Origin of the sequence: Streptomyces daghestanicus (genome assembly GCF_020521275.1) — a bacterium.
Lineage (GTDB): Bacteria > Actinomycetota > Actinomycetes > Streptomycetales > Streptomycetaceae > Streptomyces > Streptomyces griseoviridis.
On sequence record NZ_BNDX01000013.1, the window covers coordinates 169,522 to 227,192 of the forward strand.

Annotated in this window: 42 protein-coding genes and 6 pseudogenes (2 of these 48 only partly in view); 28 read left to right on the plus strand and 20 right to left on the minus strand. The window is 71.6% G+C overall.

Features of this window, described 5'->3' with window-relative positions:
- Both Sdagh_RS25150 and Sdagh_RS25155 read right to left on the minus strand, forming a co-directional pair.
- Positions 1 to 136: the 5' end (the start) of a NucA/NucB deoxyribonuclease domain-containing protein gene (locus Sdagh_RS25150; RefSeq protein WP_190078361.1), read on the minus strand. The gene continues 626 nt to the left of window position 1, outside the view; the window shows 136 of its 762 coding nt (coding positions 1-136); it begins with the start codon at positions 134 to 136; its stop codon lies off the left edge, out of view.
- A 50-nt stretch (positions 137 to 186) separates the two neighbouring features.
- A pseudogene (locus tag Sdagh_RS25155) lies at positions 187 to 1,005 on the minus strand (IS5 family transposase).
- 118 nt (positions 1,006 to 1,123) lie between these two features.
- Between Sdagh_RS25155 and Sdagh_RS25160 the strand changes: the two are divergent.
- The 4 genes and pseudogenes from Sdagh_RS25160 (at position 1,124) to Sdagh_RS25175 (ending at position 4,993) form a co-directional block, all read left to right on the plus strand.
- Positions 1,124 to 2,807: pseudogene (locus Sdagh_RS25160) on the plus strand (ISAzo13 family transposase).
- Between the two features lie 86 nt (positions 2,808 to 2,893).
- Positions 2,894 to 3,082 (plus strand): annotated as a pseudogene (locus tag Sdagh_RS25165) (transposase); the annotation flags it as partial.
- Between the two features lie 80 nt (positions 3,083 to 3,162).
- The gene (locus Sdagh_RS25170; RefSeq protein WP_226535716.1) at positions 3,163 to 4,035 is read left to right on the plus strand and encodes an LLM class flavin-dependent oxidoreductase; all 873 of its coding nucleotides are present in this window, start codon (positions 3,163 to 3,165) and stop codon (positions 4,033 to 4,035) included.
- Positions 4,036 to 4,148: 113 nt separating this feature from the next.
- A protein-coding gene (locus tag Sdagh_RS25175) for an IS5 family transposase (RefSeq protein ID WP_372478471.1) occupies positions 4,149 to 4,993 on the plus strand; the annotation gives its coding sequence in 2 pieces (ribosomal slippage) (positions 4,149 to 4,488 and positions 4,488 to 4,993; 846 coding nt in all).
- Positions 4,994 to 5,093: 100 nt separating this feature from the next.
- Here the strand turns inward: Sdagh_RS25175 and Sdagh_RS25180 are convergent.
- The 4 genes from Sdagh_RS25180 to Sdagh_RS25195 form a co-directional block, all read right to left on the minus strand.
- Positions 5,094 to 5,936 carry an aminoglycoside phosphotransferase family protein gene (locus tag Sdagh_RS25180; protein WP_190078619.1) on the minus strand — a complete coding sequence of 281 codons (843 nt, stop codon included), beginning with the start codon at positions 5,934 to 5,936 and terminating at the stop codon, positions 5,094 to 5,096.
- Between the two features lie 219 nt (positions 5,937 to 6,155).
- Positions 6,156 to 7,982 (minus strand): ATP-binding cassette domain-containing protein, encoded by a 1,827-nt coding sequence (locus Sdagh_RS25185; RefSeq protein WP_190078618.1) that lies wholly within the window; start codon positions 7,980 to 7,982, stop codon positions 6,156 to 6,158.
- Positions 7,979 to 9,811, minus strand: a complete 1,833-nt coding sequence (locus Sdagh_RS25190) for an ABC transporter ATP-binding protein (protein WP_190078617.1) — start codon at positions 9,809 to 9,811, stop codon at positions 7,979 to 7,981. Before Sdagh_RS25190 ends, Sdagh_RS25185 begins: the two co-directional genes overlap by 4 nt.
- Positions 9,812 to 9,819: 8 nt before the next feature.
- Entirely contained in the window at positions 9,820 to 10,641 is an 822-nt protein-coding gene (locus Sdagh_RS25195; RefSeq protein WP_190078616.1) for an HAD family hydrolase, read from the minus strand.
- A 241-nt stretch (positions 10,642 to 10,882) separates the two neighbouring features.
- On the opposite strand from Sdagh_RS25195, the gene Sdagh_RS25200 reads away from it, so the two are divergent.
- Both Sdagh_RS25200 and Sdagh_RS25205 read left to right on the plus strand, forming a co-directional pair.
- Complete coding sequence (locus tag Sdagh_RS25200; protein WP_226535718.1) at positions 10,883 to 12,433, plus strand: PHP domain-containing protein; 1,551 nt, start codon at positions 10,883 to 10,885, stop codon at positions 12,431 to 12,433.
- A 332-nt stretch (positions 12,434 to 12,765) separates the two neighbouring features.
- Entirely contained in the window at positions 12,766 to 14,937 is a 2,172-nt protein-coding gene (locus Sdagh_RS25205; RefSeq protein WP_190078615.1) for a carbamoyltransferase family protein, read from the plus strand.
- Between the two features lie 59 nt (positions 14,938 to 14,996).
- Here the strand turns inward: Sdagh_RS25205 and Sdagh_RS25210 are convergent, their stop codons facing one another.
- From Sdagh_RS25210 to Sdagh_RS25230, 5 genes are all read right to left on the minus strand, one after another.
- Complete coding sequence (locus tag Sdagh_RS25210) at positions 14,997 to 16,031, minus strand: phosphotransferase family protein (protein ID WP_226535720.1); 1,035 nt, start codon at positions 16,029 to 16,031, stop codon at positions 14,997 to 14,999.
- A gap of 53 nt (positions 16,032 to 16,084) precedes the next feature.
- Positions 16,085 to 18,001, minus strand: a complete 1,917-nt coding sequence (locus Sdagh_RS25215) for a hypothetical protein (protein ID WP_190078613.1) — start codon at positions 17,999 to 18,001, stop codon at positions 16,085 to 16,087.
- A gap of 90 nt (positions 18,002 to 18,091) precedes the next feature.
- Entirely contained in the window at positions 18,092 to 19,846 is a 1,755-nt protein-coding gene (locus Sdagh_RS25220) for a carbamoyltransferase family protein (protein ID WP_190078612.1), read from the minus strand.
- A 365-nt stretch (positions 19,847 to 20,211) separates the two neighbouring features.
- Positions 20,212 to 21,291 (minus strand): histidinol-phosphate transaminase, encoded by a 1,080-nt coding sequence (locus tag Sdagh_RS25225; protein ID WP_226535771.1) that lies wholly within the window; start codon positions 21,289 to 21,291, stop codon positions 20,212 to 20,214.
- Between the two features lie 228 nt (positions 21,292 to 21,519).
- Positions 21,520 to 22,254, minus strand: coding sequence for a 4'-phosphopantetheinyl transferase family protein (locus Sdagh_RS25230; RefSeq protein WP_226535723.1), 735 nt, complete (start codon positions 22,252 to 22,254; stop codon positions 21,520 to 21,522).
- 348 nt (positions 22,255 to 22,602) lie between these two features.
- Here Sdagh_RS25230 and Sdagh_RS25235 point away from each other — a divergent pair, with 348 nt between their 5' ends.
- The 6 genes and pseudogenes from Sdagh_RS25235 (at position 22,603) to Sdagh_RS25260 (ending at position 29,113) form a co-directional block, all read left to right on the plus strand.
- The gene (locus tag Sdagh_RS25235) at positions 22,603 to 23,895 is read left to right on the plus strand and encodes an MATE family efflux transporter (protein WP_229879959.1); all 1,293 of its coding nucleotides are present in this window, start codon (positions 22,603 to 22,605) and stop codon (positions 23,893 to 23,895) included.
- Positions 23,896 to 24,021: 126 nt separating this feature from the next.
- A complete protein-coding gene (locus Sdagh_RS25240) occupies positions 24,022 to 25,167 on the plus strand; it encodes a glycosyltransferase family 2 protein (RefSeq protein ID WP_190078610.1) in 1,146 nt (381 codons plus the stop codon).
- An 8-nt stretch (positions 25,168 to 25,175) separates the two neighbouring features.
- Positions 25,176 to 26,525 (plus strand): DegT/DnrJ/EryC1/StrS family aminotransferase, encoded by a 1,350-nt coding sequence (locus tag Sdagh_RS25245; RefSeq protein WP_190078609.1) that lies wholly within the window; start codon positions 25,176 to 25,178, stop codon positions 26,523 to 26,525.
- Positions 26,497 to 27,270: pseudogene (locus Sdagh_RS25250) on the plus strand (HAD-IIB family hydrolase); the annotation flags it as partial. The gene Sdagh_RS25245 and the pseudogene Sdagh_RS25250, both read left to right, overlap by 29 nt.
- Before the next feature lie 23 nt (positions 27,271 to 27,293).
- Positions 27,294 to 28,082, plus strand: a complete 789-nt coding sequence (locus Sdagh_RS25255) for a Gfo/Idh/MocA family protein (RefSeq protein ID WP_226535725.1) — start codon at positions 27,294 to 27,296, stop codon at positions 28,080 to 28,082.
- Positions 28,079 to 29,113, plus strand: a complete 1,035-nt coding sequence (locus Sdagh_RS25260) for a LacI family DNA-binding transcriptional regulator (RefSeq protein ID WP_190078608.1) — start codon at positions 28,079 to 28,081, stop codon at positions 29,111 to 29,113. The genes Sdagh_RS25255 and Sdagh_RS25260 overlap by 4 nt, the downstream gene beginning before the upstream one ends.
- Here the strand turns inward: Sdagh_RS25260 and Sdagh_RS25265 are convergent.
- The 3 genes from Sdagh_RS25265 to Sdagh_RS25275 all read right to left on the minus strand — a co-directional run bounded on the left by Sdagh_RS25265 (position 29,110) and on the right by Sdagh_RS25275 (position 32,646).
- Positions 29,110 to 30,072, minus strand: a complete 963-nt coding sequence (locus Sdagh_RS25265) for an IS481 family transposase (RefSeq protein WP_226535727.1) — start codon at positions 30,070 to 30,072, stop codon at positions 29,110 to 29,112. The genes Sdagh_RS25260 and Sdagh_RS25265 overlap by 4 nt on opposite strands.
- 85 nt (positions 30,073 to 30,157) lie before the next feature.
- Positions 30,158 to 31,168, minus strand: coding sequence for a hypothetical protein (locus tag Sdagh_RS25270; RefSeq protein ID WP_190078639.1), 1,011 nt, complete (start codon positions 31,166 to 31,168; stop codon positions 30,158 to 30,160).
- Positions 31,169 to 31,179: 11 nt separating this feature from the next.
- A complete protein-coding gene (locus Sdagh_RS25275) occupies positions 31,180 to 32,646 on the minus strand; it encodes an FAD-dependent oxidoreductase (RefSeq protein ID WP_190078640.1) in 1,467 nt (488 codons plus the stop codon).
- A gap of 351 nt (positions 32,647 to 32,997) precedes the next feature.
- On the opposite strand from Sdagh_RS25275, the gene Sdagh_RS25280 reads away from it, so the two are divergent.
- The 7 genes from Sdagh_RS25280 (at position 32,998) to asnB (ending at position 44,469) form a co-directional block, all read left to right on the plus strand.
- Complete coding sequence (locus tag Sdagh_RS25280; RefSeq protein WP_190078641.1) at positions 32,998 to 34,311, plus strand: DegT/DnrJ/EryC1/StrS family aminotransferase; 1,314 nt, start codon at positions 32,998 to 33,000, stop codon at positions 34,309 to 34,311.
- Positions 34,308 to 35,126 carry a glycosyltransferase family 2 protein gene (locus Sdagh_RS25285; RefSeq protein ID WP_190078642.1) on the plus strand — a complete coding sequence of 273 codons (819 nt, stop codon included), beginning with the start codon at positions 34,308 to 34,310 and terminating at the stop codon, positions 35,124 to 35,126. The genes Sdagh_RS25280 and Sdagh_RS25285 overlap by 4 nt, the downstream gene beginning before the upstream one ends.
- Positions 35,120 to 35,989 (plus strand): hypothetical protein, encoded by an 870-nt coding sequence (locus Sdagh_RS25290; protein WP_190078643.1) that lies wholly within the window; start codon positions 35,120 to 35,122, stop codon positions 35,987 to 35,989. Before Sdagh_RS25285 ends, Sdagh_RS25290 begins: the two co-directional genes overlap by 7 nt.
- Before the next feature lie 13 nt (positions 35,990 to 36,002).
- Complete coding sequence (locus Sdagh_RS25295) at positions 36,003 to 37,349, plus strand: condensation domain-containing protein (RefSeq protein WP_190078644.1); 1,347 nt, start codon at positions 36,003 to 36,005, stop codon at positions 37,347 to 37,349.
- 118 nt (positions 37,350 to 37,467) lie between these two features.
- On the plus strand, positions 37,468 to 41,271 hold the full coding sequence (locus Sdagh_RS25300) for an SDR family NAD(P)-dependent oxidoreductase (RefSeq protein ID WP_190078645.1): 3,804 nt from the start codon (positions 37,468 to 37,470) through the stop codon (positions 41,269 to 41,271).
- A gap of 348 nt (positions 41,272 to 41,619) precedes the next feature.
- Positions 41,620 to 42,507, plus strand: a complete 888-nt coding sequence (locus Sdagh_RS25305; RefSeq protein ID WP_226535729.1) for a transcriptional regulator — start codon at positions 41,620 to 41,622, stop codon at positions 42,505 to 42,507.
- 135 nt (positions 42,508 to 42,642) lie between these two features.
- The gene (gene asnB, locus Sdagh_RS25310; RefSeq protein ID WP_086169503.1) at positions 42,643 to 44,469 is read left to right on the plus strand and encodes an asparagine synthase (glutamine-hydrolyzing); all 1,827 of its coding nucleotides are present in this window, start codon (positions 42,643 to 42,645) and stop codon (positions 44,467 to 44,469) included.
- 75 nt (positions 44,470 to 44,544) lie between these two features.
- On the opposite strand, the gene Sdagh_RS25315 is transcribed toward asnB, so the two are convergent.
- The 3 genes from Sdagh_RS25315 to Sdagh_RS25325 are packed head-to-tail and all read right to left on the minus strand — an operon-like array spanning position 44,545 to position 48,107.
- Positions 44,545 to 45,342 (minus strand): alpha/beta hydrolase, encoded by a 798-nt coding sequence (locus Sdagh_RS25315; RefSeq protein WP_086169504.1) that lies wholly within the window; start codon positions 45,340 to 45,342, stop codon positions 44,545 to 44,547.
- A 22-nt stretch (positions 45,343 to 45,364) separates the two neighbouring features.
- Entirely contained in the window at positions 45,365 to 46,936 is a 1,572-nt protein-coding gene (locus tag Sdagh_RS25320; RefSeq protein ID WP_190078647.1) for an amino acid adenylation domain-containing protein, read from the minus strand.
- Between the two features lie 10 nt (positions 46,937 to 46,946).
- A complete protein-coding gene (locus Sdagh_RS25325; RefSeq protein WP_190078648.1) occupies positions 46,947 to 48,107 on the minus strand; it encodes an acyl-CoA dehydrogenase family protein in 1,161 nt (386 codons plus the stop codon).
- Positions 48,108 to 48,623: 516 nt separating this feature from the next.
- On the opposite strand from Sdagh_RS25325, the gene Sdagh_RS25330 reads away from it, so the two are divergent.
- The 6 genes and pseudogenes from Sdagh_RS25330 to Sdagh_RS25355 all read left to right on the plus strand — a co-directional run.
- A complete protein-coding gene (locus Sdagh_RS25330) occupies positions 48,624 to 49,085 on the plus strand; it encodes a hypothetical protein (protein WP_190078649.1) in 462 nt (153 codons plus the stop codon).
- A 76-nt stretch (positions 49,086 to 49,161) separates the two neighbouring features.
- Positions 49,162 to 50,550, plus strand: a complete 1,389-nt coding sequence (locus tag Sdagh_RS25335; RefSeq protein WP_190078650.1) for an FAD-binding oxidoreductase — start codon at positions 49,162 to 49,164, stop codon at positions 50,548 to 50,550.
- A gap of 47 nt (positions 50,551 to 50,597) precedes the next feature.
- The gene (locus tag Sdagh_RS25340; RefSeq protein WP_190078651.1) at positions 50,598 to 50,918 is read left to right on the plus strand and encodes an acyl carrier protein; all 321 of its coding nucleotides are present in this window, start codon (positions 50,598 to 50,600) and stop codon (positions 50,916 to 50,918) included.
- A gap of 3 nt (positions 50,919 to 50,921) precedes the next feature.
- The gene (locus Sdagh_RS25345; protein WP_190078652.1) at positions 50,922 to 52,283 is read left to right on the plus strand and encodes a TrpB-like pyridoxal phosphate-dependent enzyme; all 1,362 of its coding nucleotides are present in this window, start codon (positions 50,922 to 50,924) and stop codon (positions 52,281 to 52,283) included.
- Positions 52,284 to 52,324: 41 nt separating this feature from the next.
- Complete coding sequence (locus tag Sdagh_RS25350) at positions 52,325 to 52,639, plus strand: hypothetical protein (protein WP_226535731.1); 315 nt, start codon at positions 52,325 to 52,327, stop codon at positions 52,637 to 52,639.
- A 3-nt stretch (positions 52,640 to 52,642) separates the two neighbouring features.
- Positions 52,643 to 53,272: pseudogene (locus tag Sdagh_RS25355) on the plus strand (transposase); the annotation flags it as partial.
- 152 nt (positions 53,273 to 53,424) lie between these two features.
- Here the strand turns inward: Sdagh_RS25355 and Sdagh_RS25360 are convergent.
- Positions 53,425 to 54,198 (minus strand): annotated as a pseudogene (locus Sdagh_RS25360) (IS701 family transposase); the annotation flags it as partial.
- Between the two features lie 40 nt (positions 54,199 to 54,238).
- Between Sdagh_RS25360 and Sdagh_RS25365 the strand changes: the two are divergent.
- Together Sdagh_RS25365 and Sdagh_RS25370 are read left to right on the plus strand one after the other, a co-directional pair.
- Positions 54,239 to 54,628, plus strand: coding sequence for a hypothetical protein (locus tag Sdagh_RS25365; protein ID WP_190078573.1), 390 nt, complete (start codon positions 54,239 to 54,241; stop codon positions 54,626 to 54,628).
- Positions 54,628 to 55,563 carry a hypothetical protein gene (locus tag Sdagh_RS25370; protein ID WP_190078574.1) on the plus strand — a complete coding sequence of 312 codons (936 nt, stop codon included), beginning with the start codon at positions 54,628 to 54,630 and terminating at the stop codon, positions 55,561 to 55,563. The genes Sdagh_RS25365 and Sdagh_RS25370 overlap by 1 nt, the downstream gene beginning before the upstream one ends.
- A 91-nt stretch (positions 55,564 to 55,654) precedes the next feature.
- On the opposite strand, the gene Sdagh_RS25375 is transcribed toward Sdagh_RS25370, so the two are convergent.
- Positions 55,655 to 55,957: a hypothetical protein gene (locus Sdagh_RS25375; RefSeq protein WP_190078575.1), complete on the minus strand. Its 303-nt coding sequence runs from the start codon at positions 55,955 to 55,957 to the stop codon at positions 55,655 to 55,657.
- A gap of 147 nt (positions 55,958 to 56,104) precedes the next feature.
- A complete protein-coding gene (locus tag Sdagh_RS25380; protein WP_190078576.1) occupies positions 56,105 to 56,302 on the minus strand; it encodes a hypothetical protein in 198 nt (65 codons plus the stop codon).
- Positions 56,303 to 56,461: 159 nt separating this feature from the next.
- On the opposite strand from Sdagh_RS25380, the gene mobF reads away from it, so the two are divergent.
- Positions 56,462 to 57,671, plus strand: the 5' portion of a protein-coding gene (mobF, locus tag Sdagh_RS25385) for a MobF family relaxase (protein ID WP_226535735.1). The gene runs 614 nt beyond the window's last position; 1,210 of the gene's 1,824 nt are visible here — the first part of the coding sequence; the start codon lies at positions 56,462 to 56,464; the stop codon falls past the right edge of the window.

Genomic DNA, 57,671 nt, shown 5'->3' on the forward strand with positions numbered 1-57,671 from the left:
TGCCGGCCGCCGCGCCACCACGGCCGAGCGTCTTGGTGCCGTCCCACGGTCGGGTGTCGCTCATGCTGCAACCGCCGTCGCCCCCCGCGTCGTAGGAGATGTTCAGGCTCGTCACCCGACCGGTGACGTCGACCACGGTGACCGTGGTCGTATCGTCCCAGGTGGTCTTGGTGGCGCTTAAAGGTCCTAACAAAGGCGTTGGACGTGTCGGTGGGTGATCAGGCAGGTGGCGAGGCCGAGGAAGGCTTCGTGGATGTCGTCGCGTCGTTCCCAGCGGATGCGTAGTCGGCGGAAGCCGTGCAGCCAGGCGATGGTGCGTTCGACGACCCAGCGGAAGATGCCCAGGCCGGAGCCGTGCGGTTGGCCGCGTTCGGCGATCACTGGGCGGATGCCTCGCTGCCAGAGCAGGCGCCGGTACTTGTCGTGGTCGTAGCCGCGGTCGGCCAGCACTGCGTCCGGCCGCCGGCGTGGGCAGCCGACACGACCGGCAACGGCGGGGACCTTGTCCAGGAGCGGCAGCAGCTGGGTGATGTCGTTGCGGTTGCCGCCGGTCAGGGACACCGCGAGCGGAATGCCCTGGGCGTCGGTGAGGACGTGGTGCTTGCTGCCCGGACGTGCGCGGTCGACCGGGCTGGGCCCGCTTTTGGGCCCCGCCGAGCGGCCCGGACGTGGGAGGAGTCGATCACCGCCCGGGACCAGTCGAGTCTGTCCGCCGACCGAAGCTTCTTCAGCAGCACCAGGTGCAGCTTGTCCCACACGCCGGCTTCGTTCCATGCCGCCAGGCGCCGCCAGCAGGTCATGCCCGATCCGAAACCCAGCTCCTGCGGCAGGTACTCCCACTGGATGCCGGTGTGCAGCACGAACAGGATCCCGCACAGGGCCTGCCGGTCAGGCACCCGCGGCCAGCCCGCGACCAGCTTCGGGCCCCGGCACCGGAAGCAACGGCTCGATCAGCGACCACAGTTCATCCGACACGATCCACGGCCGAGACTGTCGCTTCCCCACGACCACACCAACGAGCAGGCAGCCCGACAGTCACATGATCAACCGCTTCTGTCAGGGCCAGTAAGGGCTAGCAGAGAATCAAGGTGTTGCTTCCCGTGATGCGGCTCGTTGTTGTGGTATGAGCGTCTCCGACGAGGTTCGTGTCCAACTCGCAGTGAGGTTCGAGGTGTGGTTTCCACATCTCGACGAACGGCAGCGCTGGTTGATGATGGGGGCCGAGGCCCGGATCCTGGGGCACGGTGGTATCCGGGCGGTTGCGCGGACGGCCCAGGTCAGCGAGACGACGGTCCGCAAGGGCGTGGACGAGCTGGAGGCCGGCGAGGAACCTCTGGGCCGGGTACGCAGGCCCGGTGGTGGCCGGAAGAAGGCCGTAGACCTTGATTCGGGACTGCTGCCCGCCTTGCTGGCGCTGGTGGAACCTGACGAACGGGGCGATCCGATGTCGCCGCTGAGTTGGACGGTGAAGTCGACCAGGAGCCTCGCAACCGAGCTCACCCGGCAGGGGCATCGGGTGGGGCGGACACGGTCGCTGACCTGCTGTGTGAGGAGGGCTTCAGCCTGCAGGCCGGCGCCAAGACCATCGAAGGCAGCAGCACCCGGACCGTGACGCCCAGTTCCGCTACATCAACGAGCGGGCCAGGCAGCACATGGGTGCCGGCCAGCCGGTGATCAGCGTCCTTGCGAAGAAGAAGGAACTCGTCGGCGATCACAAGAACGCGGGCCGACAGTGGCGGCCGACCGGTGAGCCGGTCTTGGCCAAGACGCACGTCTTCCTGGACCGGCAGGGACCGGGTAAGGCGATCCCCTACGGCATCTATGACATTGCCGCGAACACCGGCTGGGTGAGTGTCGGCACGGATCACGACACCGCCGCGTTCGCCGTCGCTTCCATCCGCCGCTGGTGGCAGGCCCGGGGCCGGCACGACTGTCCGGCCGCCACCCGCCTGCTGATCACTGCGGACGCGGGCGGGTCCAACGGTTACCGCACCCGCGCCTGGAAGACGGAACTCGCCGCCCTGGCCGCCGAGACGGGCCTGGCCATCACGGTCTGCCACATGCCGCCGGGCACCTCGAAATGGAACAAGATCGAGCACCGGCTGTTCTCCCACATCTCCATGAACTGGCGCGGCCGCCCGCTGACCAGCCACGATGTCATCGTGAACAGCATTGCGGCGACCACCACCCGGACCGGGCTGACCGTCCACGCGGAGCTGGACCCTGGCATCTACGACACCGGCATCAGGGTCACCGACGGTGATATCGACGCTCTGCCCATACACCGGCACCGTTTCCATGGCGACTGGAACTACACCCTCCATCCTCAACCTCGCGACACCACCAACGGAGCCAAGGACTCGCGGTCAGTTGGCGGCCCGTCCCCGCGGCTCTGCACTGAGTCCTTGCGCAATCCGGACCTGACCGGCATGCCCGAACCGGCGATGAACGAACTCGTCTACCAACTGGCCCAGAAGCTGCATGAGTTACGTGAGCAGGGACGGCTCCGGCAGCGAGGAGGCGAACGCATCCGCGCTCAAGGCGCTGGTGCCAAGGACAAGCTGACCACCGCCGACAGAGTCCTGGCCACCGTGCTCTACCTGCGCAAACTCGGCACCCGAGACCTGCTCGCCCAACTCTTCGGGGTCAACGGCAGCACCCTCACCAAGGCCGTTCGCCAAGTCCAGCCCCTGCTGGCCGAGCACGGCTACACGATTCCACCCTCGACGGCCAGGTTCCGGACACCTGCTGACGTCACCGCGTTCCTCGCCAACAGCAGCCCCACGGAGATCAAACCAGCATGTTGATTCTCTGCGAGCCCTAACTGATCGTTTCGGAATGAGTTTGGCTCACTGACTTGGCAGTTGGGCTGGTGGGCGGCAGAGTTCTGCGTGTGTCGGATGATCTTGTGCCTGATGACCTGTGGGATCGTGTCGCTCCGCTGCTCCCGCCTCGCCGACCACGGCGTCGGCGGTATCCGGGCCGGTTGCCGGTGGATGACCGTGTGGCTCTGCGCGGGATCGTCTTCGTGCTGCGCACAGGTGTGACCTGGGCGGACGTGCCGACCGAGACGATCGGCTGCTTCGAGGGCTTCGGCGGCAGCCGACCCCGTACCGGCAAAGCCGTTGATCACCTCTTCGGCCGGACCGTAGGTTCCGTCGTATGACGAGTCTCCGGATCGGTGTGATGTACGACCGCGACTGGGTGCCCGAGGAGTTGCCCGCCTTCGCGCGGCGGGCCGAGGCGCTCGGCGCGGACGACCTGTGGGTGGTGGAGGACCTGCGCTGGAACGGCGGGGTGTCGGCGGCGGCCGTGGCGCTGGGCGCGACCAAGCGGCTGCGGGTGGGCATCGGGATTGCCCCCGCGCCGTTGCGCAGCCCGGCCCTGCTGGCGATGGAACTGGCCACGCTGGCGAGGGTGTTCCCCGGCCGCCTGGTGGCCGGGATCGGTCATGGCGTCCGGGAGTGGATGGAGCAGGTCGGGGTGGCGCCGCGCTCTCCGCTGGCCCTGCTGGAGGAGACGATCACCGCTGTGCGGGCGCTGCTGCACGGGGAACGGGTCACGGTGGACGGGCGGGAGGTGCGGATCGACGGCATCGAGCTGGTGCATCCGCCCGCCGAGCCGCCGCCGCTGGTGGCGGGGGTGGTACGGCCGCGCTCGCTGGAGCTGTCCGGGCGGGTCGCGGACGGCACGCTGATCGCCGAGGGCCACGGACCGCGGGACCTGGAGTACATCCGGGCGCTGCTGGCCAAGGGCGGCGCGGGTGACGACCACACGCTGAACGTGTTCGCGTTCGCCTGCGTCGGCGACGACCCCGAGGAGGTCGCGCGGACCCTGCACCCGCACACCGAGGGCCACGGCGCCTGGCTGGGCCGCCCGCAGGAGGAGGTCTTCACCGTCTCCGGCGACGCCGCCGGCGCCGCGGCACGGATCGACGCGCTGCGGGAGTCGGGCGCCGACACCGTCGTCCTCCGGTTCGTCGGCGCTGAGCCGCTGCGGCAGATGGAAGCGGTCATGGAGGCCGCCCGGCGCTGACCCGCCGTGCGTCGATACGCAGGTCAGCGGGCTTTTTTGCTCCGGACCGGCTTCGTCGTGGACGACCCGGCCTTAGGCCATTTCGTTCGGATCAGTCGGTCGTTGGTCCGGGTGTGCCGTTGACTGATGCGCGGTGGGCGCGGATCGAGCTGTTGCTCCCGGACCGGACGCCGAGGCGGGGTGGCCGCTGGCGTGACCATCGTGAGGTGATCGACGCGATCGCCTTCGAGTTCCAGACCGGTACCCAGTGGGTGCATCTGCCGGAGAAGTACGGCAACTGGCGCGGTGTCTACAACCGGCTGCGGATGTGGGCCGTCGACGGCACGTGGGAGCGGGTGTTCACCGCCCTGGTGGCTCAGGCCGACGCGGACGAAGACGTCAGCTGGGCCGTCTCCGTCGACTCCACCATCGTGCGCGCTCATCAGCACGCGGCCGGGGCCCGCAAAAAGGGGCCCCGGCCGGCGAGCCGGAAGACCACGCCATCGGCCGGTCCCGCGGCGGACTGACCACGAAGGTCCACCTCGCTGCCGACGGCCGGTGCCGACCGCTGGCGTTCGTCCTCACCGCCGGTCAGGCCGGAGACGCACCCGCCTTCACCGACGTCATGGCCCGCCTGCGCGTTCCCCGCCGACGAGGACGGCCCCGCACCAAGTCGGACCTGGTCCTGGCCGACAAGGTGTCCTCCTCCCGCGCGATCCGCGGCCACCTGCGCCGACGCGGCATCCGCGCGGTGATCCCAGAACGGGCCGACCAGCAGGCCAACCGGCGCCAGCGCGGACAGACGGGCGGCAGACCAGCGGCCTTCGACCGCGAAGCGTACAAACAGCGCAACACCGTCGAGCGGTGCATCAACCGCCTGAAGCAGTGGCGCGGCATCGCCACCCGCTACGAGAAAACCGCGACCGTCTACCTCGCCGGACTTCACATCGCGGGCATCTTCCTCTGGTCCGCCCGCTGATTCAAACGAAACCGCCTAGCACCGGATATGCCCTGATCACGGCCTTCTGCAACACCTTTAGAGCCTTCCCAAGGACACACATGGGTGCCGCCCGGCGCGGTCAGCCCACTCCACGGCGGTCGAGCGAGGCGCGGACCAGGGCGAGGCCCTCCGTCCTCCAGTGGTCCCGGTCGGGCATCTGGTCCGCGCGGCGCCAGCGCCAGGCCGCGAACATGGCCCAGTCCACGGCCCGGCACCGGTACAGGAGGTCCGGGTCGGCCCCCGCGTAGTGCTCCGCCACACCGTCGGGAGCGTGGGCGAGGTCGAACTCGACCGGCCCGCGGCAGCACGTGGCGAGGTCCACGAAGAGCGGCCCCCGCTCGGTGGCGAGGAGATTGCCCTCGTGCGGCTCTCCGTGCAGCAGCTGGTCGCGGGACCGGTCCGCGCCGATGGCGGCGCTCACCTCGCCCAGGGTGCGGGCGAGGAGGTCCCGGTCGGCGTCGGACAGGTCGGGTGACCGCTCCCGGTCGGTCACCTCCCGCAGCGCGCGGGCGGCCCGGTCGGTGAAGTGGGGCGCGTCCAGTTCGACCCGGCGCAGGGCGGCGTGCTGCCGCATGAGCACGTCCGCGTACGCGGCCGGCGTGATCTCCGCCGCCACCGGCGCGTAGTAGATCCACAGCGAGACGGCGAATCCGTCCCGTACGTACACGCGGGGTTCGCCCCGGGGGTCCAGCCCGCCCACCGGGGCGTCGACGGCCGCCAGCCGGCGGGCCACCTCGACCTCGAACGCGGAGTCGGCCAGCTGTCCCGGCGGCGCGACCCGGGCCAGCACGTCGCACGGGAGCAGGCGCAGCGCGACCCGGTCCGAGTCGTGGACGACGACCACGTCGTCCACGCGCAGCCCCAGCTCCGTGGCGGTCGCCCGGGCCGCCTCGACCGCGCGACGCAGTTCCGCAGGCTCCATGTCGTTCTCCTCATCGTCGGCTACGCACACACATCCGGGAACGGCGACGGCACCCCGACCGTCGTCGGGGACATCATCCGGCACCCGAATCCCGGGGGGATCCGTTTCCGGTCGGCCTAGGGTTCCGGCGACAACGGCCAGGGGCAGGGGGCCGCCGTCCGAAGCGCGGACGAACCCCCGGACGGGGTGCGCTGACGCCGCACGGCCCGCCGCCGCGGTTCAACCAGGTGCATAGGCCTTCGCCTGGATGCCGTACAACTCCGCGTAGCGTCCGCCGGCCGTGAGCAGTTCCTCGTGGGTGCCGGACTCGGCGACACGTCCGGCGTGCAGCACGAGGATCAGATCCGCGTCGGTGACCGTGGAGAAGCGGTGTGAGACGATGACGGTGACGGTCCCGGTCCGCGTGCTCAGTTCCCGCGCGCGGGCCATGTAGCGCTCGAAGATGGCGTGTTCGCTGGGCGCGTCCAGCGAGGCGGTGGGCTCGTCCAGCACGAACAACAGCGGCGCCCACCGCATCGAGGCACGGGCCAGCGCCGTCTTCTGCCACTGCCCCTCGGACAGGTCCACGCCGTCGAAGCGGCGCCCGAGCTGGGTGTCCATGCCGTCGGGCAGACGCTGGAGCAGCGCCTCCGCGTCTGCCGCGCGGACTGCGGCGAGGACCGCGTCGCGGTCGTCGAGCCGCCGTACGTCGCCCAGTCCGACGGTCTGCCCGAAGCGGATCTGGAAGCGGCCGAAGTCCTGGAACGCCGCGCTGGTACGGGCGTGCCAGTCCGCGGTCGCCAGATCGGCGAGGTCGGCCCCGTCAATCCGGATCGTGCCGACGTCCGGCTGGTACAGCTTGCACAGCAGCTTGACCAGGGAAGTCTTTCCGGAGCCGTACTCCCCGACGACGGCGACCACGCTGCCGGCGGGCAGATGGCAGTCCAGGCCGTCCAGCGTGGGGCGGCTGGTGCCGGGGTACGTGAAACGCACCCCCTCCAGGGTGATGCCGCGGCGTAGCGCGGCGGGTACGGGCAGGGCGCCGGCGTCCGCATCCCGCTGGCGTGCGGTGTACGCCCGCAGCCACAGGTAGGCGTCGACCACGCCCGCGCTGCCCGTTGTGCGGCTCACGCGGGCCACGGTCAGCTGGATCGAGTCCCGCAGGGTCACGGCGACCGTGACGGCCAGCACCACGTCGCCGACGCCGCCCTGACCACGCGCGGCCCGGTCCAGCAGCAGGGCCAGCCCGCCGACGAAGCCCGCCGTGAACAGCACCCAGCCGACGACCTTGTAGCCCGCCGCCCGCAGACGCGCCCGTATCCGTCCCCGTACCGCCTCGTCCCAGGCGCGTGTCTGTGCCTCGGTGACCGCGTGGCCCGCGCCGGAGACCCGGATCTCCTTGCCGCCGGACGCCTCGGTGGCCAGGTTGAACAGATGGCGCTGCAACCGGAACGCCTCGGCCGTGTCCGTCTCCGCCGTGGCGACCGCGTGCTGGCCGCGCCGGTCCAGCCACAGGGGCACGGCCGCGAACACCAGCAGGAGCAGCAGCCACGGGCTCACGGTGCCCAGCAGCAGCAGGGTGAGCCCCAGCCGGATCGCGCCCGCCACTACGTCCACCACCGTCCACGCGCCGTAGACGAGGTTCCATCCGCCGGTCTGGACCACGGTGACGCGGTCCAGGACCTCGGTGCGTTCCAGGTGGTCCAGCCCGTCGAGGCCGAGAATCACCTCGTTGATCCGGCGGGTCATGTCCAGCGCGCCGACCGAGTCGACCATCAGAATCGTCAGCGTGAAGTCCAGGTTGAGCAGGTACGCGGATAGGGCCTGCGTCGCGGCTGCGGCGGCCCCCGCGACCGCCGCGCCCGTCACGTCGCCACGCACGACGTCGTTGACCGTCGCCTGCAGGGCGAGCGCGGTGGCCGCCACGTTGACCGACGCCGCGAGCTTGATGCCCAGCAGGCCCGCGGTCCGCCAAGGGTGAGCTCGTCGGCACAGCCGGATCAGTTCCAGCCAGAGACGGAGGTAGCGCGACCATCCGCCCGGGACGGTCGGCGCCGACGCGGTCATATGAGTTCGTCCTCCTCGATGCGGTCGTCGTACCCCCGGTTGAACCGGTCGGCCTGGATCGCGAACATCTCCGCGTACTGGCCACCGGCCGCCACCAGCCGCTCGTGGGTGCCGGACTCCACCACCCGCCCGCCCTCCAGCAACACGATCCGGTCTGCCCGGCGCACTGTGGACAGTCGGTGCGAGATGAGGACGACACTCGCGTCCCCCCTGTGTGCCGCCAGCCGCTCGAACACCTCGAACTCGGTGCGCACGTCCAGGTGAGCGGTCGGCTCGTCCAGCACCAGCAGCCGCGCGCCCGTCCGCACCGCGTACAGGGCCCGTGCCAGGACCACCTGTTGCCACTGACCACCGGACAGGTCGACCCCGCCGGTGCGGGTCCGCGCCAGGGGTGTGTCCCAGCCGTCCGGCAGCCGCTTCACAACCTTCGTCAGCCCCGCGTCGCGCGCCGCTTCACGGACCGCCGCCCGGTCCACCGGTACCGCCGCGTTGCCCAGGGCCACGTTCTCCGCTGCCGACAGGTGGTAGCGCACGAAGTCCTGGAACACCACGGCGATGCGCCGCCGCCATGCCACGGGACCCAGTGCCGCGATGTCCACCCCGCCCGCCGTGATCCTGCCGCGGTCCGGCTCGTACAGCCCCGCCAACAACTTGATCAAGGTCGACTTGCCCGCGCCGTTCAGCCCGACGATCGCCACCAGCTCGCCCGGCCGAATCTCCAGGTTCAGCCCGTCCAGCACCTGCCGTGACGTTCCCGGATAGGCGAACCCCACATCCTCGAAACGCACCGGGGCGGCGCCCGGCGCCGCGTCCGTCCCCCCGGAGGCCGAGGTCTGCGCACTCGGCTCCAGGAGCGTCCGCAGCCGGTCGACCGCGTGCAGGCTCGCGATCCCGCCAATCACGTCCCGGGGTTCGCCGCCGAACGCGCGGTACACCGCCGCGCCGGCCGACAGCACCGCCATGGCGACCGCGAGCGACCGGTGGCCTCGTGCCGCGGCCAGCGACACCGCGAGGAAGGCGACCGTCATCGGCACCAGCAGCACCGCCAACTGCCGCCACTGTGAACGCAGCTGGTGCCGTGCCACGGCGAAGACCGGATCGTAGAGGGTGTGGATGTGTTCCTCGGAGCGGTCCAGCGCCCACCCGCCCAGGCCGAAGAGGCGGATGTCCTTTCCCTCGCTCGGCGACACGATCGCGTCGTACCAGAGACCGGCGCGCAGCGCGGCGCCGCTGTTGCCGCGCCAGGCGCGGTACCACCGCATCGAGTCCCGGCGGTTGAGCTGCTGGTACAGCAGGGCCGGCAGCACCAGGAGGGGGATCAGCCACCACGCGTACGCGGCCAGCACCACGGAGGAACTGAGCAGTGTGACAGCCCGTCCGAACTCGGCGAGCTGGGCCACCGCCCCGGCGCCCGGCGTGCGTTCGGTCCAGTTCTCCGGGTCGGCCCGTGCCAGGCGGATCAGCCGCTGCACCTCCGGCCGTTCCAGCGCGTCGATGGTGTGGCTGGTGGCGGCGAGCCGGGCGACCCCGGCCCGATGCCTGCCGTCGATGCGGGCCTGCACCGCATAGGCCAGGGGATCGCGCACCGCCTCCAGCCCGTGGCCGAGCAGCAGCACCCCCGCGAAGAAGAGCAACGGCACCGCGGCGGCGGCCAGGGACCCGGCCCGCACCTCCTGCACCCGGTCCAGGAGCTGGGCCAGCGCGACAGCCGTGGCGGGCGGCACCAGGCCGGCCAGCAGGATCTGGCAGCAGAGCGAGGCGAGCAGGACCGGGCCGGCTGCCCGCAGCAGGGCCAGCAGCCGCAGACGGTCACGTACGGCACTCTTCATCACCGGGACTACCCCCGCGGCGTCGACGGCGCGGCCCCGTCCAGGTACCCGGCCTCGCCGGCGTGCACCAACTCGACGAGATCGCTCACTCGCAGCCCTTCCAGCGTCGGCACGACCAGATCCGCTCCCGCCCGTTCCAGCTCGTGCGCCCGCGAGGCCCCGGTGGCGACGCCGACGCACCGCACGCCCGCCGCCAGCGCGGCGCCGACGTCACTGGTGGTGTCACCGATCAGGACGATGCCGGTTCCGCCGAGCACCTGGCCCCGGGCGCCGGCCTCGGCGCGGACCGCCCCCACCGCGCCACGGACGACGTCGGACCGGGCGTCCTGGGCGTCGCCGAAGCCGCCCAGGGCCGCCAGTCCGGACAGCCCGGTGGCACGCATCTTGCAGGACGCCACCGTGCGCGCGTTGCCGGTGGACAGCCCGACGATCACCCCGTGCCGCCGCAGTCCGGCGACGAGGTCCGCGGCCCCCGGGAGCAGTTCGTGCGCGCTGTCGAGGCCCTCGGTCGCCGTCGTGACCAGGTCGCACATGGCCGCCACGACGGCGGCACGCAGGCCGGGTGACTCGGCGGCGGGTACGCCTGCCCCGCGCAGCACGAGGTCGATGGTCCCGGCGTCGGTGCAGCCCGCCAGATCATGGCCGTTGACGAACAGGTCACCGCCCTCGTAGCGGAACTCGGCGGGCGCACCGGATACCCGTTCGATCGCGGTCGCCATCGATTCCATGTGTACGCGCTGAAGAAAGGCACCCGGCCGCAGCAGTGTGCCGTCGATATCGAAGATGACGGCGGCGCCCCGGTCGCTGCCCGGCCATGTCGAGTGGTCCATGCTCCCCGTCCGTCCATGGATTGGATCCGCCGCGTCACCGTACCCCAGCTTTCCTTCGCGGCATGAGCGAAGGACCGGCGGAGCGCGTTGTTCAACTGCTTCCGGGAGACAGTTGAACACTCCTTGACAAAGGTTGCTGAATTTGCTCGTCCGCCGTCCACGAATAAGACGCCGATTACTGTTTCCAGTCGTATCGGCACTCGTAGCATGGCGCCCGGACCCTACCCAGAGGAGCCGTTCGGTGTCGCAGAACCAGCACGGTCACGACCAGGATGAGGGCCCGCGGCCGGCCGGCCGGCCCGGCTTCCGTCACAGCGCGGCGCCCGGTGACGGGCGCGCGGTCCGCTGGCTGGCCGGAGACCACCACGTGCACACCCTGTACAGCGCGGACGGCGTGTACCGGGTGATCGACCAGGCCAGGCACGCACGGGCCTATGGCCTCGACTGGCTCGTCATCACCGATCACGGCGGACCGCAGCACAGCAGGATCGGCGTCGACGCGGTGCACCCCGAGATCGTCGCCGCCCGGGCCGAGCTGCCGGACCTGCTGGTCTTCCAGGGACTCGAATGGAACATACCGAACGCGGAACACGGGACGGTCTTCGTGTCACCCGGGCCGAACGAGGTGACCGTCCTCAAGGAGTTCGAGCGGGTCTACGACGGATCGCGGATGCCGGCCACCCACACCGCGGAGGAGAACGAGGCGAGGGCGGTCGCCGGGATCGCCTACCTCGGTGGTCAGGTGCGGCAGCGGCACGTGGACGCGGCGCTCATGCTGGCCAACCACCCCTCCCACCGGGGCCTGGACTCCCCGCACGAACTCCGTGCCTGGCGGGACGCGGACCCGAGCGTGGCCATCGGCATGGAAGGCGCGCCAGGCCACCAGGCGGGAGGCATTCCGAAACCGCACGGATTCGGTGGTGCCCGGGGCTACTACTACCTGAAGCCGACCGCGGCGTCGTTCCCGGGATTCCCGCTGGACGCCTACCGGTCGTGGGGCGGATTCGACTGGATGACCTCGACCGTCGGCGGGCTGTGGGACAGCCTGCTGGCCGAGGGCCGGCCCTGGTGGATCACCGCCAACTCCGACGCCCACGCCGTCCACCTGGACCACGCCCGGCCGGGCCCCGGCAGCGACTTCGCCGCCAACGGGCGCAACGACGATCCCGTGTACAGCCCGCAGCCCGTAGTCGACGGCGACTTCTGGCCCGGCTTCTACTCCAGGACCCATGTCGGCGCGACCGAGTTCGGCTACCGCGCCGTCATGGACGGCCTGCGGTCCGGCCGGGTCTGGGTCGACCACGGCGGCCTGGTCGACTCGGTCGACGCACAGGTCCGGGTGGCCGGCAGCCCTCCAGGAGCGGGGGCCGTGCTCGGTGGCACGCTCACGGTCCGGCGCGGGACCCCGGTGGAACTGGCTCTGGAGATCACGCTGCCGACGACACCGAACTGGGCCCAGTTCGTTCCGGGGCTGGCCCGCGTCGACCTGATCCGGGGAGCGGTCACCGGCCCGGCGGCCGACCGCGACTCCTTCATCGCTCCGCGGACCCGGGTGGTCACGTCGTTCGAGGTTCGCCCCGGTGACCGGAAGCTCTCGGTGCGCTTCGACCTGGGGCGGGTGGACGAGCCGTACTACGTGCGTCTGCGCGGCACCGACGGCAACCGGTCACGGCCCGGCCTGCTGGGCGCGGACATCGATCCGTGCGGGCCGGCGATGGACGTCGACGGAGATCAGGACCCCTGGACGGATCTGTGGTTCTACGCCAATCCGATCTGGGTGTTCCCGGAATGATCGGAGCGGCTTGCGGCGGCAATCGAAACACCCGTAAAGTCCCCGCTCGGAAGAAGAGGAAAAAAGCCTTCCGGGATACGCGTCGGTCTCCTGGCCACGCATTCTCCGAGCGTCTGCACCCGCAGGCCGCTGAACCGGGAAGACATGGGCCGCAAAGCGTCGGGCATTGTCGACGGCCGTCCTTTTCCGTCTTCTACCGAACTCATCCTCTCTCCCTGCTCGGACGGACATTCTTTGGGGGACCGCGTGGTTTCGAGATGTGCGGTGCGGCAGCAATCGGACGGTGCCCTCGGCCGGGGGCACCGACCCACTAACGGCATGAGGTGGTCGCGATGATCGTGCTCGGCGCCAAGGCGGGGGAGCACGACGCGTGCTTCGCGCTGGTCAAGGACGGGGAGCCGCTGTTCGTCTACGAACAGGAACGGTTCAACCGTGTGAAGCACGGCAGGTCGAGCGATCTGTCGGTCCTGTTCGAAGGCCTGGCGGAGTACGGCCTCAGCCCCGGTGACGTCGATCTGGTGGCGACCTGCGGGGACCACGGCCTGGTGCCCGAGCGGTTGCGACAGGCCCGCGCGTATCTGACCGGGGAGGCACTGGAGAAGGCCACGAGGAACGTGACGTGGCGGCACCCGACCTTCCACCGGCTGCTGGCCGAAGCCGGGTTCGGCGAGGACCGGGTCGTCGATGTCCGGCACCACGTGAGTCACGTCGCCAGCGTCTTCCACGCCAGCCCCTTCGACGACGCCGCCGTCCTCAGCCTCGACTGCAGCGGGGAAGCCGACACGGCCATGCTGGCGCACTGCACACGACGCGAGGGCATCGGCATCCTGGAGACCGTCGGTCTTCCGCACTCGCTCGGCCGCTTCTACGAAGCCGTGACGACTTGGCTCGGCTGGGGCTTCGGCGAAGAGGGAAAGACCATGGCACTCGCGGCCTACGGCGATCCCGAGCGGTACGCGGCCGACCTCTCCGGCCTCCTCCGCGTCGACGGAGACGGCCTGTTCCGGTTCGACGAAGGGCTGACGGACGGCACCTTCTCCTACTCCACACCGGAGCTGGTGGCCCGGGTCTTCGAGGAGCGGTTCGGGCCGCGCCGGAGGCGCGACGACGAGATCGGGCAGCACCACAAGGACGTCGCGGCAGCCGGGCAGTACGTGTGCGAACGCGTGATGCTTGCCCTCGCCACCACCCTGCGGAAGCGGACCGGGTCGGACGCCCTGCTGGTCACCGGCGGCGTCGCCCTGAACTCGGTCGCCAACGGCCTCATCCGCAAGGAGGGCCTCTTCCCGCACATCGCGGTCTACCCCCAGGTGACCGACGCGGGTGCGGCGCTGGGCGCGGCGCTCCACACCTATCACCAGCATGTGCGGCCGGCTGAACGCCATCACTGGGAGATGAGCCACCCGTTCCTCGGGCGGGGGATCGACCTGGACCGGGTGGGCGAGGCGGCGGCCGCCGCCGGTATCGAGGGGGTCCGGTGCGACGACCCGGCAGCCTTCGCCGCGGAGCGGCTCGCGGCCGGGCAGATCGTAGGGTGGATCCAGGGCCGGAGCGAGATAGGTCCGCGGGCCCTCGGCAACAGGTCGATCCTCGGCAATCCGGCCACGCCGGGCATCAGGACCAGGATCAACGCGGAGGTCAAACACCGTGAGAACTGGCGGCCGTTCGCGCCCTCGGTGCTGGAGGAGGATCTGAGCACCTACTTCGAGGCGACCGAGCCGCTGCCGTACATGACCGTCGTCGCGCCGCTGCGCGAGGAGTGGCGGGAGACGCTCGAATCGGTCTGTCACGTCGACGGGACGGCGCGGGTCGGCACGGTCGCGGAGTCGTTCAACCCGCTCTTCACCCGGCTCATCCGCGCGTTCAAGGAGCGGACCGGGATGGGGATGGTGCTGAACACTTCGTTCAACGACAAGGGGGAGCCGATCGTCCAGACGTGTGAGCAGGCGCTCCGCCTGTTCGTGTCCTCGGGCATGGACGTCCTGGTCATCGGTGACCGGGTGTTCGAGGACAAGCGCGGTGCGCGGGTGGGCGACCTCGATCCGCTGCGCCTCAACTGCCGAGGCCTGCCCGACCGGCCGACGCTCCTGGTGGCGCTCCCGGAGGCCGGCCACGCGCAGCACACCGTGGACGTCCTCGGCCGCGAGCGGATCCTGACCACGTCGGTCCTCTGCGCCGTGGGGGAGGGAGAGGCACCGCGTTTCGCCGGTGAGGTGCTGCGGGCGGACGGCGAGGACGCGCTGTTCGAGATCGCCGGGAAGTGGCCGCAGGCCGTCTTCCTGGTGCCGTGGGGCGCGGACAAGTTCGTCTTCGACCCGGAGGTCTACCACTCCGGGACGGCGGAGGTCTCACGCCGGCTCATCGAAGCCGGCACCGACGACCTCTACTGGGTGGACCCGTCGGGACAGGTCGTGCGGGCCCGGGACGTCCTCTACATCCACCAGGCACCGCCGCCCGGCGTACCGGCGGCCTACGCCCGGTACTGGCAGCCCGCCGAAGGGTGACCCCGCGGGCGCCGGGGAAGACCCGGCGCCCGCCTCACACCCCGTGGCCGCCGTCCCCGTCAGACGGGGGCCACGAGCGGGTCCGGCAGCGCGCCGGGGGCGGGCCACCGGCCGGCGACGATGCGCCGTACCCGGTGCAGAGCGTGGCCGGGCGGGAGGGAGGCGGCGGGTCCGTCGGGCGGGGCGATGGCCAGCGACCGTACCGAGTAGGCCAGTACGTACAGCCGGACGTGCCGGGCGATGCCCTCGGTGCGGAACAGCTCCGGGTATTCCTCCTCCAGCATCCGCAGCACCGACGGGTACGTGCCGGCTCCGCCGACCGCGTCGTCGGCGTACTCGCACATCCGCATGAGGTCCAGCGAGGGCGCCGCGATCCGGGTCCACTCGAAGTCGAGCAGCGAGACGGTGCCGTCCGGCGCCCGCCACAGGTTGCTCAGGTTGAGGTCACCGTGGACCAGCCCGCTCCGCCCGGGGGCGTCCACGGTCGGCTCGGGGTCCCCGAGCGTCCACAGCAGACGCACCGCCGCCGCCATGAGCCCGGTGTCGACGTACGGCATCCGGGCCACGTGCTCCGCGAGGCGCACCGCCCGGGACACGGGCAGGGGCGCGATGTCCGCGCCCACCAGGTCGTCGACGGTCCCCGCCGCCAGACCCGGGCGGGCGCGCACCACGTCGGCCAGGGCAGCCGGAGGCACCCAGGCGTGCAGCTCCCGCAGCACCGAGGCCGTCTGGCGGATCGCCGCACGGCGCTCGGCCGTGGTCAGCCCCGGCCAGGCCTCGGCCAGGGACCGCCCGGTGAGCCGGCGGGTGAGGGAGTACGACAGCGGATGACCGTGCACGGTGAGGTCACCGTGGCCCACCACCTCGGGGCGGCGCACGGTGTCCGGCACCTGCTGGAGGACCGCGGTCTCCCGCGCCATCCGGCTGACGTCGCCGCGCCAGCAGACGCGCAGGACGACAGGGCCCAGCCGGGCGTCGTCCAGTGCCCAGGTGTCGTTGGACTGGCTCTCGATCAGGCGCGGTGAGCCGTGCGGCATCAGCACCGCCGCGGCGCAGACGTGCTTCAGGCGCTCCGGCAGCGTGGGAAACGTCATGCCCTCAGGGTAGAGGGGGCCGCCCGGGGCGACCGGGGTGTTCCCGGAGGCGCTCACGGGGTCAGCCGCATCCGCGCCAGGCGGATCAGGTCCTGGTTCTCCGGGCCGGTGCCGAAGGTGGAGACCGCGGCGGCGGCGACTTCCGGGTCGCGGCCGGCGGTGGTCCAGGTGCAGGTCAGTTCGTTGGCGCCGGCCCGCAGCAGGGAGGGCGGCAGCACGATCCGCTCGTGCCGCCATGCGGTCGTCACCTCACCGGCGTGGCAGGGACGGCCGTTGAGCCGCACGTCGAAGCGGCCGCCGCTGATCCCGGGCCCCGCGACGAGGACGACGTCCAGGGTGAGGGGCAGCTCCCCGGAGGTGAGAAAGCCGTAGCGGCTGACCGGACCGTTCTCCCCCGCGACGACGGTGAACGGCCGGGGCCCGCTGTCCCGTTCCCGCCAGAAGGTGTCCAGCAGATTGACCTCACCGCGCCGCTCGACCCGCAGCTCCCGCCAGAGGGCGTCCAGTTCCTTCGCCAGCCGCTGTCCGCCGTCCTCGGGGAGCGACCGCAGCGCCCGCTCGGCGAACCGGGCGTCGAGCACGGGCAGATGGGAGAAGTTCTTCAGGAACCAGTACATGCGGTCCGAGCGAGCGGCGAGCGAGTCCCCCAGCAGCCAGAACTGCGCCTGAGGCAGGGACATGGTGAAGTACGTCGCAAGGTCCTCCACGCACGTGGGATCGGTCCGCGCGGCGCACCGCAACCAGTGCTCGACGATGTCCGCGGACTGCCCCCAGTGCTGGTTGTGCAGCGCGGAGAGCAGATAGGCGGCGGCCATCTCCCGTGCGGGCGGGGACGCCCGCACGAGCCGCTCGGGCCAGCCGGGCGCCGGTGCCAGACCGAGTCCGGCGCAGACCTCGGCCACGATGTCGGCCGCGACGTCCCGCAGCGAATCCAGCGTGTGGTGGCAGTAGTCGAGGAAGATGTCCCGGCCCAGCGCGGCGATCCCGTACCGCTCGCGGGCGCGGGCCGGGACATCGACCAGGCGGCAGCCGGCCGCCCGGCCCAGCAGCCGCAACTCCTCGGCGACCTCGGCCGGACACCGCCGTTCGTAGTTCGCCGGGTCGGCGCCGGTACTCACGGCCCGGCTCAGCAGTGCGACCCCCTCGGCCTCGCGTCCGAGCCGGACCAGCGAGCGGCCGGCGATCTCCATGGGCCGTGCCGTGGTGCCGCCGTCCAGGGCCGTCATCCGCTCGGCCAGGGCCAGGCGCCGGGCCGGGTCTCCGGCCGTGTCACCGTCGGCCGGCTCGTCCAGCCGGCGGCGCGTCGCCGTCCACTCGGCCAGCCGGTCATCGGGCAGCCAGGTCGGCACCACCCAGGGGGCGTGCCAGTCGAGCTGGTTGGTGGCCGGGACCACCACGACCAGCGGTATCCCCGCTGTCCGGCACAGCTCCTCCACCTCCTGGCAGAAGTCCCGGGCGAACGCGGCCATGGCCTCCCGGCGGGCGTCCAGGTAGTCCGCGTACCCGCGGCCGGCGAAGGTCCGGGCGGCGTCCCGCCGGGTCTCCGGGGCGTCGAGCCACGGAGTGGAACGCGGGAAGTTGTTGCCCACGTAGAGGACGATCATCGCGCACCGCAGTTCCACCGCGGCCCGGCACAGTTTCGCCGCGCCCGTGGCCGAGAGTCCGTTGACGGTGAAGTCGACCAGCTCCAGGCGGTCGTCGAGGTCGGCCTCCCGGAACGCCGCCCGGCACAGGTCGGGCAGCGTGACGACCGGGTCGAGCAGGAAGCCCCGGGCGACCGACTCACCGACGACGGCGACCCGGAACGGCTTGCGCGGCTCGACCGGGATCTGCTCGTCCCGGGACCAGCAGCCGCTCTGCCTGGGGAACTCGCCCGGTGGCCGGTCGTCGCGGCGGACCAAGCGGGTCCCGTCGTCCGAGAGCGCCCAGGGCCCGAAGCCCTCGTCCAGGATCCGGCGGACCGTACCCATCTCTCACACCCTTCGCTGGTCTGTCGAGGTGGCTTCGCGATCCGCCCGGCGCACCGGGAGATCCGCGCCTGATCCGAGCACCCGCTCGCATCAGAAGAAGCTGTACAGTTCCTCGCCCTGCTGGAGCCCCGCGCCGGCCACGAAGCGGTGCTCCTCCACCGCGGCCTCCCGCAGTTCCCCGGGGATCGACGCCGCGTCGACCAGTACGTCCTCCAGGCACAGCACGTCGAGGGAGGAGCGCAAGAAGGTGCGCAGCGCGTCGACCGGGGTGCAGACCACGGGCTCGTCGCTCAGGTTGAAGGATGTGTTGAGCAGCACCGGTACACCGGTCAGCGCCCCGAAGTGCTCCAGCAGCCGGTGGTAGCGGGGGGCCACGGCGGCGTTCACGGTCTGCACGCGGGCCGTACCGTCGACATGGGTCACCGCGCCGAGGACGTCCGGCCGCCGCACCGTGAACAGGTCGACCATGAACGGGGACGTGCGTCCCATGACGAAGTACTCCTCCGCCCGTTCCTCCGGCACCGCGGGGGCGAAGGGCCGGAACTCCTCACGCCATTTGATCTTGCTGTTCACCCGGTCCCGCATGTCCTCCCGACGGGGATCGGCCAGGATCGAGCGTGCGCCCAGGGCCCGGGGCCCGAACTCCATCCGCCCGTGGAACCAGCCCACGGTGCGGCCGTCGGCGAGAGCCCCGGCGACCGCGGCCACGAGCCCGTCCTCATCGCCCCGGAAGTCCCGGAAGGGCACTCCGGCGCCGGTCAGCAGCTCGGCGATGGCGTCACTGCCGTACCGGGGACCGAGGTAGGCGTGCCGCATCGCCCCGGTGGCGGGGGTCGCACGGGTCTCGGGAGGTTCGGCGCACAACGCCGCGCCGAGGGCGGTGCCCGCGTCCCCGGCCGCGGGCTGGACGAACATGCGGGTGAACGGTGACCCCTCGAACGCGACCGCGTTGGCACGGCAGTTCAGCGCGACTCCGCCGGCGAGGCAGAGGTTCCTGGTCGGCCGCTGCCGGGAGAGCCAGTCGAGGAGGGCGGACACGGCCGACTCCAGGACCGCCTGGCCCGACGCGGCGATGTCCGCGTGGTGCGGCAGCACGGGCTCACCCGGACGGCGGGCCGGGACACCGAGCAGTTCGGCGAGGTTGCTCCGGTGGCCCTCGGGCTCGCTGATGAAGTCCAGCACGTCCGTGTCCATCGTGAATCCGCCGCCGTCGATCTCCAGCAGCGCCCGAAGGCTCGCCTCGTACGTGGGCTTCCCGTAGCTCGCCAGGCCCATGACCTTGTACTCGTCGGAGTTCGGGCGGTAGCCGAGGTACGAGGTCAGACACGAGTAGAACAGGCCCAGGGAAGCGGGGAAGCGGACCCCGCCGAGCCGGGTCAGCTCCGGGCCCCGCCCGTGCCAGAACGTGGTCGTGTCCCACTCGCCGACCGCGTCGCAGACGAGCACCGCGGCGTCGTCGAAACCGGAGACGTAGTAGGCGCTGGCCGCGTGCGCCCGGTGGTGGTCCACGAAGTGGATCTCGCGGGTCCATTGCAGACCGTCGCGCAGCCGGGCCTCGGTGTCCTGGGCGGTCACCCTGACCTCGGGGCCTGCGGTGCGCCGGGCGGCCTGCCACTCCTGCCGGGACCGCTTGTGCCGGGGGACCTCGTAGAAGGCCAGCCGGTCCACGTCGGCGATGGTGGCCCCGGCCTCTTCCAGGCAGTAACGGACGGCGTTGACCGGCAGAGCGGAGTCGTACTTCTGGCGAGTGAACCGCTCCTCCTGGGCCGCTCCGACGATGCGGCCGTCGGAGAGGAGGCAGGCGGCGGCGTCGTGGTAATAGGCGGAGATTCCGAGCGTCAGCATGGCATATGCCCTTCAGTATCGCCCTGCGTGTCAGGCGGCCCGACGTGACGCGCACCCGTTGGACGGGCCGGGAGCCTCGGCGGCGGCCTGCTCAGAAGACGGAGCGGCAGTGGTACGGGTCACCGGTCCGCGGGCGTGCCTGCGGCACCCCGGCCGGTGTGCCGTCGGTCCGGTGGGCGGTGTCCGCACGGCGGGAGACCCGACCGGCGGCTCGCCACCCGGCCGCACAGGACCACAGTAGCCCGGCGACGACCGAAGGCGGCACGGCGAACGCCGGCCCCCTGAACACCATCGGCACGCGCCCGCCGGGACGGGGCCGTTCAACTGTCCGGCGGCGCCAGTTGAACGTGTCCGTCACCCGGCGGTCACCCGCCGGCGGACAGTTCCGCCTCGCGGACCGCGCCGGCCGCCTCCAGGAACACGTCGTTCTCCTCGCGGGTACCGATGGTCATCCGCACGCCCTCGTCGGGAACCACCTTGACCGCGACACCGAACCGTTCGAGGTCCTTTCCGAAGCCCTGGCTGGCGGCGCCGAGCCGCAGCCACACGAAGTTGCCCTCGCTCACCGGCACCCGCCAGCCTTGGGAGAGCAGGGTGTCGCGCACCCGGCCGCGCTCCCGCACGGTCGCCTCGACCCGTTCGCCCAGCTCCTCCTGGGCGCCGATCGAGGCCAGCGCCGCCGCCTGGGCGAGCCGACTCACCGAGTACGTCACGTGCGTCTTGTCCACCGCCTCGATGATCTCCCGTCGTGCCACCAGATAGCCCACCCGCAGGGCGGCCAGCCCGTACGCCTTCGAGAAGGTGCGCAGCACGGCGACGTTGGGATGGTCCCGCAGCAGGGTGAGCCCGTCGGGCACGGCGGGGTCCCGTACGTACTCGAAGTAGGCCTCGTCCAGCAGCACCGTCACGGTCCGGGGGAGCCGGCGGAGGAAGCTTTCGAGCTCCGGGCGGCCGACCGCCGGCCCGGTCGGGTTGTTGGGGTTGCAGACGATCACCACCCGGGTCCGCCCGCCGATGCTGGCCAGCATCGTCTCCAGGTCGTTGCGCTCCTCACGGAGCGGCACCGGCCGGGGCGTCGCGCCGGCCACGCGGATCAGCTGGGGGTAGACGTCGAACGACCGCCACGGGTACACCACCTCGCTGCCCTGGTCGCACAGTGCCAGCATCACCTGCTCCAGCAGACCCAGCGAGCCGGCACCGAGCGTGACCTCCGCGCCCTCCACGCCCAGCCAGTCGGCGATCGTGTGCCGCAGTCCGACCGCGCCGTCGTCCGGGTACCGGTTCACCCGCTCGATCTCCCGGGCCAGCACCTCCGCGACGGACGGCAGTGGTCCGTAGGCCGCCTCGTTGGCGGCGAGTTGTATCAGGGACGGGTCCGGTGTCCGGACGAACGCGGGGACGAGGTCGTGCAGCGTTGCCCGGGTACGAAGCCCACTCATGGACAGCCCTCTCCGGCTCGGTGGGACATGCGGGCCCCTGCCGCTTCATGACCGGCGTCAGGTTCTGCGGGCGTGGCAGCGGCCGGACCGCCCCGTGACCCGGTCGAGTCACGTGCTTCTCCGGGCCGACGTCCCCGCAGGAGGCGCATGCCGTGGCCGATGATGCAGCACGGTCACCGGCGCGGACAACGGTCGCCCCGGAGCGCCGGTGCCACAGCACGGCACCCGGGTCCCTCAGCCGGGCGCCGGGCGCGCGGGCCGGAGCACAGCGGTCAGCAGCAGACCGCGGCGCACCAGCCAGCGGCCCTCGAAGGTGCCGCACGGAGGGGGACCGGGGCGCGGCCCGGGAAGCAGCCGGGCGGTGAGGGCCGGTCCGGCCGCGTCGAGGACGATGTCGGTGCGGTCGTATCCCGGCCACTGCCCGGCCAGGGGGGTGCACGCCTTGTAGAGGGACTCCTTGACACTGAACAGGAGCCGGTCCCAGCGCACTTCGGGCCGCCGGACCAGGAGATCGGCGACCCGGGCCAGCTCCCGCTCCGTCGCGATCCGCCGCAGGACGGTCACGGGCAGCGGCTCGTTCGGCTCGGCGTCGACACCGAGCGCGGCGAACTCCGTCCGTCTCGCCACCACGGCGACGCGGTAGCCGGCGCAGTGCGTGATGCTCCCCACCACCCCCGCCGGCCACTGCGGTGCCCGGCGGGGGCCCGCCGGCAGAGGTGCCCACGCCACCTCCAGCCGGGAGAGCGCACGGCGAGCCAGGTGCCGTGCCGTGGCGAACTCCGCACGCCGCTCCGGTCCCGCCCCCGCGACGGCGGACTCCTCCACCGCGTACAGCCACGCGCCGGCGAGGTCGCCGAACGCTTCGGCGTGCTCGACCCCGAGGGGCAGCAACTCCTCGATCACGGGCGGCCCGGCCGGCGCCCGGGCTCCGTCGAGGATCGGCCACGCTGACCGTGTTCCTGCCACCACGGACCGTCATCATCGTCCGGCGCGGCGTCCGGTGCGGGACCGCAGTCCTGGTGGCATACCGGGACATTGACTGTCCCCGGTTGGTCACGGAGGGCGACATGTGCGCGAGGGCCGGGACATTCTCCGTGGCCGAAGGGTGAGGTGTCGACGCTCACCGAATCGTCGAATGCTTTCGAATGTGCGCCGCGTGTGGCTAGTATCCGACGCGTTTGCGACTCAGGGATCTTCGAATGCCCGAGTCGGGTGACGGGGGAAGCGGAGAGAGAAATCAGCGTGTCGTCGAAGGTGAACATCGGGGTTTTCTCTCTCAGTTGGCCCATCTTTTTTCAACTGGGTTTCACCTATTGTATGGGACTCATCGACGTCTGGGCCCTGGGGCATATTTCGGATGCCGCAGCGGGCTCCGTGGGCTCGGTGAACACGGTCACGACCTTCGTGCTGATGATGTTCTCCTTCATGGGGCAGGGCGGAAGCCTCGTTTATGCCCGGATGCTGGGACAGGGGGAGACGAGAAAAGCCGAGCAATGCTATTTCGTCGCCGCGATCCTGCATCTCGTGCTGGGCGTGGTGGTGAGCGCCGCGCTCTTCCTGTGGGCGGAGGACGTGGCGGGCCTGCTGGGGCTGAAGGGGGAGCACCTCTCCTACGGCGCGTCGTTCCTGCGCATCGTCGGTGGCAGCTGCCTGCTCCACTCGCTGGTGGCGATGCTGGGCGGAGTCATGGCCGCGAACGGCCGGACCCGGGCGGCCATGTTCGCCGCGATCTTCACCAACGTCGGCAACGCCGCCGCGATCGGTGTCCTGGTCCTGCTCCCCGCCGGCCCCCGGTGGGGCGTGCGCGGGGTCGCGCTGTCCACGGCCCTCGCCACGGCGGCCGGGCTGCTGTTCAGTGTCTGGCTGGTCTTCCGCCGGCTCCGGATCCGCTTCCGGCGGCCCGCCGACCCCCGACAGGTGCGCGCGCACGGCGCGCTCCTGCTGGCCTTCTCGCTGCCCACCATGCTGGAACCGGCGTTCTGGCAGGCCGCCCAGATCGCCACCACCCGCATCATCGCCGCGGTCGGAGAGGACGAACTCGCCGCCCGGATGTACACGCTGAGCGTCACCAACATGATCGGCATGGTGTCCTCGGCGCTCTCCCAGGGCCTCCAGATCGCCGTCGGCCACCTCATCGGCGCCGGTGACCTCGACCGCATCCGGCGCATCTCCCGGCTGACGCGCTGGTGGGGCGTCACGGTGGCGTTCGTCCTCGCGCTGGCGGCGGCCCTGTCAGGAAGCTGGATCATGGCCGGCTTCACCGATTCCCCGGAGGTCGCCGAGGCGGGCCGGCTCCTGCTGTGGTGCGGCCTGCTCTACCTCCCGGCCTCCTCGCTCATCATGACCACGGCGAGCACGCTGCGCGCCGTGGGACAGGTCAACTACCCGGCCCTGACCGGCATCCTGGTCCTGTGGGGCGTCTTCATCCCCCTCGCCTACGCCCTGTCGCTGCCGCTCGGCCTGGCCATCCTCGGCGTGATGATCGCCATGGCGGTGGACGAGAACCTGCGGGCCCTGCTGCTCACGGCCCGGTGGCGTTACGTATCGACGCCGCGGCGGGCCGGGCGGCTCGTCCCCGAGACGGCGGAGGTCCCGCCCGTCGGCGTCTGAGCGTCGCCTTCCGTCTCCTGGGGGACCTCGTGCCCCCGGTGCTGCCTCCTCCGCCTCCCCGATCCCCCTGTGTGCCCCTTTGCTCCTTCCCCTAGTCCTGCCTCTAGTCATGCCTCGGAGAATGCCGTGAAAGCCAGTCTCGTCATCCCCACCTACAACTCGAAGGAACTCCTGGTCCCCTGCCTGGTATCGCTGAACCACCAACGGCTAGACGAACCCGACGAGTTCGAGGTCGTCCTGGTCGACGACGGTTCCACCGACGGCACGGGGGAAGCCGTCGACGCGCTGGAGCTCAACTATCCGGTACGGCGCGTCTACCTGCCCCGTACCGGGAGCTCCTGCCGTTCCGCGGCACGCAACGCCGGTATCCGCGCCGCCTCCGGAGACCTGGTCGTCTTCGCGGACGGTGACCAGATCATCGACCCCCTCTTCCTCCAGGAACACATCCGCTGCCACCGGGCGCGCCCGGGCATCGTGGCCATCGGGTTTCGGGACTATCTCGCTCCCGGGACGGTCGACCTGCCCGCCCTCGGGCGCTCCTTCACCGCCGAGGCGTTCCCGCCCGTCGTGGCGGTGGACGAACGCGCCCAGGTCACGGACACCCTGTCGCAGAACCTGGCCAACCTGGCCACGGGGTGGCACTTCCTGTACGGCTGCAACTTCTCGGTCCGCGCGGAGCACCTCCTGGCCGTCGGCGGGTTCGACGAGGACATCAAGAAGTGGAGCTTCGAGGACGTCGAACTCGGCTACCGGCTCCACCGGCGCGGCCTCACCCTCGTCCACAACCCCTTCTCCCGCGTCTACCACCAGGACCACCCCGAGTCCGACGCGGAACGCTACGCGGACTGGCGGGACAACTTCGCCTACTTCGCCGCCAAGCACCCCGGGCCGGAGGTCCGGCTCCAGTGGGTCCTCGACGCCTACTTCGACCCCCGGCGCGAGGACCGCTCCAGTTGGTTCGACGCCTACCTCCGCTTCGAGTTCGCCTGCCGGGCGGTCGCCGGCCGGCTGCCGCTCGGGCGGTCGTACGAGGTCTTCGTAGTGGACGAGGACAACCTGGACGGTGCGGTGCCGGAGATCGAGAGGTCGGGCGCGGTGCAGGACCTCATCGTGGTCGACACCACCGACGACCGCGACCTGCCCGTCACCGTCCAGACCCTGCGCACCGGCCGTGAACTGCTCTACTTCAAGAACCCCGGCCCCGAACTGCTCAAGCAGGCGGCGAAGTCCTTCGGGTGCGGTGCGCTCCTCACCGCCGGAACGGAGCGCTGAGCACCGCGATGGACACCTCCCCGAAAACCCCCTTCACCGGAGACAGTGCCGCCATCAGCCGGCTGGTGACGGAGGTGCGACGCGGCCGGGTCCCGTCGTACGCGCCCTCCCTCAGCCGTGCGAACCAGGCACTGGCCGATCTCCTCACGCGCGACCCGGGGCGCCTCGACCCGGCCGCCCCCGACCCGGTCTTCGCCACCGATCCCCGGCCGCGGGCCGGAGAGCCGGTGCCGTTCCTGCCCCGGGAGCGGCTGCTGACGCGGGAGGAGCAGCGCACCGCGACCGAGTGCTTCGCCCGCGCGCTGGCCGACGGCGCGCTGACCAGCGGACCGGCCGTGACCGAGTTCGAGGACGCCCTGGCCGACTTCCTCGGCCTGCCGCATGCGGTGGGCACCGGCAGCGGCACCGACGCCCTCGTCATCGCACTGCAAGCGGTCGGGGTCGGCCACGGTGACGAGGTGATCATGCCGGCCAACAGCTTCGCCGCGACCGAGAACGCCGTGTGGGCACGCGGAGCCACCCCGGTCCTCGTCGACGTCCATCCCGACCGGCACACCCTGGACCCGGAGCTGGTCGAGGCCGCGGTCGGTCCGCGCACCCGCGCGATCCTCCCCGTACACCTCTACGGGCGTCTCGCCGACGTGCGGGCCCTGGCGCGGATCGCCCGCCGGCACGGCCTGCGCGTCGTGGAGGACGCCTGCCAGGCCATCGGTGTCACCGGTGTGGGCCGCTGCACGGACGCGGCGGTGCTCAGCTTCAACCCCTACAAGAACTTCGGGCTGACCGGCAAGGCGGGCGCCGTCGTGACCCGCGACGACGAAGTCGCCGCGCGGGCCCGGAGATTCAGCTACCACGGCTTCGACCCGAAGCGGAAGAACGTCAAGGAGGACGGGTACGGGCTCAACGCGCGCATGGACAACTCGACCGCCGCGGTCGGTCTCGGCCTGCTGCCGCGCCTGACCCTGAACAACTACCGCAGGGCCTTCCTCGCCCGGCGCTACCTCGACGGCCTCGCGGAGGCCGCGGCGAGCGGCTCGGTCCTGCTGCCCGCGTCCGCACCGGACCACGCCTGGCACCTGTTCGGCGTACGCTTCCCCGCCGGACGCGCCGCCCGGGACGCGGTCCGCATCCACATGCGGTCCACGGGCCGGGTGGAGACGGACCTCTACTACCCGGTGCTCACCCACCGCCAGCAGACCCCCCTGCACCGCGAACTGTTCGGCCAGGTGGCACTGCCCCGGACCGAGCACCTCCACGACACCGTCCTCCACCTGCCCCTGCACAACAACCTGTCCCTCACCGAACAGGACCGAGTGATCGAGGCGTTGCATGCCGCCGTCCGTGCCGCACTCCACTGACCTCGGCGCACTGCCGGTGCCGCGCACGGTGCGCACCGTGGTGTTCTCCGACTTCGACGAGACCTATCTGGCTCACGCCGGCACCCCGGGGCACGTACGCTCGCGGCGACGGCTGGAGAGCTACCTCGCCGAGGCGGGCGCACGGCAGGGGGTGCTGTTCGGCTGGGTGACCGGCAGTTCCCTCGACTCCGTGCTGCGCAAGGCCGGGACGCACGGGCTGCGCGTCCTGCCGCACTTCCTGGCCTGCTCGCTCGGCACCGAGCTGTACACGGTGCGGGACGGCGCTCTCCGCCCGGACCCGGGGTGGCAGCGGGGACTGCCCGACAGCGCGCACATCGCCGCGCTCGCGGAGCAGGCCGTGCGGGAACTGCGCCTGCGGGGCGTGCCGCTGGTACCGCAGCACAACCGCCCGCCCGGCACCAAGGTGATCAGCCACTACTACTACGCCCAGGACGCCGAGCGCGACGCCCGCCACCTCGCCCTCGTCGGACAGGTGGCGGAGTCCCTCTCGCTCGGGGTCAGTCTCAGCCGTTGCAGTCCGGCGGCCGGCGACCCCGAGAACTGCTACGACGTCGACTTCCTGCCGCCCGCCTGCGGCAAGCGCCGGATCGTCGAGTACGTCTGCCGCGCGCATGGAGTGGACCCGGCGGACGCCTTCGCCTTCGGATACAGCGGCAACGACCTGGAGATGCTGGCCGCCGTCGGCCGGGGAGTACTGGTCGGTAACTGCACCGAGGAAGCCCGGAGTCGGCACCCGCGCGTGTCCGCGTGGAGCCACACCTGCTCTGCGAGAAGCCCATGGCGGTGTCCCTGGCCGAGGCCGCCGACATGCGCACCCGGGCGGCGGCGTCCGCCGCGGTGTGCGCCATGGGCTTCAACTACCGGTACCTCGGGGTCGTACAGGAGGCACGCCGGCGCATCACCGACGGCACCCTCGGACGCGTCCTGCACGTCGACATCGCCTTCACCCGCCCCAGCGCGCTCACCCGCAAGCACGTCACCTGGCGGGACGGCGAGGCGGAGCGGTGCTCCAGCGGCGCGCTCGGCGACCTGGGCGTGCACCTGATCGACCTGCTGCACTTCCTCTTCGACAGCCCGATCGACCTCACCCGCTGCCGGGTGGGGCTGCAGACCAAGGTCCCGAGGAAGGGGGGAGTGGAGGTGAAGGTCGACGACCACGCCTTCGTCAGCGGCCTCCTGGAGGACGGCCCCTCCTTCACACTCACCGCCTCGAAGGCGACCCGGCCGGAGCACACCGGATTCACCCTGGCCCTGTCCGGCAGCCGCGGTGACCTCGTCCACCACTCCCAGGACGGTCCCGTACTGCACGCGCGGACCGGGGTGGACTGGGAGCCGGTCAAAGTGCTCGGCCCCGGCCGGCTGGCGGACCCGGCCGGTGAGGTGCCCGGCTGGGCGGACTCCTTCGTCGACCAGCTCCACGCCTGGGCGGGCGCGGTGACCGGGTCCCGGCCCCCGGCGTCTGTGGCAGACTTCGACACCGGCTACCGCGCGCAGCGGGTGCTCGAGGAACTGCTGCGAGGGGGAGGACGCGTGTGACCCACCGGCCCGAGGACCAGCGCCCCACGCTGGAGGACGTGGCCCGGAGATCCGGGGTGTCGCGCTCCACCGTGTCGCGGGTGATCAACGGCTCGCCACGGGTGAGTCCCGCCGTGTCCCGGCGGGTCCGCCAAGCGGTGGCCGAGCTGGGCTACGTCCCCAACCAGGCCGCCCGCAAGCTGGTCACCCGTCGCAACGACGCGGTCGCGGTCGTCGTGACCGAACCGCAGAACCGGCTCTTCATCGACCCGTTCTTCGACCTCCACCTGCGCGGCATCCGCCAGGAACTCGCCCGGCACGGCGCCCAGTCGGTGCTGTTGCTGATCGAGGAGCCGGACGACTACGCGCGCGTCGGCAACTTCCTGGGAGGCAGCCATGTCGACGGCGCGCTGCTCTTCTCGCTGCGCGCGGACGACCCGCTGCCGCAGACGGTCGCCCGGATGGGGCTGCCGACCGTCCTCGGCGGCCGTCCCCTCCACCGCGCCGGGGAGGGCGACGGCGGGTACGCGTACGTCGACGCCGACAACCGCGGCGGCGCCGCTGAGGCCGTCCGCCATCTGGTGTCCCTGGGCCGCACCCGCATCGCGACCATCACCGGGCCGCTCGACCAGGCGGCCGCGGTGGACCGTCTCGACGGGTACCGGGACGTCCTGCCGGGCCGCGCCCGCCAGGTCGTCGCCGAAGGCGACTTCACGCTGCGGGGAGGCGCGGCCGCCATGGCCGTGCTGCTGGAGCGCTCGCCCGACCTGGACGCCGTCTTCGTCGCCTCCGACCTGATGGCCCAGGGCGCCCTGCGGGTCCTGCGCGAGCGCGGCCGCAAGGTGCCGGACGACGTGGCCCTCGTCGGCTTCGACGATCTCAGGCCGCTCGCCGAGGCGATGGACCCGCCGTTGTCCACCGTGCACCAGGACATCGAGGGCATGGGCCGCCTGATGGCCCGGCTTCTGTTCGAACGGCCCGCGGACGGCGCGGACCGGTCCCGGTCCTCCCTCGTCATCCCCACCCGGCTGGTGCTGCGGCAGTCCGCCTAGGTGTGCTGTTCGGACAGGTTGGTGACGCGGCTGGCTGGTGGGTGGCCGCCGATGCCGGTGTGGGGTCGGTGGTAGTTGTACCAGTCCAGCCAGTCGGGAAACGCTGCCTGGCGTTCGCGGTCTGAGGTGTAGGGCCGCTGGTAGGCCCACTCCTCGAGCAGGGTGCGGTGAAAGCGTTCGACCTTGCCGTTGGTCTGCGGCCGCCAGGGCCGGGTCCAGCGGGGGCTGATGCCCAGGTCGCGGCAGGTGTCGCGCCAGGTGTTCCTGGTGTAGGCCCAGGCGTTGTCGGTGAGGACCCGTTCGATCGTGATGCCGCGTGCGGCGAACCAGGCGGCGGCCCGGGTGAGGAAGCCGGCGCAGGTGGCGGCCTTCTCGTCGGGGAGGTGTTCGGTATAGGCGAGGCGGGTGTGGTCGTCCAGGGCGGTGTGCAGGTAGGCGTATCCGGTGCCGTTGCGGCGGTCCTGATTGGCCCGGCCGGCTGCCCGGCCGAGGACTTTGTGGCCGCCGCCGTCGGGGATGCGGCCGAGTTTCTTGACGTCGATGTGGACCAGTTCTCCGGGCCTGGCACGCTCGTAGCGGCGCACGGGCTCGCCGGTGGCCCGGTCACAGGCGGCCAGTGCGGGCAGGCCGTGCCGCAGGAGGATGCGGTGCGCGGTGGAGGCGGCGATGCCGCAACGGGCGGCCAGCCGCACCGGACCGATCCGGTGTTCGCGTCGCAGCCGCACCACCTGCTGTTCGACCGGGGCGGGCGTCTGGCGCGGGCTGTGGTGGGGGCGGCTGGAGCGGTCCCGCATCCCGGCCGGGCCCAGTTGCCGGTAGCGGCCCGCCCACCGGGCGGCGGTGGTGTGGCTGACCTGGAAGCGTTCCGCGGCCCGCCGCAGCGGCCAGCCTTCGTCCACGACGCACCGGGCCGGGCGAAGCCGCCCGGTCGGGGTCAGCGGGGCGTTACGGTGGGACACGAGGGCCTCCTGCGGTCGGGTGCAGATGTCGCAATCCACACCGAACCCAGAAGGCCCTCACCTGTTCAAGCACCCAGCACGCGTGTCACCAACGTCCCGGGACAGCACACCTAGGGCCTGCCACGGACGGCAGGACGGCCCGGCCGGTGAGCAGCGCCAGGCCGTGGGCACCGCAGCCGAGCGCGGCGGAGCGCTCGTCGGCCGGCGCGTGAAGGCGCACGTGGGCGAACGGGGCCTCGGCGCCGATCCGGCGGTCCAGCGCGGCGTCGCCGGCCAGGCCACCGGTGCAGAGCAACCGGGCGCTGGGGAGTTCACCGGCCCAGTCGGCGAGCTGGCCGAGCACGGCGGTCTCGATCTGCGTCTGCGCCCAGCGGGCCACATCCGCGTGGAAGGCGAGGTCGGCCGCGGTGGGCGCGGGGAGGGCGGACCGCGCCCGTGCGGGGTCCAGGTGCCCGAGCGCCGAAGCCTCGACGCCGATGCGGCCCCCCTCGCGCCGCAGGGCCACCGCGTCGTCCCACCGGCCGGGGCGCCCCGACGAGGCCAGCACGGCGAGGCCGCCGGCCGGAGCGAGGCCGTCCGCGGCCGGCCCGAAGACATAGCGGCACACATGGCGCCGGAAGTCGAGGACGGTGGAGAGCGCCGGCCGGGCGGCGGGAGCGGAATGGCGCAGCCGCAGCGAGAGGTGTCCGTCGGCCAGGTCGTAGAGGCTGTCGGACTCGTACCAGACACCGGCCTCGCGTGCGTACCGGGCCGTGCCGGGACAGGAGACGACGGCCACCGCCGCGTCCCGGAAGGGGAAGGACGCGGCGGCGGCCCGGGCCAGCGCGTCGTGCCGGCTGACCGTCACCCGGGGAACGCCCCGGGGCACGGCCGACAGCGGGTCCCACGGACGCAAGGGGTAGGGCTCGACAGCGCAGTCGACGACCATCCCGACCTCCCGCCAGCCGACACCGGCGGCATCGAGGCAGGCCGCGACAGCGGCACTCCCCGGCGCGCCGCGCCGTGACCCCGACCAGGAGAGCACCCGCCCGTCGGCCACCAGACACGCGCTCCCGTCCAGCCCGCCGGAGTAACCGAGCACCAGTACCCGGGCCATGACCGCTCCCCTCAGCCGCCGTTGACGGCGTCCGCCGTGTGGGCGGCGAGGGCCAGGATGGTCAGCGACGGATTCGCGGCGCCGGCCGCCGGGAAGACGGCCGGGCCGGTGACGAACAGGCCGCCGACCGAGCGCGACCGGCCACCGAAGTCCAGCCGCTGTCCCAGCGGCACCGTACCCGCCTCGTGGTCGGCGGTGCCCAGCCAGCTGACGTAGTGGTGGGCCGTGCCGGTGGCGAGGGCGGCGCGCGCGGCCGGGTCGAAGTCGTCGAAGCCCCGCTCCTCGGCGACCCCGACGTCCAGTGCCTCCAGCAGCTTGCCGGTGATCTCGTCCCGGCGGCGGATCTGCTCCTCGTCCGCCGGGGAGAAGGAGGCGGTCACCTGCCCGGCCCAGGCCGCGGTCCCGCCCGGCACGGCACCGTCCGGAGGGTCGAAGCGGATCTCGTCGCGGAACGGTCCCTCCTGCTGCGCCATCCACCACAGGTCCAGCACCGGCTCGGCCAGGCCGGCCGCGTGCACCTCCATGAAGAGGTTCGCGTTCAGCTCGTCCTCGTGGTCGGACCAGAGGAAGCGGTGGTCGGAGCGGGCCCACCGGTCGGCGAGCGCGCGCGGCAGCGGGATCGCGTAACCGTGGGTGACATGGTCGTTCAGGCCGGGCCACCGGGTGACGACGTCCCCGGCCGCGGCGAGCGCCTGGGCGTGCAGGCGGGTGTTCTCCAGGGTGCCCGCCGCGAGCACCACCACATCGGCGCGGACCTCCCGCGACCCGCCCGCGGAGTCCGCGAACAGCACGCCGCGCGCGCGTCCCTCCTGGACCAGCACACGGATCGCCCGAAGGCCCGGGACCACGGTCGGCAGCGCGAGGCCGGTGTGCCGGGCGAGCCCGCGGCGGGCCCAGGCCATGAGCGGTGAGTACGCCCAGACCAGGCGGCCTTCCGGACCGTCGACGGACCAGCCCGCCTGCGGCACCGGCCGCAGCGAGAGGTCCGGCCAGACGGCCTTCAGTTCCGCGCGCGGATCGTCGGGTGTCCGGTCCGGACGCGTCTCGCCGAAGGCGTGCCGCCAGTCCAGCAGTTCCCCCGTCACCGCCCGGTACGAGCCGGGCCCGTCACCGAGCAGACGGTCCGCCGTGTCGTGCGGCCAGTGCTCCGCGAGCAGTCGCCGGCCGACCGGAAGGAGCACGCCGTGCCAGCAGCGGGAGCGGCCGCCGAGGGGACCGGTCACGCCGGGGAGTTCCGCGTAGTGCGGGGAGGCCGAACGCCACCAGGGGGGCGGCCCGGGCAGGGGCGCCGTGTGCGGGGTCCGGGAGCGGTGCTCGAAACCCGTGAACGGCCCGGGGTCGACCACGACCACGTCCCTCGCGCCCCGCTCCCCGAGTTCCAGGGCGGTGCTCAGTCCGCTCATGCCGCCCCCGACGACCAGGACACCGCACCTATTCGGCAGGTCCTCTTTACTGTGCAGTCCTTCGGATATCCGCACGTACGGCTCCCGTTATCGGTGGCTTGGTGGCTGAGCGGCGGTTTCGGAATGCCGAGGAGCCGGGTCCGTCCGGCCGCGATATCGGCGGATACGGGCCGCCCCGGCGCCGTCTGTGCTTTCGTGGTGCCGAACCCGGCCGCGCCGCACGGCACCGGAATACTGTCCGAGGGCGTCGGCCCGGTCAAGAATCTCCGGCTCCGCCCGTACTCCGCCCCTCGCGTTCCGTTCAACTGTGTCCGCTCGCCAGTTGAACGGCGGTTCTCCTCGGGCATCCTGGCGGCACACCGGGCCAGCCGGGCCTGTGACGGTCTTCGGTCTCTCGTGAGAATTCCCGACGTCGGAGGGCACACAATGGGACGTTCGATTCGGCAGATCGACATGGATGGTCACCGTGTTTCCCAGCGGTCGTCAGCGGACCGACTGGCGGTCGACGGGGGTACTCCGGTCCGCCCGGCCGGCCGTCGCTGGCCGACCTGGCCGGTACCGGCGCGCAACGCCGGGCCGTTCCTGGACGCGGTGCTGCGCGGCGAACGCTGGGCGATCACCAGCCCGGCCGGCCGCGAGCTGTTCGAGCGCAGGTTCGCCCGTATGTTCGCCGACTATGTCGGGACCCGGCACTGCGTCCCGGTGGACCACGGGTCGAGTGCCCTGGTGGTGGCCCTAGAGGCGCTGGGGCTCGACCACGGGGACCGCGTCCTGGTCCCCGCCCTCACCTGGGTCGCCACCGCCAGTGCGGTACTGCGGGCCGGGCTCGTGCCCGTACTGACGGATGTCGACCCGCTGACCGGATGCCTGGCACCGGAGCACCTGGACTTCGGCGTCCAGCCGCGAGCGGTCCTCCCGGTGCACTGGTCCTGCGCGATGGCGGACATCCCCGCGATCTCCGAGGTGGCGGCGGCGCACGGCGCGCGGGTCGTGGAGGACGCGGCACAGGCGCACGGCGCCGAATGGCTGGGGCGGCCCGCCGGCTCACTGGCGCTGATCGGCTGTTTCAGCATGCAGCAGTCGAAGGTGCTCGCGGCGGGCGAGGGCGGCGCGGTGGTCACGGACGACGACCGGCTCGTCTCGGTGATGCAGGAGCTGCGTGCCGACTCCCGCCGGTACACCACCTCGGAGGACGCCCCTCAGGGACTGGAACTGGAGGAAAGCGCCACCATGATGGGCGCCAACCTCTGCCTCAGCGAGTTCGGCGCGGCCCTGCTCTGCGCCCAACTGGAGGCCCTGGACGCGCAGCACGAGATCCGCAACCGCAACTACGCGGTCCTCGCCGGACTCCTCGAGGGCGTCCCCGGCGTCCGGCTGCTGCGCCACCGCGCCGAGCAGACCCGCATCTCCGTCTACGAACTGCCGATCGTGTTCGATCCACTGCCCACGGGGATGTCCAACAGCGAGGTGGCCGAGGCGCTCACCGCCGAACTCGGGGTCCGCTTCTACCCGCCACGGGAACCGCTCAGCCGCAGCAGACTGCTCCGGCCGTGGACCAAGCCGACGCTGGGTCCGCTGGCCGAGCACTTCGTCGCGGAGAACCGCGGCCGCGAGTTCCCGAACGCCGAATACCTGGCCGGCCACTCGGTCCTCACCCACCACTCCACGCTGCTCGGCGACGAGCGGGACATGACGGACATCGCCGACGCGGTGGCGAAGGTGGTGTTCAGCCGCTCATGAGTGCCCCCACGGGTGCCGTGCCGATCACCGTGATCACCGTGACCCGGGGCCGGCCCGACCTGCTGCGCCGCTGTCTGGACACCGTGCGCGCACAGGACTTACCGGGGCCGGTGACCCATCTCGTGGTCGTGGACGACGACGAGCCGGCCTACCGGCCGCTGGCCGAGCACACGGCACGGAACGACAGGGGCCCGGACCGGGTGACGGCGTGGCACTTCCAGCCCCGGTCGCCCGGGGACGTCTCGGGCCCCCCGGTGCTGTCCCGGCTGCGCAACGCCGCGGTGGAGCTGGCCGGGACCCCGCTGGTCAGCTTCCTCGACGACGACAACCTGCTGGAACCGCACCACCTGTCCAGCCTGCTCCACTGCATGCGGCGCACCGGCAGCCCGGCCGTGCACTCCCAGTGCCGGCTGATCCACCAGGACGGCACGCCCTACCTGGAGGCGCGGCACCCGTGGGTCCGCGACGCCGAGGCCGCCCGGTCCCGGTATCTGGAGCTGCGCGAGCCCTGCGTGTACGTGCCCTGGTCCAACGTCCTGCGCGACCAGGTCGAGTTGGGCGCCGGACCCGGCCGGGTGCGGAACGCCGACACCAGCGAATGGCTCTTCGAGCGGGCGCTGCTGCAGACCGTGCCCTTCCCGGAGGCCTATGACGTCGACGACTGGCGCAACGTGGTGGGCGAGGACAACAAACTCCTGCGCGCCCTCGTGGCGGCGGACGTGCCCATGGTGAGCACCCACATGCCGACCCTGCTGTACACGCTGGGCGGTTACTCCAATGCCTTCCGCGACGACGCGGTGGAGGGGGAATGGTGACCGATCCGCCGCCGGCGGCGAGCCCGGTGTCCGGCACGCAGGTGTCCGACACGCTCGCCTGGCTGTCCTCGAAACTCACCCCGATCCGGGTTCTGGACGCGGGCGCGCGCGGGCTCCCCGCCTCGTGGGACGCGCTGGACGGTCTCGTCCGCAGCACCGTCTGCGACCCGCTGGCCGACGCCGCCGCGGATCGGGGTGACACCGTGGTCGACCCCGTCGCGGTCTCCGTGCACGGGGGCTCCGAGGAACTCAAGGTGACCAGGGACCCCGACCGCTCGTCCCTGCTGGAGCCCCACCGTGCCGTGGTGGCGCGGTACGGCGACGCCGCCGGATTCGAGGTGTGCGAACGGCGTCCCGTGCCCGCGGCGACACTCCGTCAGCTCCGGGAGCGGCACGACTCGTTCGACGTCCTGCAGCTCACCACCCAGGGACTGGAGTACGCGTTGCTCAGTTCCGACCTGGACGCGGTGCGGGACGCGGTCTGCATCGACGTGGCGGGCGGCCTGGTCGACGACTACGTGGGGCAGTACCCGCTGGCGGTGGTCGCCCCGCTGCTGCGCGGTCTCGGCTACTCCCTGCTCGACCTGAGCACCGCGACGCGCCCGGCCGCGGGATGGGGAGACACGGTACGGCACCAGCCCCTGGAGTACCGCGGGCTGTGGATGAAGGACGACCTGGTGTGCGGCACCGAGTCGACCCGGCTGGAGCAGGCGGTCAAGCTTCTCGTGCTGTGCAAGACCCTGGGCCACCACGCCTTCGGGCACGAGCTGGCGACGGCCCTGCGGCAACGCGCGCTGCTGCCGCCCGGCCCCGCCCGGGTCCTGGCCAGGGCGGGCTTCTGGGCGCTGCCGTGGTCACTCTGAGATGGGATGGGATATGAAGCTGCTCAAGGCATCGGCGGGACAGGCCGTCTACCACGACTTCATCGTGGCCCCGCACACCTCCGTGCCGGCCAAGAGGCTGTTCAACTGCTTCGTCGTCGAGGGGCCGGTCGACCCGGCCCGGCTGGAGCGGGCGGTGCGGCACGCGATCGCCACGCACGAGGCGCTGCGCACGTCCCTCGACCTAGTCGACGGCGAGCCGACCCAGGTGATCCGGGAACCCGACGAGATCACCGAGGCGGTCATGACGACGGTGGACTGGGACGGTTCGACCGACTCGGTCGCCGGCATCATCCGCGGCCTGGACAACCGGTGGACCGTTCCCCGGGAACTGTCGATGCACGTGGTGCTGGGACGCGCGCCCGGCCCGCGCAGCCTCGTCGCCTGCGTCCTGGACCACGCCTGTGTCGACGGGATGTCCGCGGAGACGGTCACCGACCTGATGCGGGCCGAGTACAACCGGCCCGGTGGCCCGCCCCGTCCCGACCGGGTGCCGCAGTTCGCGGACTACTACGCGGACATGCTGGAGGACGGGCTGGAGATCTACGACGACTGGCTGCGGACCTTGGAGTCCTCATCGCCCGCGCTGCCGCAGTGGATGCTCGACCTGAAGCGGCCCAGCGGCCGGGCGTGGACCCGGGAGCGGGAGCTGAGCCTGTCCGACACCACCAACGAACGGCTGCGGACACTCTCCAAGGAGTACGTCTGCACCCCGTACGAGATCGTCACGGCGGCCGTCGGCCTCTACTTCCGCCGGGCGGACGGCGCACCGGTCCGGGTGGCCGTCACGCACAGCGGCCGTCACCGCCGGCACGGCTTCGACGTGGTGGGACTGCTGCGCAGCCAAGTGGTGGACGTGGTGGACAGCGGCCGGTGCCCGGACGTCCGGTCCTATCTCATCGAACGGCGTGACGAACTGCGCCGCCGCATGACCCACTTCGCCCGGCTGCCCGTCGAGGAGGTCTGCCTCCGGGCGGGTCTGAGCACGGGCTGGCGCTCCGGCTCGCCCGGCCCGTGGGAGGTCGAGCTGAACGGCATGTACGAGGCGCCGGCACCGGAGGCCATGGACGGCCACGAGGTGGTGCAGGCCCCCGACTTCCTCGAAGACGCCTACTGCGAGAACGGCGGCACGACGTTCCTGCTGAACCTCTTCCTGCGTCCCGACCGGGTGGACGCCACCCTGCGCTACGTCGACCCGCCGGTCTCCGAGGAGATGGCGAAGCGGGTCGGGCCGGACCTGGAGTCGGTCGTGGAGTTCCTGGCCGGCGATCCCGCCCGCCTCCTCGCGGACGCGCCCGCGTTCTCCGCCCTGGCGGAAGAACTCCGGCCGCCCGCGTCCTGACCGCGTGGAGCGCGCGCCGCCCGCCGCGGGAGCAGACCGGACACGGTGGAGCGGCCCCGGGGGAGCCGCGGGCCGCGCAGCAGCGAAGTGAGAAGTGCGACTGGGACAGGAGAACGTCATGCCCACCGGGCCAGAACCGCGGTCCTTCGCGGACATCGCCGCACAGTCGGAGGCTGCCGCGCGTGCGGTACCGGGCGTCACCGCCCTGACGGTGACCGTCGGCAGACGCCCCGGCCCCCGCCCGAGGCCGGTCCCCGCCCGTGCGGGCACGCCGCGCCGGACCGCGCCCGACGAGGCCGCCGGCCGCCCGCCGGCGCAGTTGGACGGCGGCCCCTGGCAGACCCCGTCCACCGCGCCCGCCACCCTCGTCGATGCGCTGACCCGGGCGGCGGGCGGTGAGCGCGGAACCACGTTCGTCCTCGGCGACGGCAGCGAGGAGCGGCAGAGCTACCGACGGCTGCTGGCCGACGCCTCCCGGGTGCTGACCGGGCTGCGCGCGAACGGACTGGCCGTGGGCGACTCGGTGCTGCTCCATTGCGACGACAACCGCAACTTCGTCACCGGGTTCTGGGCCTGTGTGCTGGGCGGCTTCGTGCCCACCCCGATCGGGGTGGCGCCGACCTACCGCTGGGACACCGCCGTGACCCGCCGGCTGCGCGGCGCCTGGGAACTGCTCGACCAGGCGCCCGTGCTCACCGACGCCGCCCTGGCCGGCCAGGTGGCGGGGCTGCGCGCCCTGTGGGACACGACGGCTCTGCGGGTCCTCGCGGTGGAGGACCTGCGGGCCGCGGAACCGGGCGAGCCGAGCCGCGTGCGGCCGGACGACCCGGCCGTCCACCTGCTCACCTCAGGGAGCACCGGGGTACCGAAGTGCGTCCGCCACACGCACCGCACCGTCATCACCCGCGCGTACGTCAACGTCGCCGCCAACGGCTTCGGCCCCGAGGAGGTGACCCTCAACTTCATGCCCCTGGACCACGTCGCCGGCATGGTGATGCACAACGTACGCGACGTCGTCATGGAGTGGGACCACGTCAACGCGCGCACCGACAGCTTCATCGCCGATCCGCTGCGCTGGCTGGACTGGATCGAGCGGTACCGGGTCACCAACAGCTCGGCCCCCAACTTCGTCATCACGCTGATGACCGGCCTGGCGGCCGAGATCTCCCGGCGGTCCTGGGACCTGTCCAGCCTGCGCGACATCACCAACGGTGGTGAGGCCGTCGTCGGCCACACCACCCAGGAGTTCCTGAGGATGCTCGCGCCGCACGGCCTCGCCGGTGACGTGATGCGGCCGGCGTGGGGGATGTCGGAGGTGTGCGGTGGCATGGTGCACTCCACCCTGCGGGCCGACCGCGAGCCGACCGGAGTCCTGACCATCGACGCCCGGACCCTGGGCGGCACCCTCGTACCGCTCGACGGACCCGCGCCCGGCCACCCCACCTACGCCGAAGTGGGCGTGCCCGCCCCGGGCACGTCGCTGCGGATCGTCGACGACGAGGGCCGGGTGGCCCCCGAGGACCGGATCGGTCACCTGCAGGTGCGGGGCGTGACCCGGATGGCGGGCTACCACAACAATCCCGAGGCCAACCGGGAGTCGTTCACCGCGGACGGCTGGTTCGTCACCGGCGACCTCGCCTTCGTCCACCGGGGACGACTGGTCATCACCGGGCGGGAGAAGGAAGTCGTCGTCGTACGCAGTGCCAACTACTCCTGCCACGAGATCGAGTCCGTCGTCGAGCGGGTCGACGGTGTGCTACCGACGTTCGTGGCCGCCTGCAGCGAGTACGACCCGGACACCGGGACGGACGAACTGGTCGTGCTCTGTGTGCTGACCGGCGGGACCGCCCGGGAGCGCGGTGAGGCCGTCGCCCGCGTCCGCGCCCGGCTGGCGAAAGAGGTCGGCCTGCTGCCCCGTACCGTCGTCCCGGTGCCGCGGGCGGCGTTCCCCAAGTCGTCGGCGGGGAAGATCGAGCGGAAGCGGCTGCTCGCGGACTACGAGGCCGGTGCCTTCGACGACGCGCTCGCCGAGCTGCCCGCCACCCGGGAGGACCACGGCGACGACGAGCCGGCGCCGTGGCTCCACGGCATCACCTGGGCACCGGCGGCCTCCGCCCCGGGAGGTACCCACCCCGGTGGCGTCTGGCTGGTGTGCGGCGCGGACGGCCTCGCCGCGCGGCTGCGCGCGGCCCGCCCGGACGGGGGGCCGGTCGTTCCGGTCGCCTCCGGTGCCGCCTTCGCCCCGGACGGCTCGGGGAGGTACCGCATCGACCCTCTCGACCCGGCGCACTGGGCCGCTCTGCTGGCCGCGGTCCGCCGGGAGCACGGCACGGTCGGCGCCGTCGTGCACGCCTGGGGGACCGGTGCCGTTCCCCTGGCGGACCCCGGCGGCCCCGATCCGGCCGCCGGGTCCCTGCACAGCCTGATCAAGGCGCTCGGCGCCGAGCGCCCCGTGCTGTGCGTGGTCACCGCCGCTGCCCTCGCCACGCCGGACGACCCGGTGGAACCGGCCCGCGCCACCGTCACCGGCCTGGTGCGCACGGCCAACGCCGAGGCCGGGCAGCCGTGGGTCCGCCAGCTCGACCTGGGTCCGGACGACCCCGATCCGGCCGCGTCCGTGCTGGCCGAACTCGGAGACCGGGGCACGGACACCGTGGTGGCCCGGCGCGACGGGCGCCGGCTGGTGCCCCGGCTCGCACCGCTGCCCGACGCACCACCGGACGCCGCGCACCGCATCCGCCCCGGTGGCCTGTACCTGCTGACCGGAGGGCTCGGCGGGATCGGGGTACGGCTGGCCCGGTCCCTGATCGCCGAACACGGCGTACGACTGGTCCTGACCGGCCGTTCCGCACCGACGGGCGACCGGGCCGGGGCTCTGGCCGAACTGGCCGCGCTCGGCGACGTGGTCTACTCCCGGGCGGACGTGACCGACCTGGAGGCGATGCGGGCCGCGGTCGCCGGGGCCGAGCAGCGGTTCGGGCAGCGGCTCGACGGCCTGGTGCACCTGGCGGGCGCCGGCTTCGGGCACTACTGGCAGGACCTGGGCTCCCATCTGCTCACCGCGGAGGACCCGGCGGAGTTCCGGCGGATGTCCGACGCCAAGGTCACCGGTACCTCGGTCATCGCCGAAGTACTGCGGGACCGGCCCGACGCGCTCCTGGTGCTGTTCTCCTCCGTCAACGGCCACTTCGGTGGCACGGCCTTCGGCGCGTACTCCTCGGCGAGCGGCTACCTGCCGGCGTTCGCCGCGTACTGGCGGCGCCTGGGCAGGCCCGTCCAGTGCCAGTCCTGGAGCAGGTGGACGACGGAGGAGGGCGGGGACGCCGGGCTGGAGGCCCTGCGGCGGCGCGGCTACCGGGAGATCGACCCGCGGCTCGGGGTGCGGCTCTTCCACAGCGCGCTGGCCGACCCGGCCGAGCACGTCCTCATCGGGCTGGACGACCGCAACGAGCACATCGCGCGGGAGCTCGCCCCCGCCTTCCTCGGCCCGTTGCAGGTGACCGTGGCCTACGGCGGTCGGGCGCCGGACGACCGGGTCCGCCAGGCGGTCGTCTCCGCCGTGGGTCCCGGCGTGGCCGTACGGGTGGAGCCGACGGCGGACACCGGGGGCGAGGCGGGCCGGGAACCGTCCGGCGAGACCGAGCGGGCGGTCGCCGAGCTGTGGCGGGCGACCCTGCGGCTGGCCACGCTGGACCGGACGGACCACTTCTTCGACCGGGGCGGGAACTCGCTGGCCGCGATGCGCCTGGTGGACAGGCTGAACGTGGCCTTCGACGTCCAGCTCACGGTGCAGCATCTGTACGAGCACCCGACGGTCGAGGAACTGGCGCGGGAGGTCGAACTGCTGTGCGGGCCGGTGTGCGGCGGGGCGGGAACCGGCCATGGCCGTGACGCCGCGGAGGACAAACCGACCAGTCGATAGTAAACGCTTGCATGCTCACCGGGTCCAGGGAGCGCGAACCGGCCAACTTGGCGTGAGTGAAACGATCCGGTTGCTCGGATCTTGCTGACACGTGACGCAGCGCGGAAACTGGTGGGGCACGTGATCGAGGAGTTGCTTCGGCAATATGTGTCCAGAAGTGGACGACAGGGGGTCTACGTGACAGAGCCGCATTATCGGGGATTGGGTGCCAGTAGTGGTCCGGTAAGTTCTCTCTCCAAGCAGCAAGAACTTCTTAGGAACTCCGCAGTGTGCTCGGTACCGATCGACTCCCTGGTCATCACGGACTCGCCTCGGTTGCAGGGTGAGGATTCCGAGCACATTCAACTGATGGCCGAAACGGGGGAGGATCTCCCCCCGATCTGGGTTCACCAGCCTTCGCGCAAGGTGATCGACGGCGTGCACCGGGTGCGCGCGGCGGTTGTCCGTGGAAAGGCCGACATCGATGTCCGCTTCTTCCACGGAAGTGAGGCGGACGTGTTCCTGCTCGCGGTGTTCGCGAACACCAAGCACGGTCTGCCGCTGTCCCAGGAGGACCGTGTGGCGGCCGCCCGGCGGGTCTTCACCACGCACCCGGAGTGGAGCGACCGCATGGTCGCCTCGCTGACCGGGCTATCGCCCCGGCGGGTGGCCACGATGCGCGGCCAGCTCATGCCCGGGGCCCCGCAGCCCACCCGCAGGATCGGCAGGGACGGCCGGTCCCGGCCGGTGGACAGTGCGCAGGGGCGGCAGCGTGCCGCGGAGCTGATCCGCGAGAATCCCGCGGCGTCGCTGCGGCAGATCGCGAGGGCCGCCGGCATCTCGCCCGCGACCGTCGCCGATGTGCGCAATCGTCTGGATCGCGGTGACCTTCCCGTTCCTCAGGGCGCCCTGCCCGAGAAAGTGCGCGAGCACATCCTCGCCGGGGCCTCGGCCGAAAGCCGCTCCCTCGAGAAGGACCGGGCGGCGGACCCTGATCTCAGTTCGATCTTCGATCGGCTCAGAAGGGATCCCTCTCTCCGGTTCAGCGATACCGGTCGTACACTGCTGCGGATGTTCGACTCCGTACGCGTCGCATTGCGCGAACAGGAGGAGGTTTTGCGGAGCCTCCCCCCGCACTGCCGGACGATCATGGCCGAACTCAGTTGCGGATATGCCCAGGCGCTGCAGACATTCGGCGAGGAGCTGAAAGTCGCCCAACAGACGGGGGCGGGGCTGCCGCGCGCGAGTGCCGGCTGACCGCGCGGGCGGGCCCGGACATCCACCATGGTTCCCGGCGGTTCTTCGGATCCTGAATTCCTGACCTCACCGGAATTCCCTTCTTCTCGGGAAATATATTTCCTCCCGATCACTCTCTGTGAAATGGAATAGGCCATGTGCGGGATCGCTGGATGGATCGACTGGAACCAGATACTCACGCACCGCGAGGACGTCATCGCGGCCATGACGGAGACCATGGCCCCGCGCGGCCCGGACGCGCAGGGCGTCTGGCTGTCGGAGCATGCCGCCCTGGGGCACCGACGGCTCGCCGTCATCGACATCGAGGGCGGACGGCAGCCCATGGTGCGCACCGGCCGCGGCGGGCGGGTGGTGGTCACCTTCAGCGGGGAGATCTACAACTTCCGTGAGCTGAGGGCGGAACTGCTCGCGCACGGGGCGCACTTCTCGACGCGCTCGGACACCGAGGTGCTCCTCGCCGCCTATCTGCACTGGGGCGCGGATTTCGTCCACCGACTGAACGGCATGTACGCGTTCGCCCTCTGGGACGAGCGCACCAGGGAACTCCTCCTCGTCCGGGACCGCCTCGGCATCAAGCCCCTCTACTACGCCCCCGTGGGAGACGGCATCGTCTTCGGCTCCGAGCCGAAGGCGCTGCTCGCCCATCCCGGCATGCCCGCCGAGGTGGACCGCGAGGGCATCGCCGAACTGCTCGTGCTGCCCCGGGCCAGGACGCCGGGCCACGGCGTCTACCGCACGATGCGCGAGGTGCGCCCGGGATGCGTGGTCGTCGCCGGTCCGTCCGGTCACCGGGAGCAGCGGTACTGGCAGCTCGAAGCGCGGCCGCACACGGACGACTTCGCCACCACCGCGGCCGAGGTGCGCTCGCTGCTGCACGACACGGTACAGCGGCAGGTCGTCGCCGACGTCCCCGTGGGAACGCTGCTCTCCGGCGGGATCGACTCCAGCGCCATCACCGCCCTGGCGGTCCGGGAACTCGACGCGGAACTGGCAAGCTATTCGGTGAACGTCGGGACCTCCGCGCGCCCGGGGAGCGACACCTGGCGGCCCAGCAGCGACGAACCCTTCGCCAGACTGGTCGCCGAGCACCTCGGGATCAAGCGCTTCGTGGCCGACGTCGGCGCCGACGACCTCGTCGACGGCATCGACAGCGGACTGCGCGCCCGGGACCTGCCGGGCTGGGGAGACCTGGACACCTCCATGTACCACCTGTTCCACCGGGTCCGGGAACAGTGCACCGTCGCGCTGTCCGGAGAGGCCGCCGACGAGATGTTCGGCGGGTACACCTGGCAGATCGACGGCGGCTACGTCGGACACACGTCCTTCCCGTGGATGTACGAGAAGCGTCAGCCGGCCCTGCTGCTCCGGGACGACGTGCGCGCCGAGATCGAGCCCGCGCGCTACGAGGCGGAGCGCTACCACCAGGCGCTGGCGGAGGTGCCGTCGCTGCCGGGCGAGGACGGCGCCCGCCGCCGTGAGCGGGAGGTCTTCCACCTCGGACTGCACCGCTGGCTGGACGCCCTGCTCGACCGCAAGGACCGGATGAGCATGGCGGTCGGCCTGGAGGTGCGGGTGCCCTTCGCCGACCACCGGCTGGCGGAGTACCTGTTCAACGTCCCGCTGGAACTGAAGGCCTACGGGGGGACCGAGAAGGCCCTCCTCCGCCGGGCCTGTGCCGATCTGCTGCCCCGCGAAGTCGTGGAGCGGCCGAAGAGCGCCTACCCGGCCAGCCGGGACACCGGCTACGTGGAGCGGCTGCGGACCCTGGTCCTGGACCTGGTGGCGGAACCGAACGCGCCGGTGTTCGACCTCCTGGACCGGGCGAAGGTCCGTACGGCGGTCACGAAGGAACTGGACCGCCTGCCGGGCCCGATCACCGCGGTGACACCGGCCATCGGCCTGTCGTACCTGCTCCAGCTCAACCGCTGGCTGGAGCTGTACGGCGTCCGCGTCACCGCCTGAGCAGACGGGACGGCCCCCGGCGATCCTCGGGTTCCAGTGATCGCCGGGGGCCGTCCCGCCTGTTCAGGCGCTGGTTCAGACGGTGCCCAGGTTCTCCCTCACGAAGCCGAAGAGCCGGGGCAGGCCCGCGTCGACGAAGGCCCAGTCATGACCGCCGGGACGTTCCCGGTACTCGTGGGAGATGCCGTGGGCGGTCAGGGCGTCGCGCATGTTCCGGTTCATCGCGATCATGCGCGCGTAGTCGTCCTCGCCGACGTCGAGACAGAAACGCGGCGACGCCGCGGCGTCCAGGCCGGCGAGGAGCCGGTACGGGTCGTAGGCCCGTCGGACCGCGCTGCCCACCGGACCCCAGACCCTTTCGTGGTCCTTCACCGTCGGCATCATCAGCCGCCGGTCCGCACGGTGCGGCGCGTAGGGGTCGCCCTCGCGCAGCGGCGCCTCGAAGGCGCCGCCGTGGCTGCCCGCCACCGCGAACAGGTGCGGGTGGCGCAACGTCTGGAACAGGGCGGTGGCTCCCCCCATCGAGAAGCCGGCCACGGCGCGCCCCGCACGGGACGCCACGGTGTTGTACCGCTTCTCGACCTGGCCGACCACCTCATGGACGAAGTAGTCCTCGTACCGCCGCCCGCCCGCGTCGTTGATGAGCCAGTACCGTCCCGACTCCGGCAGGACCAGGATCATCCGGTGGGCGGCGGCGCAGTCGGCCAGACTGGGGCAGGTGAGCCAGGTGTTCCGGTTGCCGCCGTAACTGTGCAGCAGGTAGAGGACCTGGAAGGGCCTGCCGGTCGCCGCGTACCGGGGGGGCAGCACGACGCTGACGGACTTCTGCCTCCCGAGGGCCTCGCTCCACCAGGTATCGGTCACCACTCGCATCGCGCGTGTCCCGTTCTCGTCGTCATAGGCCGAGCACGGCGCGCCGGTCGAGCTTCCCCGACCGCGTCCGGGGCAGCGCGGCCACCAGGTGGAAGTGCTCGGGAACCATGTAGCGGGGAAGGACCTCCAGGCAGTGCCGCCGCAGCTCCGACACCTCGCACCCCGCGGAGAACGGCACCACGTACGCCTCGATGTGCCGCTCACCGGAGGTGTCGCCCACCGTGACGCACACCACCTCGCGCACGGCCTCGGAGAGGGCCGACTCGACCTCGCCCAACTCCACGCGGTGTCCACGGATCTTGACCATGTCGTCGTTGCGGCCCAGGAAGGCGTACTCGCCCCCCGCCTCGACCCGGACCGTGTCCCCGGTCCGGTACGCCTCCAAGGACGTACCGTCCTCCTGGACGACCGTCAGGCGCTTGCCGGCCGTGAGAGGGGCGTCCCGCCAGTAGCCGAGCATCACGGACGGGCCGGCGACGCAGAGTTCCCCGGTGACACCCGGCTCATCGCGCAGCGGCTCACCGGACTCGTCGACGACGAACGTCGTCGCGTAGGCACAGGGCCGCCCGATGGGAACGGGTTCCGTCCGTCCCGGCGCCACATCACTGTCCCGCACCCGGTGGAAGGTGCACACGTTCGTCTCCGTGGGGCCGTACAGGTTGTAGAGGTCGACGTGCGGGAGGAGTTCGCGCAGCCGGCGCAGCGCTCCCACGGGGAACACCTCCCCCGCGAACAGGACGACGCGCAGCGCGGACGCGCCGAGCAGCGCGCCGCTGCGGGCCGTCAGCATGCGGTTCAGCGCGTTGGGCACCGAGTACCAGACCGTCACCTTCCGCTCGACGACGACCCGGCTCAGCACCCCGCCCAGCCCGAGCTGGCTCTCGGGGAGCAGCACGACGCACGCCCCGGCCAGACAGGTCGCGAACACGTCCAGCACGGACAGGTCGAAGTGCAGCGGCGCATGGCTGGACACGCGGTCGTGCGCGGTGATGCGGAACTCGGCCACCGCCCATTCGACGAACGCCATGGCGTTCGCGTGGGAGAGCACCACGCCCTTGGGGTCGCCCTTGGAACCCGAGGTGTAGAGGATGTAGGCGGGGGCCGACGGGCCGGCGCCGGGTCCGGCCGATGTCACCGCCGGACTCCCGGCCACGGCGTCGGACCAGGCGACGACTCGCGGGTCGGCCGGGGCGCCCCGGGTGCCACCGACGGCGACGACCGGGCGGTCCGGCGAGTCGGCGGGCGCCCGCTCCAGCAGCCAGGAGACGTGCTCGTCCTGGGCGATGACACCGGCCAGGCGGCAGTCGTCGATGATCTTCGCGGCCCGGTCAAGCGGCGTACCGGGATCGATCGGGACGTAGGCCGCACCCGTCCGGAGGATGCCGTACAGGCCCACGATCGACTCGGGCGACTTGCGAAGCCAGAGCCCGACGCGGTCGCCGGCGCCGATGCCCCGCTGGAGCAGGGTCGCGGCCAGCGCGGTGCTGCGCGCGTGCAGTTCGGCGTAGGTCAGGGTCTCGCCCTGGAACTCGACCGCCGGGGCGTCCGGCCGCCCGGCCGCGGCCTCGTCCAGATAGTCGGTGAGCGTGCGCATGTGGCTCCTGTCAGTTCTCTCGGTCCGGCCAGGTGAGTCCCATGCGCGCGGCGACGACGGCGCGTTGCATGTCCGAGGCGCCCGAGGACAGGGTCATGCCGAGGGCGTCCCTGAGGTTCCGCTCGGCGCTCTTGTCGTGGGTGTAGCCCAGCGCACCGTAGATCTGAAGGGCGCTGGTGAACATCTCGACCGCGGCCTCGCTCGTGTACAGCTTGCTCAGCTCGGGCTGGACCCCGGGGTCGGCCCCGGTGAGTTCCGCCGCGGCGGACCGGGTGATCAGCCGTGCGAGTTCCCACCGCATCCGCATGTCGACCAGCCGGTTCGACACGGACTGGTAGTGGCCGATGTGCTTGCCGAACTGTCGCCGTCGGCGGCAGTACCGGACGCACTCCTCCAGTTCGCGCCGCATGACGCCGAGCCAGGGAGCGAGGATGAGGGCCCGCTCGAACGCCATCGTCCGGGCGAAGACCGCCGCACCCTGCTTCTCGGCGCCGAGCCGACGGGTGGCCGGGACGCGGCAGCCGTCCAGGACGACGTCCCCCCAGGAGGCGGTCCGCAGCCCCAGCTTCTCGCTGCCCGGGGTCACCGTGATCCCGGTGTCGTCCCGTTCGACGAGGAACGCGGTGACGCCGGTGAAGCCGAGGCCCCGGTCGATCGTGGCGTAGACGAGGAAGAGGTCGGCGACCGGTGCGTTGGTGATGTACCGCTTGTGCCCGTCGAGGACGTAGTGGTCGCCGTCGCGCCGGGCGGTGGCGGTCAGCGCCAGCGCGTCCGAACCGGTACCCGGTTCCGTCATCGCGTGCGCGCCGATCGTCCGTCCCGACGCCAGGGCCGGCAGATACGCCGCGCGCTGCTCCTCGTCACCGAACTCCGCTATCGGCAGCTCCACCGCGAGGATGTGCGCTCCCATCGCCATGAGGAGCCCGTTGTCCGGGCAGTCGAAGCCCAACTCCTCCATGACGTGCGCGTACCGCGGCGGGTCGTACCCGCGGCCCCCGTACGCGGAGGGCACCAGCAGGCCGTGCACGCCCAGCTCCGCGTAGCGCTTCCAGCCCTCGTGGTCGAAGGTCCCCGACCGGTCGCGTGTGGTGATGCCCTCCCGCAGTTCGGCACCCAGTTTCCGCAGGTCCTCGAAGAGTTCGGCATGGCTGTCATTGCACTTGGACGTCATGATTCTCCATTCGCCCCGACGCGGGCGATGAGTACGGTGGGCCACCCGGTGGAGATGCGGGCGCGCGGGCCGTGCGAGGGCCGGTGGCGTGCCGCCGGGGTCGTGACGGCGAGGCGCACCGCAGCGTAGGCAGCCGGACCCGCAGGGGCAAAGCGAGCGCCGGCGACCGGGCCGGCTGTTCAACTGCTGTCCCGGGGCCAGTCGAACACCGGCCACCGGGGGAACAGCGTCCGTGGCGCCCGTGCCGCTCGGGGGAGCGTTGCCTCATGGACGTCCGTGAGACATCGTTAGGTGGTCATGAGGCGATCCCGGAGGAGGCCTCACCGGAGCGTCTTGCGCCATGGCGGTGCCTCGGCGCCTCCCCGTTCTCCTCGGTCCCCGCGCACAGCCGAGGATCCGCTGTGTTCCCCGTTCCTCCGCAAGAGAAGGAACATCCTGCCGACCGCGCCGGGCGCCGGCCCCACGGGTCCGCGACGCCCCGGCGAACGGCCGGACTCTCACCAGGGAAAGGACGGCATGAGCACGATCTACGCCTTCATCAACGGCCAGGTGGCCATCACCGTGCAGTACTGGGTGGAGCGGTACGAGGAGGTGGACGCCGGCGCCCGGATCGATGTGCGCCGGGCCGAACCCTACGAGGGGAGCCACCACCGCGACGGAGCCGAGGGACACCGCGTCCTTCCCGTCGGCGACGGCGGCATCTGGCGCATCGACCTGTCGCACCGGATCGACTCCGAGGTGCCGGAGCAGCGGTTCCACCACCACCCCGACTTCCAGCACGGCGACGTCGGCCCGCGCGCCTTCGACACGGAACTGTCCGCGGACCCGCTCGACTGGACGGAGCGGCGTCTGCTGGACCTGCCCGCGCTGCTCACCGAGAAGGGGCACGAGGACCTGGCGAAGTCCATCGACACCGAACAGCTGGCGCGGTCCATGCCGTTGATCCGGATGGCGATCGAAGCGTCGCTCACACCGTGAGGCTCCGTTCCGTCACCGCCGCCCGGTATCCGCGGGCCACGGCGGAGCCGGGCGGGGCGAGGAGCCGGGGGACGAGATGAACGAGGGGACGTGCGTGGGCGACAAGGCACCGGTGGCGGAACTGGCGGACCGTCTCGTCGACGGCGAGGTCAGCACGGAACACGACGTGCTGGCGGCACAGCGCACCGACGAGGCGTACCTGACGCCGTCCGGGTGGCCCCTGTGCTCGGTGTACGCGCGCAGCACCGCGGACGTCGTCGAAACGATGCGCTGGGCGGCCCGGCACCGCGTTCCTGTCGTACCCCGGGGCGCGGGCACCGGCCTGGCCGGCGGGGCACTGGCCGGGGACGGGGCCCTGGTGCTCTCGCTGGAACGCATGACGGCGGTGCGGGAGTTGTCCGTCGACGACCGGCTGGCCGTCGTCGAACCGGGCGTGATCACCGCGGACCTCGCGCGGGCCGCGGACGAGCGGGGGCTCATGTACCCCGTCGACCCCGGCAGCGCGTCGCGCTCGACACTGGGCGGGAACCTGGCCACGAACGCGGGCGGGTTCCGCTGCTTCAAGTACGGCGTGACCCGCGAGTCCGTGCTCGGCCTCGAAGTCGTCCTGGCCGACGGAAGGGTCGTCACGACGGGCCACCGGACGACCAAGGGAGTGAGCGGCTACGACCTCACGGGCCTCTTCGTGGGATCGGAGGGCACGCTCGGAGTCATCACCGGCGCGACGCTCCGGCTGCGGTCGAAGGCCGCCGGGCCGCGGGCGACGGTGGCCGCCTGCTTCCCGGACGCCGCCGCGGCGGCTCGGGCACCCCTGCAGCTGGCCCGCGCCGGTCTGCTGCCGAGCTTCCTCGAACTGATCGACGAGGTCACGCTGCGGGCGGTGCGCGCATATCAGCCGCTCGATCTGCCCGGCGACGGGGAGGCCCTGCTGCTCGCCGAGTTCGACGGTGCGGACGCGGGCGGCGCGGCGGCGCGGATGGGACAGTTGTGCGGGACGCTGGACGCGGCGGTGACGGTCACGACCGACGAGGAGGAGTCCGAGCGGCTGCTCAGCGTCCGCAGACACGCCCTGGGGGCGCTGGAGCGGATGGGCAGGACCATGGTCGAGGACTTCGTCGTACCGCGCTCCCGGCTGGGCGACATGCTGACGGAGATCCGCCGCATCGCCGCCCGGCACGACGTCCTCATCGGGACGGTGGCCCACGCGGGCGACGCCAATCTGCACCCCACCCTGCTGTTCGACCGCGGCGAACCGGAGATACCCGCACGCGTCTGGGCCGCCGCGGACGACATGTTCCGCATTGCCCTGCGGCTGGGCGGCACGCTCACCGGAGAACACGGCATCGGGACGCTGAAGAGGCGTTGGCTGCGCGACGAACTAGGTGACGACGCGACGGACGTCCACCGGACGATCAAGAACGCCCTGGACCCGCTCGGGATCATGAATCCGGGCAAGGTCCTGTGAGCGCGCACGCATCCACACCGCGCACGACCGGGAACGAGGAAGGTCCGATGGGACAGTCAAGCAGTGACGAATGGCCGACCAGGGTGAAGCGCATCATCGTCGACGTCCTCGACCTGGGCATCGACCCGGGTGAACTCGCCGACGACCTCTCGCTGTACTCGTCGGTCCTGAAGATGGACTCGATGACGCTCCTGCACCTGCTGGTGACCTTCGAAGGAGAGTTCGGCTTCGAGATCGACGACGAGGACGTCATGAACGCCAACCTCGACACCGTCGGCAGCCTGGTCGGCCTGGTGGCGGACGTGGCGCGGAGGAGCCGGAGCGCGGTGGCGGCCGGCGGACCCGCTAACGACGGTCTGGGAGGCTGAGACATGTCGGCGACCGGTGACGTGTTCCCCCTCGACAAGGACGACGTGCCCACCCACTGGTACAACGTCCTGGCCGACCTGCCCTTCGAGGTCCCCGCGCCTCAGCCACCCCTGGCCCGGGACACCGGCGCGCAGGAAGCGCGCGCCCTGCGGCCCCAGCTTCCGCTGTCCCTGTACCGGCAGGGCACCGGCAGCGGGCGGTACGTGGAGATACCCGGGCCGGTCCGCACCGAGTACCAGCGCTGGCGTCCCACGCCCCTGTACCGGGCCACCCGGCTGGAGAAGGCGCTCGACACCCCCGCGCACATCTACTTCAAGTTCGAGGGGACCAGCCCGTCGGGCAGTCACAAGATCAACACGGCGCTGCCCCAGGCGTACTACTACAGCCGGTCCGGTGTCGCCGAGATGGTGACCGGAACCGGAGCGGGACAGTGGGGCACCGCCCTGGCCATGGCCTGCCACCCTTACGGCATGGAGTGCACCGTCTTCATGGTGCGGTGCAGTTACGAACAGAAGCCCTACCGCGGCACCCTCATGCGGCTCAACGGGGCCCGGGTCATCAAGAGCCCGAGCACGCTGACCGAAGTGGGCCGGGCGGCGCTGCGCGAGAACCCCGACGCACCGGGCAGCCTGGGCATCGCCAACGCCGAGGCCATCGAGTACGCCGCCACCCGGCCCGCCGCGCGCTTCTCCATCGGCAGTGGCGAGAACCACGTCCTGCTCCACCAGACGGTCCTCGGCGAGGAGGCCCTGCTGCAGATGCGGCGGGCCGGGGAGTTCCCGGACGTCGTGATCGCCGCGATGGGCGCGGGAAGCAACTTCGCCGGCATCACCTTCCCGTTCTACCGGGAGGCACGGACGCACAATCCCGATCTCCGCTTCGTCGCGGTCGAGCCCGAGGCCTGCCCCAAGATGACCAGGGGCACGTACGCGCTGGACTACACCGACTACTCGGGCGTGACCCCGCGGATGAAGATGTACACCCTGGGGCACAAGTTCGCCGCCTACCACATCCACGCAGGCGGACTGCGCTACCACGGCGCCGCCCCCATCGTCAGCGCAATGTACGACAACAAGCTGGTCGAGGCGGCGGCCTACACCCAGACCCGGGTCTTCGAGGCCGGCCGCACCTTCGCCAAGGCCGAGGGGATCGTCCCGGCGCCGGAGTCCGCGCACGCGGTCGCACACGCGGTCGAGGAGGCCCTCCAGGCCCGGCGACAGCGGCGCGGGCGCGTCATCCTCTTCAGCATGAGCGGACACGGCCTGTTGGACCTCGGCGCCTACGAGCAGTTCCTCTCCGGCGAGATGGTCGACTCCGAGCCCAGCGACGAGGAGATCCAGGCCTCCATCAGGAGCCTGCCGTAGAGAGCGAGGGAGTCGGGGCGAAAGGGAGTGAGGGGGCAACCGTGAACGCACCACAAACCGATCGTCGACCGCCGTCGCAGAAGGTGCTGGATCTGCTGTTTCGGGCCCGTGAGCTACTCGACGGGGAGGGCACGCGGGCCGATCAGTTCGGGCGCGTCGCCGTGCATCTGATCGACTGTGTCATCGACGTCTCGAAGCTGCTGGACGAGGATCCGGACCTCGACGCCGCCCGCGTGGCCCTCGGCTCCGCCCGCTCCGCGGTGGTGGCCGCCACCTGCGCGGTGCGCGGCGCCTACGGTCGCGAAAAGGTCCGGGTACCCCCGGACCTCCCCGCCGGTCCGCCCAGCACGCGATGAATTCTTTCCGTGCGGGTGCTGCTGGTGGCCGTGTACTACCGTACGAACCTCACGATGCGGCACCTCGCCCCGCTGTTCGGCGTCTCTCCGGCGACCGTGTGCCGGGTGATCCAGCGGCTCGGCCCGTTGCTCGAGATCGAGCCGGCCCGCACCTCTCGGGATGCAGCCGAGCGGCTGTGGATCGTGGACGGCACCCTCGTCCCGGTCCGCGACCGCAAGGTCGGAGCGTCCTCGCGTAACTACCGGTTCTCGGCGAATGTGCAGGTCATCGTGGACGCTGAGACACGTCTGGTGGTGGCCGCTGCCCGTCCGGTGCCCGGCAATACCGCGGACGCGAAAGCCTGGCGGGACTCCGGCCTGGACAAGCACCGCGAAGGCGCGACGGTCCTCGGCGACGGCGCCTACATCAACACCGGCCTGATCGTCCCGCACCGCAAACGCCCCGGACGACCCCTGCTGAAGGGCGAGGAGGAGGACAACGCGCACCACCGCAAGGTCCGTGCCCGCGTCGAGCACACCTTCTCCCGCATGAAGAACTACAAGATCCTCCGTGACTGCCGGCAACGCGGCGACGGCCTTCACCCCGCCGTCCAGGCCGTCGCCCGCATGCACAACCTCGCCCTCGCCACATGACCGCATAGGCCCGAAAGCCGCTTCAGCCTGCGTGATCACGGCCTTCTGCAACACCCTTTAGTACTCCAGCAGCGGTTCGTGTCCTGAGCTGCGTTTTCGGTAGTGGCAGTGGCGGGCGACGGCCTGGCGGCGTCTTCTCCAGGCTGACCACTTCAGTGCGTGGGCGACGGGGTCGTGGTCGCTTCGTGGGTGGGGCAGGAGAGTGTCCAGGAGCCGCCGGATCTCTGCCACGGTGAGCGGGACGAGGGCTGATCCGTTTCTGCAGCCCCCTTTGCGGCCTCGCCGCCGGCCTGGGCGGCGAGTGCGGTCAGGACCGCGTGGGCGAGCATGGCCAGGGTGATGTGCCGATACCAGCCGGGATAGCGGCGGACCTCGTACTGGTCGAGGCCGCATTCGTTCTTCGCGGCCTGGAAGCACTCCTCGATCGCCCAGCGGGAGCCGGCGATGCGGGCCAGCTCCGTGATCTCGACACCGACGGGGGCGTAGGCGAGGTAGTAGGCGAGTTCGCCGGGGTTGGACGGGCTGCGGCGAGCCATGACCCAGCGGTCATGGGTCGGCGGGTCGGGGTCGAAGATGACATTGGCGGGCAGCTTGGCTGCGGCCCAGTCGTAGACGCGCGGGCCCTTGGCGCCGTCGCCGCAGGAGGTTCTCTGCCAGGCATCGGCAGGGGCGTCCTCGATGAGCTGGTCGATGCGCCAGATGCCGGCCAGGGACTTGATCTGCTGCGACTTGGGCACCGCCACCACATAGCCGACGTCGAGCTGCTCGAGCAGGCGGCGGAAGTGCCAGTCCTGCCCGTAGGCCTCGTCCGCGGTGACCCAGGTGGCGGGCAGGCCGGCGGCCAGGCAGCGGCGGACGATGTCCCGGGCCGGCTCTCCCTTGGTCGCGAAGCCGCGTTCGTCGGGGATCTTCGCCGCCCGGACCCTGATCGTGCCGACACGCTCCGACGACTCCTCCATCCTGGGCATGGAGCGCATCAGCAAGAACTTCAAGGTCGTCAAGCAGCAGATCAACCCCTACCTGCAGATGGCGGGCGCGTTCCTCTACGGCTCGAACCCCTCAGCCACCCTGATGCACGCTGCCGTCCGCAAGGAGATCCGCAAGACCCTCGGAGAAGGCACCCCCATCCTGGAGACGATCGTCGGCTACCGAGAGGTCCCGGCCCGCAACGCCCGGAAGAAGGGCCTGCTGTTCAGCGAGTACGCCGAACTGCTCCCGAAGTCCGCGAGCGCGTACGACGTGAAGGCCGGCCGCGCTGAGGCAGAGGACGTCGTCCCCGACACGATCATCCCGCTCTCCAAGGAGATGCGGACCCTGACCAACGAGATCTTCGAGCACCACAGGAGGGTTGCCTGATGGCTGGCCTGTTCGACGTCGACCCCCAAGCCCCGCAGCAGCAGGCGGGAGGTCTCTTCGGCGGCCTGCCGGCCACGTCAGCCGCGGCGAGCGTCGTGGTCCAGCCGCTCCCCGGCACCACCCTCGCCTCCATCCCGGCGCCCTACCAGCCGCACGGCACGGACGAACTCTCCGACCAGGAGCGCCAGGACCTCGAAGCCTGCAAGGCCGGCGTCGACAACCTGCACCAGGCGTTCTGGATCGCGGGCAAGGCGCTCGAAACGATGGCCACAGCCGAACTGCACCGCGAGGAGAACCCCAACTTCGCGGAATGGATCTGGGACAACTGGGAGATCTCCGAGACCCAGCTCCACCGCCTCAAAGACGAGTGGCGCGTCGGCGAAGCCCTCGCCAACCTCGGGCACAAGCCGCGGGAGTACCACGTCCGCAAGATGACCGAGCTGCGCCGCCAGACCAGCGACAAGGTGGCGATCACGGTCTACGACACCATCGCCCGGTGCCGTCCCCGCGTCACCGGCGACCTGGTCGAGAAGGTGGTCAACGACCTCGGCTTCCTTCCGAAGGACGTGGATGCCGCCGACGTCGGCCGCCGGGTCCGCGAACTCCTGGCGGCGCCGGAGGAGAAGGAGGCCAACAGCGAGCCGAAGGGCGACGACGTCCCCGATATCAGCTCGCTCGGCAAGGACTCCCCAAATGGGGAGTCCAGCCGGAATCCCAGCAATAGCAAGGCCGACCCCCTTGCCGAGAAGGACATCGAGCGCCTGCAGAACACCCTGGCGGCCCTCCAGGAAGCAGCGAAGAAGATCAACAAGGCGGCGGCCCGGCGAGCCGTCGAAGCGCAACCCGATGTCGCCGCACCGCTTATCCAGGAGATCGGCTCGCTGCTCCAGCAGATCGACAGGGCTGTGGCGATCAGGCTCCCCAAGGGGGAGTGACCCGAACGTCAGAAGTGGACCTACGGGGCCGGTTTCCCAACTCGGGAAACCGGCCCCGCCGCACGTTCACACGCAGCCGCCAGACCGACGCTCAGGGGCCGGCGAGGATGTCGTGGGTGCCGATGCGCCGCCAGACGATGTGCTGCTCGCCGGGGCGGTGTTCGGGCCCGTACTCCCAGGTGGCGCGCCCGGCGGGGCCGGTGCCCGCAGACCAGGTGAGTTCGTAGACGCCCGGTGCTCGCTGGACGCGCTTGACGCGGAGGCCGGCGCGGAAGGTTCCGGTGCGCAGGTCCTCGACGAAGGCCGCCACGGTCTGGCGGAACTTGCGGCGTTGTTCCGGGGTGAGGCGGTCCAGGTCGGCGGTGAAGCGCGGCAGGGTCTCGTACGTGGGCACGGCGAACTCCTCCAGGACGCACGAAGCCCCCGGCCGGTCGGCCGGGGGCGGTGGTGGCTGGTCGTGTTGAAGGGCGTCAGTTACGTGGTGCTCAGTCGCGCTGGATGGTGTTGATGAGGTCGTGGCGCAGCATTCGCACGGTCCGGGTCAGCTCTCGTTGCGGGCGTTCATCGCGTCGTTCCACTTCTGTGAGTCGAGCGGGTCGCTGGTGCAGCTGTCGCAGTGCGGCAGGTAGTCGATCCGGGTGGGATACGGCACGCCGGCCGAGTAGACGATGACGTCCGGAACCAGCGTGAGAGGGCGGCGGCACAGCGGGCAGAGGTCTCCGTGGAGTTCGTGAGTCATGCGGCGCACTGTGCACAGGTCGGTGGCTTACCGTCTCGGGCTGGCGTCGCGGCCCGCCTGGCGGGCGCCCCGGTGAAGATCTGGTGATGGTCTCCCGCCCGGCGGGATGGACCCCGGATCACGCTTTTGTGCAGGTCAGCGCCGGGGTGCCATGTGGCGATGATCAGCATGTCGCCAGTTCGCCCGGGGGCCGGGGTGCGCTACCTCTTCCGTGGCGTGATGGTCGGCGACGGCCACCGTGCTGCGGGGACGCCGCTGCGTGCCGCCCAGGGCGAGGCCGGTGTCCCGCCCGGCGTGTGGAAGGGCCGGGGCCTGGCCGCGGTCGGCCTGACGGCTGGGGACGTGGTGAGCGAGCGGCAGGCCGAACTGCTCCTGGGGGAGGGCCGACACCCGGACGCCGACCGGATCGAGCGCGAGCTCCTGGCGCAGGGCAAGACCCCGGAGCAGGCCCGGCGGGCGACCGTGCTGGGCAGGCCCATCGAGCACAACCGCTCACCCGAGACCGACAAGGCCAAGGAGCGCACCCCCTGGCTGGCCTCCGACCTGGTGTTCCGGCCCCCGCCGACGGCCCACATCGCGTGGGCGCTGATGGACGACGAGCACCGCCGGGTGCTGGAGCTGTGCGACGACGTCGTCCGTGACAAGACGCTGGAGTGGCTGGAGGAGTCGGTCGCACAGATCCGCTCCAAGGCCGGCGGCAAGCAGCGAGCCCGGGTCAAGGACGGGCTGATCGTCGCGGTGTTCAGGCACTACGAGTCACGCGCCACGGAATCGAGGCCCCTTCTTCACGCTCACGCGGTCGTGTCGGTCCGCGCCCGGCGGCCGCACGACGGGAAGTGGGGCAACCTGTCGGCGGACTCGCTGATGACCCACATAGTCGCCGCTGACACTCTCTACACCTTGTACTTCATGGAGGAGGTGTCCGCCCGGCTCGGGTGGGCGTGGGAGCCGCGCGAGGTGACGCCCGGCCGCCGGCCCGTGATGGACATCGCCGGGATCGACCGATGTCTCATCGGCTGGCAGTCGACCCGCCGCCAGCAGATCGAGGACGCCCTGTCCGTCCTCACCGACAAGTACGAGGAACGCCAGGGGCACGCGCCGGGGGAGAAGGCCGGCTACGCGCTGGCCTGCCAGGCCGCCGACCAGACACGCTCACCGAAGCGCAAGGAACTGCTGTCGCTGACCGAGCTGCGGACGCGATGGCGGGACTCTGCGATCCGGGCGTTCGGCGCCTGCACCGTCTATCGGCTGGCGGAGCGGGCGCGGGCGGCGGCCGCGGCGGTGTGGGCGCGGGTGCGGCCGGTCATCGACATAGCGCTGGCGGCCGTCGACGTCGTCGCCGTGGTGTACGTGATGCGCGGCACGTTCA

Excerpts from the sequence above, each read along its gene's own strand:
- Sdagh_RS25170 (WP_226535716.1), top strand. The coding sequence starts at position 3,163 with ATGACGAGTCTCCGGATCGGTGTGATGTACGACCGCGACTGGGTGCCC.
- Sdagh_RS25180 (WP_190078619.1), bottom strand. The coding sequence starts at position 5,936 with ATGGAGCCTGCGGAACTGCGTCGCGCGGTCGAGGCGGCCCGGGCGACC.
- Sdagh_RS25185 (WP_190078618.1), bottom strand. The coding sequence starts at position 7,982 with ATGACCGCGTCGGCGCCGACCGTCCCGGGCGGATGGTCGCGCTACCTC.
- Sdagh_RS25190 (WP_190078617.1), bottom strand. The coding sequence starts at position 9,811 with ATGAAGAGTGCCGTACGTGACCGTCTGCGGCTGCTGGCCCTGCTGCGG.
- Sdagh_RS25195 (WP_190078616.1), bottom strand. The coding sequence starts at position 10,641 with ATGGACCACTCGACATGGCCGGGCAGCGACCGGGGCGCCGCCGTCATC.
- Sdagh_RS25205 (WP_190078615.1), top strand. The coding sequence starts at position 12,766 with ATGATCGTGCTCGGCGCCAAGGCGGGGGAGCACGACGCGTGCTTCGCG.
- Sdagh_RS25210 (WP_226535720.1), bottom strand. The coding sequence starts at position 16,031 with ATGACGTTTCCCACGCTGCCGGAGCGCCTGAAGCACGTCTGCGCCGCG.
- Sdagh_RS25215 (WP_190078613.1), bottom strand. The coding sequence starts at position 18,001 with ATGGGTACGGTCCGCCGGATCCTGGACGAGGGCTTCGGGCCCTGGGCG.
- Sdagh_RS25220 (WP_190078612.1), bottom strand. The coding sequence starts at position 19,846 with ATGCTGACGCTCGGAATCTCCGCCTATTACCACGACGCCGCCGCCTGC.
- Sdagh_RS25235 (WP_229879959.1), top strand. The coding sequence starts at position 22,603 with ATGGGACTCATCGACGTCTGGGCCCTGGGGCATATTTCGGATGCCGCA.
- Sdagh_RS25245 (WP_190078609.1), top strand. The coding sequence starts at position 25,176 with ATGGACACCTCCCCGAAAACCCCCTTCACCGGAGACAGTGCCGCCATC.
- Sdagh_RS25270 (WP_190078639.1), bottom strand. The coding sequence starts at position 31,168 with ATGGCCCGGGTACTGGTGCTCGGTTACTCCGGCGGGCTGGACGGGAGC.
- Sdagh_RS25280 (WP_190078641.1), top strand. The coding sequence starts at position 32,998 with ATGGGACGTTCGATTCGGCAGATCGACATGGATGGTCACCGTGTTTCC.
- Sdagh_RS25285 (WP_190078642.1), top strand. The coding sequence starts at position 34,308 with ATGAGTGCCCCCACGGGTGCCGTGCCGATCACCGTGATCACCGTGACC.
- Sdagh_RS25290 (WP_190078643.1), top strand. The coding sequence starts at position 35,120 with ATGGTGACCGATCCGCCGCCGGCGGCGAGCCCGGTGTCCGGCACGCAG.
- Sdagh_RS25295 (WP_190078644.1), top strand. The coding sequence starts at position 36,003 with ATGAAGCTGCTCAAGGCATCGGCGGGACAGGCCGTCTACCACGACTTC.
- Sdagh_RS25300 (WP_190078645.1), top strand. The coding sequence starts at position 37,468 with ATGCCCACCGGGCCAGAACCGCGGTCCTTCGCGGACATCGCCGCACAG.
- Sdagh_RS25305 (WP_226535729.1), top strand. The coding sequence starts at position 41,620 with ATGGCCGAAACGGGGGAGGATCTCCCCCCGATCTGGGTTCACCAGCCT.
- asnB (WP_086169503.1), top strand. The coding sequence starts at position 42,643 with ATGTGCGGGATCGCTGGATGGATCGACTGGAACCAGATACTCACGCAC.
- Sdagh_RS25315 (WP_086169504.1), bottom strand. The coding sequence starts at position 45,342 with ATGCGAGTGGTGACCGATACCTGGTGGAGCGAGGCCCTCGGGAGGCAG.
- Sdagh_RS25320 (WP_190078647.1), bottom strand. The coding sequence starts at position 46,936 with ATGCGCACGCTCACCGACTATCTGGACGAGGCCGCGGCCGGGCGGCCG.
- Sdagh_RS25325 (WP_190078648.1), bottom strand. The coding sequence starts at position 48,107 with ATGACGTCCAAGTGCAATGACAGCCATGCCGAACTCTTCGAGGACCTG.
- Sdagh_RS25330 (WP_190078649.1), top strand. The coding sequence starts at position 48,624 with ATGAGCACGATCTACGCCTTCATCAACGGCCAGGTGGCCATCACCGTG.
- Sdagh_RS25335 (WP_190078650.1), top strand. The coding sequence starts at position 49,162 with ATGAACGAGGGGACGTGCGTGGGCGACAAGGCACCGGTGGCGGAACTG.
- Sdagh_RS25340 (WP_190078651.1), top strand. The coding sequence starts at position 50,598 with ATGGGACAGTCAAGCAGTGACGAATGGCCGACCAGGGTGAAGCGCATC.
- Sdagh_RS25345 (WP_190078652.1), top strand. The coding sequence starts at position 50,922 with ATGTCGGCGACCGGTGACGTGTTCCCCCTCGACAAGGACGACGTGCCC.
- Sdagh_RS25365 (WP_190078573.1), top strand. The coding sequence starts at position 54,239 with ATGGAGCGCATCAGCAAGAACTTCAAGGTCGTCAAGCAGCAGATCAAC.
- Sdagh_RS25370 (WP_190078574.1), top strand. The coding sequence starts at position 54,628 with ATGGCTGGCCTGTTCGACGTCGACCCCCAAGCCCCGCAGCAGCAGGCG.
- Sdagh_RS25380 (WP_190078576.1), bottom strand. The coding sequence starts at position 56,302 with ATGACTCACGAACTCCACGGAGACCTCTGCCCGCTGTGCCGCCGCCCT.